Source organism: Allobosea sp. 05T422_2, from assembly GCF_056396265.1.
Window position 1 is genome coordinate 1 of record NZ_JBFTLD010000010.1, and the last position, 57,671, is coordinate 57,671.

45 protein-coding genes (1 of these 45 running past the window's edge) are annotated in these 57,671 nt (G+C 66.7%); 19 read left to right on the plus strand and 26 right to left on the minus strand.

Annotated elements, in window-relative coordinates; genetic code table 11:
• Window positions 1-984, minus strand: a 984-nt coding sequence (locus AC1DJT_RS03400) for a protoglobin domain-containing protein (protein ID WP_476833525.1), incomplete at its 3' end; no start/stop codon positions are given.
• Between the two features lie 152 nt (window positions 985-1,136).
• Window positions 1,137-1,763, minus strand: a complete 627-nt coding sequence (locus AC1DJT_RS03405; RefSeq protein WP_476833526.1) for an LbetaH domain-containing protein — start codon at window positions 1,761-1,763, stop codon at window positions 1,137-1,139.
• Window positions 1,764-1,803: 40 nt separating this feature from the next.
• Between AC1DJT_RS03405 and phnN the strand changes: the two genes are divergently transcribed.
• Entirely contained in the window at window positions 1,804-2,373 is a 570-nt protein-coding gene (gene phnN / locus AC1DJT_RS03410; RefSeq protein WP_441487986.1) for a phosphonate metabolism protein/1,5-bisphosphokinase (PRPP-forming) PhnN, read from the plus strand.
• On the opposite strand, the gene AC1DJT_RS03415 is transcribed toward phnN, so the two are convergent.
• Genes AC1DJT_RS03415 through phnG form a run of 8 tightly spaced genes read right to left on the minus strand, consistent with a single transcriptional unit; the run spans window position 2,374 to window position 8,878 of the window.
• Entirely contained in the window at window positions 2,374-3,069 is a 696-nt protein-coding gene (locus AC1DJT_RS03415; RefSeq protein WP_476767694.1) for a DUF1045 domain-containing protein, read from the minus strand.
• Window positions 3,066-4,205, minus strand: a complete 1,140-nt coding sequence (locus tag AC1DJT_RS03420) for an alpha-D-ribose 1-methylphosphonate 5-triphosphate diphosphatase (RefSeq protein ID WP_476767695.1) — start codon at window positions 4,203-4,205, stop codon at window positions 3,066-3,068. The genes AC1DJT_RS03415 and AC1DJT_RS03420 overlap by 4 nt, the downstream gene beginning before the upstream one ends.
• The gene (gene phnL / locus AC1DJT_RS03425) at window positions 4,205-4,903 is read right to left on the minus strand and encodes a phosphonate C-P lyase system protein PhnL (protein WP_476767696.1); all 699 of its coding nucleotides are present in this window, start codon (window positions 4,901-4,903) and stop codon (window positions 4,205-4,207) included. Before phnL ends, AC1DJT_RS03420 begins: the two co-directional genes overlap by 1 nt.
• 43 nt (window positions 4,904-4,946) lie before the next feature.
• Window positions 4,947-5,720, minus strand: coding sequence for a phosphonate C-P lyase system protein PhnK (gene phnK / locus AC1DJT_RS03430; RefSeq protein WP_201788699.1), 774 nt, complete (start codon window positions 5,718-5,720; stop codon window positions 4,947-4,949).
• Between the two features lie 29 nt (window positions 5,721-5,749).
• A complete protein-coding gene (locus AC1DJT_RS03435; protein WP_476833527.1) occupies window positions 5,750-6,697 on the minus strand; it encodes an alpha-D-ribose 1-methylphosphonate 5-phosphate C-P-lyase PhnJ in 948 nt (315 codons plus the stop codon).
• Window positions 6,694-7,836: a carbon-phosphorus lyase complex subunit gene (locus AC1DJT_RS03440; RefSeq protein ID WP_476833528.1), complete on the minus strand. Its 1,143-nt coding sequence runs from the start codon at window positions 7,834-7,836 to the stop codon at window positions 6,694-6,696. Before AC1DJT_RS03440 ends, AC1DJT_RS03435 begins: the two co-directional genes overlap by 4 nt.
• Window positions 7,836-8,438 (minus strand): phosphonate C-P lyase system protein PhnH, encoded by a 603-nt coding sequence (gene phnH, locus AC1DJT_RS03445; RefSeq protein WP_476767699.1) that lies wholly within the window; start codon window positions 8,436-8,438, stop codon window positions 7,836-7,838. The genes AC1DJT_RS03440 and phnH overlap by 1 nt, the downstream gene beginning before the upstream one ends.
• Entirely contained in the window at window positions 8,438-8,878 is a 441-nt protein-coding gene (phnG, locus tag AC1DJT_RS03450) for a phosphonate C-P lyase system protein PhnG (RefSeq protein ID WP_476833529.1), read from the minus strand. Before phnG ends, phnH begins: the two co-directional genes overlap by 1 nt.
• A gap of 88 nt (window positions 8,879-8,966) precedes the next feature.
• On the opposite strand from phnG, the gene phnF reads away from it, so the two are divergent.
• Window positions 8,967-9,716: a phosphonate metabolism transcriptional regulator PhnF gene (gene phnF, locus AC1DJT_RS03455; protein ID WP_441504400.1), complete on the plus strand. Its 750-nt coding sequence runs from the start codon at window positions 8,967-8,969 to the stop codon at window positions 9,714-9,716.
• 72 nt (window positions 9,717-9,788) lie between these two features.
• On the opposite strand, the gene phnE (AC1DJT_RS03460) is transcribed toward phnF, so the two are convergent.
• From phnE (AC1DJT_RS03460) to phnC, 4 genes are all read right to left on the minus strand, one after another.
• Window positions 9,789-10,643, minus strand: a complete 855-nt coding sequence (gene phnE / locus AC1DJT_RS03460; protein WP_441504401.1) for a phosphonate ABC transporter, permease protein PhnE — start codon at window positions 10,641-10,643, stop codon at window positions 9,789-9,791.
• On the minus strand, window positions 10,640-11,521 hold the full coding sequence (gene phnE / locus AC1DJT_RS03465; RefSeq protein WP_476833530.1) for a phosphonate ABC transporter, permease protein PhnE: 882 nt from the start codon (window positions 11,519-11,521) through the stop codon (window positions 10,640-10,642). The genes phnE (AC1DJT_RS03460) and phnE (AC1DJT_RS03465) overlap by 4 nt, the downstream gene beginning before the upstream one ends.
• A 92-nt stretch (window positions 11,522-11,613) precedes the next feature.
• The gene (gene phnD / locus AC1DJT_RS03470) at window positions 11,614-12,531 is read right to left on the minus strand and encodes a phosphonate ABC transporter substrate-binding protein (protein WP_441487997.1); all 918 of its coding nucleotides are present in this window, start codon (window positions 12,529-12,531) and stop codon (window positions 11,614-11,616) included.
• A 71-nt stretch (window positions 12,532-12,602) separates the two neighbouring features.
• Window positions 12,603-13,421, minus strand: coding sequence for a phosphonate ABC transporter ATP-binding protein (gene phnC, locus AC1DJT_RS03475; protein WP_476767703.1), 819 nt, complete (start codon window positions 13,419-13,421; stop codon window positions 12,603-12,605).
• Between the two features lie 225 nt (window positions 13,422-13,646).
• Between phnC and AC1DJT_RS03480 the strand changes: the two genes are divergently transcribed.
• From AC1DJT_RS03480 to AC1DJT_RS03500, 5 genes are all read left to right on the plus strand, one after another.
• A complete protein-coding gene (locus tag AC1DJT_RS03480) occupies window positions 13,647-14,474 on the plus strand; it encodes an ImuA family protein (protein ID WP_441504403.1) in 828 nt (275 codons plus the stop codon).
• Between the two features lie 19 nt (window positions 14,475-14,493).
• Window positions 14,494-15,963 carry a Y-family DNA polymerase gene (locus tag AC1DJT_RS03485; protein WP_476833531.1) on the plus strand — a complete coding sequence of 490 codons (1,470 nt, stop codon included), beginning with the start codon at window positions 14,494-14,496 and terminating at the stop codon, window positions 15,961-15,963.
• Entirely contained in the window at window positions 15,960-19,277 is a 3,318-nt protein-coding gene (locus tag AC1DJT_RS03490) for an error-prone DNA polymerase (RefSeq protein WP_476833532.1), read from the plus strand. The genes AC1DJT_RS03485 and AC1DJT_RS03490 overlap by 4 nt, the downstream gene beginning before the upstream one ends.
• A 209-nt stretch (window positions 19,278-19,486) precedes the next feature.
• A complete protein-coding gene (locus AC1DJT_RS03495) occupies window positions 19,487-20,581 on the plus strand; it encodes an efflux RND transporter periplasmic adaptor subunit (protein ID WP_441488001.1) in 1,095 nt (364 codons plus the stop codon).
• Window positions 20,578-23,661 (plus strand): efflux RND transporter permease subunit, encoded by a 3,084-nt coding sequence (locus AC1DJT_RS03500; RefSeq protein WP_476833533.1) that lies wholly within the window; start codon window positions 20,578-20,580, stop codon window positions 23,659-23,661. Before AC1DJT_RS03495 ends, AC1DJT_RS03500 begins: the two co-directional genes overlap by 4 nt.
• A 70-nt stretch (window positions 23,662-23,731) precedes the next feature.
• On the opposite strand, the gene pbpC is transcribed toward AC1DJT_RS03500, so the two are convergent.
• Window positions 23,732-25,762 carry a penicillin-binding protein 1C gene (pbpC, locus tag AC1DJT_RS03505; RefSeq protein ID WP_441504407.1) on the minus strand — a complete coding sequence of 677 codons (2,031 nt, stop codon included), beginning with the start codon at window positions 25,760-25,762 and terminating at the stop codon, window positions 23,732-23,734.
• Between the two features lie 131 nt (window positions 25,763-25,893).
• Window positions 25,894-31,140, minus strand: a complete 5,247-nt coding sequence (locus tag AC1DJT_RS03510) for an alpha-2-macroglobulin family protein (protein ID WP_476833542.1) — start codon at window positions 31,138-31,140, stop codon at window positions 25,894-25,896.
• Window positions 31,141-31,441: 301 nt separating this feature from the next.
• On the opposite strand from AC1DJT_RS03510, the gene AC1DJT_RS03515 reads away from it, so the two are divergent.
• The 5 genes from AC1DJT_RS03515 (at window position 31,442) to AC1DJT_RS03535 (ending at window position 37,230) form a co-directional block, all read left to right on the plus strand.
• On the plus strand, window positions 31,442-32,473 hold the full coding sequence (locus AC1DJT_RS03515; RefSeq protein ID WP_441504408.1) for an LLM class flavin-dependent oxidoreductase: 1,032 nt from the start codon (window positions 31,442-31,444) through the stop codon (window positions 32,471-32,473).
• 37 nt (window positions 32,474-32,510) lie between these two features.
• Window positions 32,511-33,962: a trypsin-like peptidase domain-containing protein gene (locus AC1DJT_RS03520; RefSeq protein WP_476833534.1), complete on the plus strand. Its 1,452-nt coding sequence runs from the start codon at window positions 32,511-32,513 to the stop codon at window positions 33,960-33,962.
• A 128-nt stretch (window positions 33,963-34,090) separates the two neighbouring features.
• Window positions 34,091-35,086 carry a tripartite tricarboxylate transporter substrate binding protein gene (locus AC1DJT_RS03525; RefSeq protein WP_476833535.1) on the plus strand — a complete coding sequence of 332 codons (996 nt, stop codon included), beginning with the start codon at window positions 34,091-34,093 and terminating at the stop codon, window positions 35,084-35,086.
• Between the two features lie 145 nt (window positions 35,087-35,231).
• Complete coding sequence (locus AC1DJT_RS03530; RefSeq protein WP_476833536.1) at window positions 35,232-35,723, plus strand: tripartite tricarboxylate transporter TctB family protein; 492 nt, start codon at window positions 35,232-35,234, stop codon at window positions 35,721-35,723.
• 4 nt (window positions 35,724-35,727) lie between these two features.
• Window positions 35,728-37,230: a tripartite tricarboxylate transporter permease gene (locus AC1DJT_RS03535; protein WP_441488008.1), complete on the plus strand. Its 1,503-nt coding sequence runs from the start codon at window positions 35,728-35,730 to the stop codon at window positions 37,228-37,230.
• A 19-nt stretch (window positions 37,231-37,249) separates the two neighbouring features.
• On the opposite strand, the gene AC1DJT_RS03540 is transcribed toward AC1DJT_RS03535, so the two are convergent.
• Genes AC1DJT_RS03540 through AC1DJT_RS03550 form a run of 3 tightly spaced genes read right to left on the minus strand, consistent with a single transcriptional unit; the run spans window position 37,250 to window position 40,012 of the window.
• On the minus strand, window positions 37,250-38,452 hold the full coding sequence (locus tag AC1DJT_RS03540; protein WP_476833537.1) for a CaiB/BaiF CoA transferase family protein: 1,203 nt from the start codon (window positions 38,450-38,452) through the stop codon (window positions 37,250-37,252).
• A complete protein-coding gene (locus tag AC1DJT_RS03545) occupies window positions 38,449-39,261 on the minus strand; it encodes an IclR family transcriptional regulator (RefSeq protein WP_441504414.1) in 813 nt (270 codons plus the stop codon). The genes AC1DJT_RS03540 and AC1DJT_RS03545 overlap by 4 nt, the downstream gene beginning before the upstream one ends.
• Before the next feature lie 4 nt (window positions 39,262-39,265).
• A complete protein-coding gene (locus AC1DJT_RS03550) occupies window positions 39,266-40,012 on the minus strand; it encodes an enoyl-CoA hydratase-related protein (protein WP_441488011.1) in 747 nt (248 codons plus the stop codon).
• Between the two features lie 303 nt (window positions 40,013-40,315).
• On the opposite strand from AC1DJT_RS03550, the gene AC1DJT_RS03555 reads away from it, so the two are divergent.
• The 6 genes from AC1DJT_RS03555 (at window position 40,316) to AC1DJT_RS03580 (ending at window position 48,936) form a co-directional block, all read left to right on the plus strand.
• Complete coding sequence (locus AC1DJT_RS03555) at window positions 40,316-42,397, plus strand: 3-hydroxyacyl-CoA dehydrogenase NAD-binding domain-containing protein (protein WP_476833538.1); 2,082 nt, start codon at window positions 40,316-40,318, stop codon at window positions 42,395-42,397.
• On the plus strand, window positions 42,394-44,079 hold the full coding sequence (locus AC1DJT_RS03560) for an AMP-binding protein (RefSeq protein WP_441504417.1): 1,686 nt from the start codon (window positions 42,394-42,396) through the stop codon (window positions 44,077-44,079). Before AC1DJT_RS03555 ends, AC1DJT_RS03560 begins: the two co-directional genes overlap by 4 nt.
• Before the next feature lie 15 nt (window positions 44,080-44,094).
• Complete coding sequence (locus tag AC1DJT_RS03565; RefSeq protein ID WP_441504418.1) at window positions 44,095-45,282, plus strand: acetyl-CoA C-acyltransferase; 1,188 nt, start codon at window positions 44,095-44,097, stop codon at window positions 45,280-45,282.
• 5 nt (window positions 45,283-45,287) lie between these two features.
• Complete coding sequence (locus tag AC1DJT_RS03570; RefSeq protein WP_476833539.1) at window positions 45,288-46,487, plus strand: acyl-CoA dehydrogenase family protein; 1,200 nt, start codon at window positions 45,288-45,290, stop codon at window positions 46,485-46,487.
• A gap of 148 nt (window positions 46,488-46,635) precedes the next feature.
• Window positions 46,636-47,790, plus strand: a complete 1,155-nt coding sequence (locus AC1DJT_RS03575; protein WP_476767711.1) for an acyl-CoA dehydrogenase family protein — start codon at window positions 46,636-46,638, stop codon at window positions 47,788-47,790.
• 90 nt (window positions 47,791-47,880) lie between these two features.
• Window positions 47,881-48,936, plus strand: a complete 1,056-nt coding sequence (locus AC1DJT_RS03580; RefSeq protein WP_441504421.1) for a DUF808 domain-containing protein — start codon at window positions 47,881-47,883, stop codon at window positions 48,934-48,936.
• Between the two features lie 9 nt (window positions 48,937-48,945).
• Here the strand turns inward: AC1DJT_RS03580 and AC1DJT_RS03585 are convergent, their stop codons facing one another.
• Complete coding sequence (locus tag AC1DJT_RS03585; RefSeq protein ID WP_441504422.1) at window positions 48,946-49,641, minus strand: nitroreductase; 696 nt, start codon at window positions 49,639-49,641, stop codon at window positions 48,946-48,948.
• The gene (locus tag AC1DJT_RS03590) at window positions 49,638-51,344 is read right to left on the minus strand and encodes a lysine--tRNA ligase (protein ID WP_441504423.1); all 1,707 of its coding nucleotides are present in this window, start codon (window positions 51,342-51,344) and stop codon (window positions 49,638-49,640) included. The genes AC1DJT_RS03585 and AC1DJT_RS03590 overlap by 4 nt, the downstream gene beginning before the upstream one ends.
• Before the next feature lie 208 nt (window positions 51,345-51,552).
• Between AC1DJT_RS03590 and AC1DJT_RS03595 the strand changes: the two genes are divergently transcribed.
• On the plus strand, window positions 51,553-52,725 hold the full coding sequence (locus AC1DJT_RS03595; RefSeq protein ID WP_476775585.1) for an amidohydrolase: 1,173 nt from the start codon (window positions 51,553-51,555) through the stop codon (window positions 52,723-52,725).
• Window positions 52,726-52,894: 169 nt separating this feature from the next.
• Here the strand turns inward: AC1DJT_RS03595 and AC1DJT_RS03600 are convergent, their stop codons facing one another.
• From AC1DJT_RS03600 to AC1DJT_RS03620, 5 genes are all read right to left on the minus strand, one after another.
• Window positions 52,895-53,731 carry a transporter substrate-binding domain-containing protein gene (locus AC1DJT_RS03600; protein WP_441504425.1) on the minus strand — a complete coding sequence of 279 codons (837 nt, stop codon included), beginning with the start codon at window positions 53,729-53,731 and terminating at the stop codon, window positions 52,895-52,897.
• 115 nt (window positions 53,732-53,846) lie between these two features.
• Entirely contained in the window at window positions 53,847-55,319 is a 1,473-nt protein-coding gene (locus tag AC1DJT_RS03605) for a mannitol dehydrogenase family protein (protein WP_441504426.1), read from the minus strand.
• A complete protein-coding gene (locus AC1DJT_RS03610) occupies window positions 55,316-56,596 on the minus strand; it encodes a TRAP transporter large permease (RefSeq protein WP_441488023.1) in 1,281 nt (426 codons plus the stop codon). Before AC1DJT_RS03610 ends, AC1DJT_RS03605 begins: the two co-directional genes overlap by 4 nt.
• A gap of 3 nt (window positions 56,597-56,599) precedes the next feature.
• Window positions 56,600-57,133, minus strand: a complete 534-nt coding sequence (locus AC1DJT_RS03615) for a TRAP transporter small permease (RefSeq protein WP_441488024.1) — start codon at window positions 57,131-57,133, stop codon at window positions 56,600-56,602.
• 173 nt (window positions 57,134-57,306) lie between these two features.
• Window positions 57,307-57,671 carry the 3' end of a TRAP transporter substrate-binding protein gene (locus AC1DJT_RS03620; RefSeq protein WP_476833540.1) on the minus strand. It continues 619 nt past the right edge of the window, so only the last 365 of its 984 coding nucleotides appear in the window; its start codon lies beyond the right edge, outside the window; the stop codon is at window positions 57,307-57,309.

Genomic DNA, 57,671 nt, shown 5'->3' on the forward strand with positions numbered 1-57,671 from the left:
GGCCTGCTCGATACGGGTCATGGCATCGATCGCGTCGCTGACGATGGTGCCGCCGGTGCGGGCGACGGCGGCGGCGTCATCGGCCAGCGCAACCGACTCGCGCGAAGACTGGGCTGAGGTCTTGACGGACGCGGCGAGCTCTTCGGTCGTGGCCGCCGTCTGTTCGAGCGCGGCGGCCTGTTCCTCGGTGCGTCGCGACAGGTCGTCGGCACCGGACGCGATCTCCTGCGAGGAGGTGGCGATCGAACCCGACGTCGCCTGGATGGTCGTGACCATCTCGCCGAGCTGTTCCATGGCGTGATTGAAATGGCTGCGCAGCAGCGCGTATTCGGGCGGCATCTCCGCGTCCATGCGGAAGGTCAGGTCACCCTTGGCGAGCGCGGCCATGCCTTCGCTGACCAGGCTGACGACCCTGTCGCGCTCGTCCGCCTTGGCCTGCTCGACGGCGCGGGCCTCGGCCTCGACCTTGAGACGGGCGGCCTCGGACGCCTCGAGATAGACCGAGATGGCATAGTCCATGTCGAGCAGGGTCGCCTTGACGATGGCGGTGATCTCGGCGGCGCGGTCTTCGGCGCCCTCGATCTTGCCGCCGAAGCGGCCCTTCGGCCAGCGCGCCTCGAGCACCTTGCCGATCAGCTGCTCCAGCAGCAGGGCATAGCCGCCGATATACCAGCGCGGCTCCAGCCCGATCCTGGCGTGGACCTTGCCGACCGTGGTGACGGCGGCGACGTAATCCTCGTCGAGCTGGCCCCGGGCGATACGATCCCAGTAGCCGAGCTGCTTGCTCTTCGCGTGCTCGATATGGGCGTCGCTGCCGAAGAAAACGCGGGTTTCGGGGAAGGCGCGGACCTGTGCATAGAAGGCGCCGAGCGCATCCGGCAGGGCCTCCAGCAGCGTGTCCTCGACATCGTGGATGTGCCGCAACGCGTCCGGACCGAGCTTCATGAAGTCGCGCCGCCGGGCGAGATCGTCGGATGGTGCCATAGCCGTTTACTCAAGCCTGATGCGCCGAGCCCCCTCGGCACGCCGGCCGAAACTCGGCGATGGCTGGTTAATATCCGAAGAAGATTGCGGCTCTTGCCTGCAGGACGGAGCGTCTGTGGTCCTATGCCGCAGGATTGTCAGTCGCCAGCGGTTCACCGCAGGCCTTCATAGCGCTCGAGAAAGGCTTCGACGGGCAGCGTCCGGAAATCGTCGAGTGCGGAGCGTAAGGCGGCATGATCCYAGTCCCACCAGGACAGCGCGATCAGCCGCTCGGCGATGTCTTCGGGAAAGCGCCGGCGGATCGGCCTGGCCGGGTTGCCGGCGACGATGGTGTAGGCCGGCACGTCCTTGGTGACGACGGCGCCGCCGGCGACGACCGCGCCCGTGCCGATCGAGCGGCCGGCCAGCACGATCGCGCCATGGCCGATCCAGACATCGTGACCTATCGTCACCGGCGTCGAGCGGCGCCAGGCGAAGAAGGGCGCATCGTCCTCGGCATCGTCGAAATAGGCGCTGGCGCGGTAGCTGAAATGCGACTGGCTCGCCCGCTGCATCGGGTGGTTGCCGGGGTTGATGCGGGTCATGGCCGCAATCGAACAGAACTTGCCGATTGTCGTGTAAATGACATTCGAGTCGTTCACGACATAGGAGTAGTCCCCCATCGTCGACTCGACGAAGGAGGTGCGCGCGCCGATTTCGGTGTAGCGCCCGAGCGTCGCCTGCCGCACATGAGCGGTCGGGTCGATCACAGGTTCAAGTCCGAGTTTCTTGCCCGTCATGTCATCATCCTCTCAAGATCTGCTGGAACCCTCTGCAGCCATGACGGCCGCAGGATCGGGAGTCCTGGTGCTGGTGGTTGGCCCGTCCGGAGCGGGCAAGGACACGTTGATGGAGGCCGCCCGTGCCGCGCTGGCAGGTGATGGCCGCTTCGCCTTCGTCCGCCGTCTGATCACCCGCCAGGCCATGGCCGGCGCGGAGGACCATGACAGCTGCAGCGAGGCTGAATTCGACGCGACGGAGGCGCGCGGCGCACTCGCGCTCAGCTGGCGCGCCCATGGCCTTTGCTACGGCATTCCGGCCGCGGCGCTGGCCGGCATCGCGAGCGGGCAGGTGGTCATCGCCAATGGCTCGCGCCGGGCCGTTCCCGCGGCCGAGCGTCTTGCCGGCCAGGTGACGGTGGTCAACATCACCGCCCCGAACGAGGTTCTTGCCAGGCGGCTGGCAGCGCGTGGACGCGAAAGCGAGGCCGATATCCGTGCCCGGCTTGCCCGTGAGGTGCCGCTGACGACCGAGCGCGCGCAACTGGTTTCGATCCAGAACGACCGGACCGTGGCCGAGGCGGCTGGCGAGTTCGTCGCCGTGTTGACCGCGCTCAGCCCGCATCGCTGATCAGGCCAGCGGGAAACTGTCGAGCAGGCGGAAGCGGCCTGCCCGCGTGTCCTGCTTGAACAGCGCGATGCGGTCGATCACGGCGGGCTTCGCCGGAACGGCCCGTGCATAGGCATCGCTGAGAGCGATCTGCACCGCAGCCCCCTGATCCATCGGCAGCGAGCCGGTCAGCGTCATGTGGAAACGGAAGGCGTCGCCGACATAGGGATAGCCATAGGCTTCGAGATAGGCGCGCTGGGCCGGGGTCAGCGGGTGCTTCAGCCGCCGCGCCATGTCGGCCTCGGCCAGCGGAGCGCGGAACGGCTCGAAGGCCTGGACGAGGGCAAAGGCGAAGTGCTGCAGCGCCGGGCTTTCGGCCGAAGGAGTCAGCGCGATGAAGGAACCGAGCGCAGTGAGACTCAGGCCGTCGAGACGGACGCTCTCGAGGCCTGCCGCATAATTATGGGCGAAGGCGCGCAACTGGCCTTCGCTGCGACCGGCAGCCAGTTCGAAGGGCGCCTTCAGCGTGGCGTGGAAACCGTAGCGGCGCGGCTCCTCAGTCAGCGTCGGCCACTGGCTGTGATCGCAGCCGGGCGGCACGAGGGCGGGGACATCCGCGCCGGTGACGGCGTCATAGCCCAGCACGGCGCTGCCGAAGCGCCAGAGGGCGCTGTCGGCGGCGGGGGCGTAATAGAGAGCGTAGCGCGGCGTGCTCAAAATGCGCGCTCGCCCTTCGACCAGACGGCGGCGATCACCGGCGTCGCACCGAGTGCCTTGAAGCGCACCAGGTCGGCGCGCAGGCCGGTCTTGAGATGGCCGCGATCCTTCAGGCCGAGGATGTCGGCGACCTTCCAGGTCACCATGCCCATGGCGTCGGGCAGCGCGATGCCATGGCTGGCGTGCAGCTTCAGCACCGCCTGCAGCAGGCTTGCCGGCACATAATCCGAGGAGAGGCCGTCGAGCAGGCCCTTCTCGGCCAGTTCGGAGACCGAGACGCCGCCGGAATGCGAGCCGCCGCGCACGACGTTCGGTGCACCGGCGATGGTGGCAAGCCCACGCTGCTTCGCGGCAGCCGCCGCCTCGATCGTGGTCGGAAATTCCGAGATCACGGCGCCCGATGCGACACCGGCCTCGACATGGTCGACCGTCGTGTCGTCATGGGTTGCAATCGGGATGCCGCGCGTCCGGAACATCTCGACCACGGCGCTCCAGTTGCTCGGTACATTGGCCGTGCCTTCGGACTGGCGGACGGCGACGTCCTCCTCGAACTCGGCCTCGGTCTTGCCGTTGCCGAGCGCATAGGTGCGCAGGTGCTGGATGTCGCGCCACTGGCGCTGGCCGGGCGTGTGGTCCATCAGCGAGACGAGCTGGACGAGATCGTCCTCGCGATAGGGCTCGATGTCGCGCATCAGGTCCGGGCTGGTCAGTTCGCAGCGCATGTGGATGCGGTGGTCGATGCGGAAGACGCCTTCGGCCTTGCCTTCGCGCAAGGCCTTCATCACGTCGGCGAAGATGTCCTTGCGGTAGTCCTTGGCCGAGAAGGGCGTGCCGGCGCAGACCGCGTCATAGACGGTGGTGACCCCGGAGGCCGCCATCTGGGCGTCATGGACCAGCGCGGCTGCAAGCCCGTTCGGCCAGAACACCTTGGGCCGGGGCATGAAGTGCTTTTCCATGTTGTCGGTATGCATCTCGACGAGGCCGGGCGCGACATAGTCGCCGCCGATGTCGATCGCGCCCGGCAATTGCGAGCGGCCCTGGTCGACAGCGGTGATCCCGGTTGCGTCGAAGGCGATCGTGCCGGTGACGACCTCGTTCTCCAGGATCAGCTTGGCATTGGTGAGAACGGTCTGCATCAGGCGGCCTTCCGGAATGCGGTGATGTCGAGATAGCGGGTGGCGACGCGCTCGCGCACCGCCTCGTCATGGAAGATCCCGACGATGGCGGACCCGTTTGCGCGCGCCTCGCCGATCAGGTCAACCACGACGTCGCGATTGGCGGCATCGAGCGAGGCGGTCGGTTCGTCGATCAGCAGGATCGGCGCCGGATCGACGAAGGAACGGGCGATGTTGACGCGCTGCTGCTCGCCGCCGGAGAAGGTGGCGGGCGCGAGGTGCCAGAGGCGTTCCGGCAGGTTCAGCCGGGCGAGAATCGCCTTGGCGCGCGCGCTGGCCTCATCAGGGGAGACGCCGCGTGCCAGCAGCGGATCGCGGACGATGTCGAGCGCCGAAACGCGCGGGATCACGCGCAGGAATTGCGAGACGAAGCCGAGCGTGCGGCGGCGGATATCGAGCACGGTACGCGGCACGGCCGCGACGATGTCGATGGCCCGGCCGGCATGGGTGATGTGGATATGGCCGGAACTCGGCCGGTAGTTGCCGTAGAGAATGCGCAGCAGGCTCGACTTGCCGGCGCCGGAGGCTCCGGCCAGGACGAGCGCCTCGCCGGCCTCGACGCTGAAATTGATATTGTCGAAGACAGGCAGCCGGACCCCGCCCTGATTGTGCAGGGTAAAGGTCTTGGCAACGTTCTCGACGTGAATCATCGTGGTCATGGTCGGGATGCCTTGCGCGGTTCCGGTGACGCGATTGTGACGCTCATACGCTCAGCACGGCCGAGGTGAGCAATTGCGTGTAGGCGTGATGGGGGTCGTCCAGGACCTGATCGGTCAGTCCCTGCTCGACGACACGGCCGTCCTTCATCACCATCAGCCGGTCGGTGAGCAGGCGCGCGACGGCAAGGTCATGCGTCACGATGATGGCGGCCAGACCGAGATCACGGACCAGCACGCGCAGCAGATCGAGCAGCCGCGCCTGCACGGAGACGTCGAGGCCGCCGGTCGGCTCGTCCATGAAGACGAGTTTCGGCTCCGAGACCAGCACGCGGGCGATCTGCAGGCGCTGCTGCATGCCACCCGAGAACTGGCGCGGACGATCGTCGATGCGGTTCTCGGCGATCTCGACACGGGTGAGCCAGTCKAGCGCGCGCTCGCGGATCTTGCCGTAATGCCGGTCGCCGCGGTCCATCAGGCGCTCTCCGACATTGCCGCCGGCCGAGACGTCCATGCGCAGGCCGTCGCGCGGGTTCTGGTGCACGATGCCCCAGGCCGTGCGCATCAGGCGGCGGCGATCCTGCTCGGCGACCGAATAGATGTCGAGCGGCTGACCGGAGCCTCGGAACAGCACTTCGCCCTCGTCCGGTGCGTCGATGCCGGCAAGGCAGCGCAGCAAGGTCGATTTACCCGAGCCGGATTCGCCTACGATGCCGAGCACCTCGCCCGGCCAGAGATCGAAGGAGACATCGGCGCAGCCGATGCGCTCGCCGTAGAAGCGGCTGACGCCGGAGACCGAGAGCAGCGGATCGGGATCGATGCCGAGATCCTGCGGGGAGACATGCTGGGTCATGACTTCGACACCTCGTCCTTGGCCTGCTTGTCGTCGACGAGATGGAGCGCCGATGCGTCGGCCAGCATCGCGCCGCGATGACCGTCGGCGCGCCGCGTCTCGCAATGGTGGCTGTCGGAGCAGACGAACATGCGGCCGCCGCGGTCGTCCGTGATGACTTCGTCGAGATAGGAATCGGTCGCGCCGCAGAGCCCGCAGGGCTCGTTCCAGCTCTGGATGCGGAAGGGATGGTCCTCGAAGTCGAGGCTGCGCACGCTGGTATAGGGCGGCACCGCATAGATGCGCTTCTCGCGGCCGGCTCCGAAGAGCTGGAGCGAGGGCGACATATGCATCTTCGGATTGTCGAATTTCGGGATCGGCGAGGGCGCCATCACATAGCGGCCATTGACGTCGACCGGATAGTCATAGGTCGTCGTCACCTCGCCGAAGCGGGCGATATTTTCGTAGAGCTTGACCTGCATCAGCCCGTATTCGGCCCAGGCGTGCATCTTCCGGGTCTCGGCCTCGCGCGGCTCGAGCTTCCGCAGGGGTTCGGGCTGCGGCACCTGGTAGACCATGATCTGCCCGGCCTTCAGCGGCGCTTCCGGGATGCGGTGGCGGGTCTGGATGATGGTGGCCCTGTCCGTCGCCTCGGTCGTGTTCGCATCGGCCSTGCGCTCGAAGAAGCGGCGGATCGAGACGGCGTTGGTGGTGTCGTCCGCGCCCTGGTCGATGACCTTCAGCACATCGTCCGGGCCAATGATCGCGGCGGTGATCTGGATGCCGCCCGTGCCCCAGCCGCGCGCCAACGGCATTTCGCGTGAGCCGAACGGCACCTGATAGCCCGGCACCGCGACCGCCTTGAGCAGGGCGCGGCGGATCATCCGCTTGGTCTGCTCGTCGAGATAGGCATAATTATAAGCCGGCTTCGTATCTTCGCCGGAGACGATCTGATGCAGGGTCATTCCGCGGCCTCCGGCAGGGTGTCTTGCGTCTCTCGGACCTGGGTCTCTTGGGTCTCGCCCGCCAGGCGCTGCTCGCGCTCGCGGCGGATGCGGCGGATCAGTTCGAGCTCACCCTGGAAGTCGACATAATGCGGCAGCTTGAGATGCTCGACGAAGCCGGCCGCCTCGACATTGTCGGAGTGGTAGAGCACGAATTCGTCCTGCTGCGCGGGATACTCCGCCGCCTCGCCGAACTCGCGTGCCTTGAGCGCACGGTCGACCAGCGACATCGACATCGCCTTGCGCTCGGCATGGCCGAAGGCGAGGCCATAGCCGCGCGTGAACTGCGGCGGGACGTCCTTGGTGCCGTTGAACTGGTTGACCATCTGGCATTCGGTCAGCGTGATCTCGCCGAGATCGACGGCGAAGCCGAGTTCCTCGGGCACGAATTCGACGCTGACCTCGCCGACCCGGACCTCGCCGACGAACGGGTGCGAATTGCCGTATCCGCGTTGCACGGAATAGCCGAGGCCGAGCATGAAACCCTCATCGCCGCGCGCCATGGCCTGGAGCCGGACATCACGGTCGGCGGGGAAGGAGACCGGCTCGCGGGTGAGGTCGAAGGGACGCGGATCGCCCTCGGGCGGCTCTTCGGCTTCCATCAGGCCTTCGGCACCGAGAATGTCGGGCACGCGCGGCATGGTGGCGTCGAGCGGGTCGGCCRCCGCCGCTGGTACTGCGACAGGCGAGGCGCCATCCATCAGCGCGAAATCGAACAGGCGGTGGGTGTAGTCATAGGTCGGGCCAAGCACCTGGCCACCCGGCAGATCCTTGTAGGTGGCGGATACGCGGCGGCGGATCGCCATCTGCGCCGTGTCGACCGGCTCCGACGAGCCGAAGCGCGGCAAGGTCGTGCGATAGGCCCGCATCAGGAAGGCGGCTTCGATCGCGTCGCCCTGCGCCTGCTTCAGCGCCAGCGCCGCGAGATCGGGATCGTAGAGCGAGCCTTCGTTCATGACGCGGGCGCAGGCGAGCCCCATCTGCTCGCGGATCTGCGCGACGGCCAATTCGGGCACGGCCTCGTTGCCGCGGCGGGCTTCCGCGATGAGATCATGTGTGGCGAGGATGGCGGTCTCGCCCCCCTTGACGGCGACATACATCAGCGGGCCTCCAGGATCTGCGTCGAGCGCGGCAGGCCGATGATCGCCTCGCCATGGCTGAGGATAAGGTCGATGCCGAGGGGGTAGCGCGCGGCATTGGCCGTGACCTCGGTCCAGAAGCCGGGGCGCAGTCCCTTCGGTGCAATCTCGCGGCTGTCAGCAATGCCCGGGCCGGCCAGCGTCACGGCGTCGCCACCTGCGAGGCTGGCGCATTGTACGATCACGCTGGCCGAGCGATCCGGAAACTGGTCGGTGCCCGGGCTGAAGGCGGACAGCGCCGGAGCGATATCGGTGCCGTTCAGCACGGCGAAGGCGGCTTCAGCCGGGCTTTCGACCAGTGTCGCGCCGCAATGGAAGCGCAGCCAGGCGCCGGCGGGGCCGGCCCGCAGATCGGCCGGCAGCCAGATCGGCGTCTCGTAATCGGCAAGGGTCAGCAGGGCGATGGCGGTTGCCGGTTCCAGTCCTGCCGGCGCAGCAAAGCCGGTTTCGACGTCCTGGACGAGACCTGGCTCCGACAAGGCGGCGAGCAGGGCGCGGAAGGCGGCCTGGGACTGGAAGACCGGGTCGGAAAAGCCGGCGCCAATGAGTGTGTCGTTCTGCATCACGCGCCCCGGACCAGAGTGAAGAAATCGACCTTGGTGGCTGCAGCCTTGCGGGAGGCGAGGATGCGCGCCGCCTGCTGGCGATCTGCGAGTTCGGCGACGCCGCTGCGGAGCGGCCCAGCCTCGCCTTCGCCCTGCAGCAGCCCGTCGATCACGGCTGCGAGCCGCGCCTTGCGGCCATCGCGACCGAGAGCGTAGGAAAAGCCCATGGTGCCGTCGCCGAGGCGCACGACGCAGCGCGTCACGGTGGCTTCGCCCAGGTTGAAGCGGCGTCCCGCGCCGCCGGCGCGGCCCTCGACCATGACGGTCCCGGTTTCGGGCGCCTTCAGCACGTCATGGTCGGGCAGGGCGCCGAGCCCGCCGGCGAGGCTCTCGATCTCGGCGCGTGAGGCTCGGGCGAGGATTGCCAGCCATTGCTGTCGTGGAGTGGTCCCGCTCATCTCAGGTCGCTCTCTGGTCAGGGCCTAATGTCTAGACTACGATAAGGTCGTCACGGGGAAAGGTCTATACATTTTGGATGAAGCTTTGATGACGGATGCCCATGCAGCCAGCCAGGCCGGCGAAGCCGCCACGGCATGGCGGCGTATCGCGGACGAGATCGAAGCGGCGATCGGGCGCGGCGAATACGAGACGGGCGCGACGCTGCCCTCTTCGCTCGCGCTGGCCGAGCGCTATGGCGTGCACCGGCATACGGTTCGCCAGGCCTTTCGGCATCTCGCCGATCGTGGGCTGGTCAGCGTCTCTCGCGGCCGCGGGACGCAGGTCACGGCGCCGCGCTTCCCCTATCGCATCGGCCGGCGCGTCAGCATGCGGACCAATTTTGGTGCGGCCGGCATCACCGTGGCAGGCTCGATCCTGGGCGCCGAGATCGTCAAGGGCGAGGCGGAGGCCTGCGCGGCGCTGCGATTGGAGGACGGGGCGCCGCTCTGGCGGATCGAGACGCTGAGCCTTGCCGGTGGCGTGCCGGTGAGCACCGGCGTGCATCTCCTTTCGGCCGAGCGCTTCCCGGATTTCGACAAGATGCTGAGCCGGGCCGGCTCGTCGATCTCGGCAGCCTTCGCCGCCTGCGGCATCCCGGATTATGTGCGACTCTCGACACGGCTTTCGGCGCGGCTCGCCAGCGAGCGCGAGGCGTTGCTGCTCAGGATCGAGCCCGGCGCCGCGGTCATGCTCTCCGCGGCTGTCGACGCGCTGCCTGACCTGACCCCGATCCATCTGGTCGACGGCATCTTTGCCGGCGAGCGGATGGAAATGGTGGTCGAGCCGTTCACGGAGTGAGGGCAGCCGCTCGTGCTCCCGGCGAGGTGCGAATGGTCGGGGCAGGCCCGGGCCATATGACGAGCCAGTCCGTCAGATGGCCCTTTTGCCGATGATAGCGAAGCGCAGCTTGCTGGACAGGAAGTCGATCGCGGTCACGGCGGCAAGCACGAGCAGGATCAGGAACGAGACCTGTTGCCATTCCAGGGTGCGGATGGTCTCGGCGAGATAGAGGCCGATGCCGCCGGCGCCGACAATGCCGATGATGGTCGAGGAGCGGGTGTTCGACTCGATATAGTAGAGCACCTGGCTGGCGATGACCGGCAACACCTGCGGGATCAGGCCGAAGCGGATCTCGTGGAGCTTGCCGCCGCCGGAGGAGGTCACGCCCTCGACGGGCTTGCGGTCGGCGGATTCGATCGCTTCCGAATAGAGCTTGCCGAAGGCGCCGAGATCGCTGGTCATGATTGCGAGCATGCCGGCGAAGGGGCCGAGGCCTACGACATTGACCCAGATCAGGGCCCAGATCAGGGCATCGACGCCGCGCACGGTGTCGAGCGAGCGGCGCGCCAGGAAATGGATGACGCGGTTGGCGACGACGTTCTTGGCTGCGAGGAAGCCGAGCGGGAAGGCGAGGATCGCGGCGAGGATGGTGCCGAGAAAGGCGATGGCGATGGTCTCGAACAGCGCTTTCACGAAGATCACGGCGCGGGCCGCAGAGCCGGGATCCGGCGGCAGCATCAGCACGACGAATGTGCCGAGATTGCCGATGCCGGTGATGATCTTCCAGAACGAGACTTCCAGTGTGGTCAGGCCATAGAGGAAGAGGCCGAGCAGGGCGGCAACGACCGCGATGGTGGTCAGGCGTGTCTTCAGCGAGCCGTCGATGGCGCCTTGATGGCGACGGACGAGATCGGCGCGCTCGGTGGCGTTGAGGGCGAGGCTCATGAGCGGTGCTCCAGGCTGAGCAGGGCGTGGCGCAGACGCTCGGTGCCGTAGTCGATCAGCATGACGGTGACGATGATCAGCAGCAGGATGGCGCTGACATCGGTGAAGTAGAATTTGCGGATGGCCTCGATCAGATCCTGGCCAATGCCACCGGCCCCGACGAAGCCCATGATCGAGGCGCCGCGGACATTGATCTCGAAACGCAGCAGCGCGTAGCTGGCGAAATTGGAGAGCACCTGCGGGACGACGGCGAAGCGGATCGTCTGCCACCAGCCCGCGCCCGTCGCGGTGAGGCCGTCGACCGGCTTCATGTCGATGTTCTCGACCACCTCGGAGAAGAGCTTGCCCATTGCGCCCATGGTGTGGATCGCGATGGCGAGCACGCCCGGCAGCGGGCCGAGGCCGAAGGCGATGWCGAAGATCAGCGCGAAGACGATCTCCGGCACGGTGCGGCAGAATTCGAGGAATCGGCGGGTGGCCCAGCGCAGCCAGCCGGCACGGCCGAGATTGGCGGCGGCGGAAAAGCAGAGCAGGAAGCCGCCGACGGCGCCCAGCACGGTKCCGACATAGGCAATCAACAGGGTTTGCCAGAGCAGTTTCAGCCAGCCGTTCAGGCCCCAGTACCATTCCTTGAGATCGGCACCGAGCGTGGCGAGGTGCAGGGTCGGCAGGGTCTCGAGGATGTATTTCGGGAAACGCCAGGCGTTTGCGGCGAATTTCGCGAGATCGACCTCCGAGCCGATCGCGGAGAGGGTGACGCAGGCGATGAAGATGGCGGCGCCGAGCAGGGCCTGGCGGCGCTTTGCGCCCATCTCGCGCCGATAGAGATCGGCATGGCCGCGAATGGTGGGGTCGTTGCGATCGATCGTCAGGGTCATGTTGGTTCCGTCGCGGGGTTCGCCAGTCGCGGCGGGACGCCACTCCGTCATGGCCGGGATAAACCTGGCCATGACGGTCGGCGGGTAAGCGCTTACGAAGACTTCTTCTTGCGGAGCGCGTCGACGAACTTGTTCAGTTCGATGATCGGGTCGTAGGCCTTGTTGTCGACCGCGACGAGCGGGCCCTGCTTGCCTTCATAGATCTTGTCGAAGGCGACCTTGTCCTTGGTGGCGAGGTTGAGGACGGCGTCGCGGATCGAGGCCTTGAGCGGCTCCGGCAGGTCGGAAAGATAGGCCATCGGCGAGTTCACGATCTGCTCGGACTTGTAGATGATCCGGAAATCGTCGGCCTTGACCATGTTCTTGCGGGCCATGCGCTGCAGGTTGGATTCCTGCTCGTCGTTCCACCAGTTGGCGGCGATGTCGACGGTGCCCTGGCCGAGCGCGATGACCGCGTTCTCGTGGCTGCCGGTATAGACGACCTTGCCGAAGAAGGTCTCGGGCTCGATCTTCATGCCGTCGAGCACGAAGCGCGGCACATTGTTGCCAGAGGTGGAATTGGGATCGACGAGGCCGAGATTCTTGCCCTTCAGGTCCTCGACCTTCTGATAGGGCGAGTCCTTCTTCACGTAGAAGACGGAGTGGTAGCCCTTGGTGCCGTCGAGATTGGTCTCGATCGCGAAGGCATCGACCTTGGCGCCGGTCATGCGGGCGCGGGCGAAGGAGGCGGGGCCGTACATGCCGATATGGATGTTGCCGGCGCGCTGGCCTTCGATGATCGCGGCATAGTCGTTGGCGATGCGCAGCGTCACCTTGGTGCCGAGTTCCTTCGCGAGGTAGTTGACGAAGGGGGTGTAGCGCTCGACGACGCCAGACGCGTTCTCGGACGGGATGATGGCGAAGATCAGCTCCGGATACTTGGCTTTCCAGTCCTGCGCGAAGGCGGGAGCGGCGAGCGTCGCGGCCAGGCCGGCGGCGGCGAGCGTGAGGGTATGACGACGGGTCAGCATGGTTTGCTCCTGTTGAAGGCTGTTGGCGGTCTTTTCAGGTGTGAGCGGTCCTGGCCGGGCTTGAACTCGGCTCAGGCCGCGGTCTGCTTGGCGCGCTTGGCTTCGGCGATGGCGATGGCATCGAGCGCGTCGAGCGCCTCGGCGCCGGCATCCTTGGCCTCGATGCCGTAAAGTTCGGCCGCGATCTCGCGGGTCAGCGCCTGCGGCACGTCGTCGAACACGACCTTGCCTGCGGCCATGCCGATCAGTCGGTCGCAATATTTCGCCGCGATATCGAGATCATGCAGATTGCAGATCACGGTGATGCCGTCCTCGCGATTAATGCGGAAGAGCGCATCCATCACGACCTGGGTGTTGCGCGGATCGAGCGAAGCGATCGGCTCGTCGGCGAGAATGACCTTCGGCTCCTGGACCAGGGCGCGGGCGATCGCGACGCGCTGCTGCTGGCCGCCCGAGAGGGTCTCGGCGCGCTGGGCCAGAAGATGGCCCATGTCGAGACGCTCGAGTGCGGCGATGGCGCGGATCTTGTCGTCCGGCGAGAAGCTCTTCACCAGCGTCAGGAAGGCCGAGCGGTGATTGAGCCGGCCAAGCAGGACATTGGTCAGCACGTCGAGGCGGCCGACGAGATTGAACTGCTGGAAGATCATCGCGGTGTCGCGACGCCAGGCGCGCAGTTCGGGGCCCTTCAATGCGGTGACATCGCGCTCGTCGCTGATCAGGCGGCCGGAACTCGGCTCCGCCAAGCGGTTGATCATGCGCAGCAGGGTCGACTTGCCGGCGCCGGAGCGGCCGATGACGCCGACCATTTCGCCCTTCGGGATCGACAGCGAGACATTGTCCACGGCGGCTTTGCCGCTGAAGCGCTTGGTCAGGCCTTCGATACGCAGCATGAACGGTCTTCCCATCGAGGAGCGAGCATGGCGACATCCGGACATGGGCGAGGCGCAGTCCGGAGCTCATGCTCTCTTGCAGTGCGCAAACCGGTATCGGCGACAGATGACAGGGCCGTGACAGCAGGATCGGGGGCTATGGGGCGGGGCGTCACGGAGGCTGTTGACTCGTCTGAGGCGGCGGAGTCATAAAGAACAAAATAGGAACATTTGGAGTGCCAAGACGTGAGCGATCATGCCGTCGCCGCGCTGCGGCGAAGCATTGCCGGTTTGGAAAGCGTCTCCGTCTCGCTGGGCGGGGAGGCGAGCTTCAGCCTTGGCCACGCGGCGGCCGATGCGGCGCTGGGGCCGCTGCGCCGCCATGCCCTGCACGAGATCGTGGCTGCGGCGCATCAGGCTCCGGCGGCGACGGGCTTCGTCGCCGGGCTGATCGCGCGGCTGGAGCGGCGGCCGGTCGTCTGGCTGCGGCAGGATTCCGCCGGCGCGGAAGGGGGCGAACTCTATGCGCCGGGGCTTGCAGCGTTCGGGCTCGATCCCGACCGGGTGCTTGCGGTGCGGGGGCGCGATCCGCTTGCCGTGCTGAAGGCGGCGGGCGACGCCTTTCCGCGCGGCAATGACCCGCGCTCGGGTATCGGCGCGGTGGTGATCGAGCTCGAAGGTGCGCCGGCCTGCCTCGATCTCACGGCCAGCCGGCGTCTCGTCCTGGCGGCGCGGGATGCCGGCGCGACGGCTTTTCTCCTGCGGCTGGGAAGCAGTCCTGCTCCAAGCGCGGCGACGATCCGCTGGTCGGTTTCGGCGGCGCCTTCGGAGGGGCGGATGAGAGCGCATGGGCCGGGCCGGCCGAGTTTTGCGGTCACGGTGCTGCGCAACCGGCATGGGGCGACAGGGCAGTGGGTGATGGAGTGGGACAGTCATGCGTATAGCTTCCGCGAGCCGCTTCCTGTCGCTCTGGTTCCCGCGCCTGCCCATCGACCGGATCAGACGCAGCCAGGGCGCATCCGTTCGGGCAATATCGCAGAGGCCTGGCCCGCAGCCCGGCGGGCCAGCGGATGATCCTGGTCCTCTTGTTGTGGTGGGCAAGGCGAAGGGCGCCTTCCGGCTGACGAGCCTCGATGTCGAAGCCGAACGTCTCGGCCTTCATGCGACCATGGCGCTGGCCGATGCGCGGGCGATGATCCCGCGGCTGGTCGTGGTCGAGGAGGACAGGGCGGCCGATGCGGCCCTGCTCTACGCCGTTGCCGACTGGTGCGACCGCTATACACCGCTGGTCGCGCTCGATGGCGAGGATGGATTGCTGCTCGATATCTCGGGCTGCACCCATCTCTTTGGCGGCGAGGCCGCGCTTGGCCGCGACTGCCTGCTTCGGCTGAAACGACAGGGCTTTACGCTGCGCGCCGCCATTGCCGGGACGGCGCGCKCCGCCTGGGGTGTCGCGCGCTATGGGCGCGGCGGCATCGTGCCGCCGGACGGGGAGAGCGAGGCCCTGTGGCCCTTGCCGACCGCGGCGCTTGGACTGGAGGCGGCACGGCAGCACGGGCTCGCGCGCATGGGCCTCACCCATATCGCCGATCTGGAGACGCGGCCGCGCGCGCCGCTGGCCGCCCGTTTCGGCCGCGACCTGCTCGACAGGCTCGACCAGGCGCTTGGCCGCCTGCCGCAGGCGCTGTCCCCGCGACGACCGCTGCCGGACTGTATGGCGGAGCGGCGTTTTGCCGAGCCGCTGGCGCATGAGGCCGGTATCCGGGCCGCCCTGGCCGGCCTGGAGGAAAGTCTCGCCGGCATGCTGGAAGCGCGGGGCGAAGGCGCAAGACTGTTCGAGGCGAGCTTTTTCCGCAGTGACGGGGCCGTGCGCCGTCTCGGCATCGAGACCGGGATGCCGTTGCGCGATCCGGCTGCGCTCGACCGGCTCTTCGCCCTGAAGCTGGATGCCTTGGCGGACCCGCTCGATCCCGGCTTCGGCTTCGACCTGATCCGGCTCTCGGCCGGTGCGACCGAGCCTTTCGCCGTCGATCAGGGAACGCTCGCCGCCGGGGKGAAGGAGGAGCCCGACGAAGCCGCCGCCKAGCGGGCATTGACGGAGGTCGCCGATGCGATCGCGGCCCGGATCGGCCCGGATCGCGTGCGGCGTTTCCTGGCGCAGGACAGCCATGATCCCGAGCGTGCGGCGCTGGCGGTGCCCGCCCTGCGGCATGGCGAGCTTGTACGGCTCGGCCTTTCCCCAGACTGGCCGGCACCGAGCGCTGCCCCGGAACGGCCCCTGCGGCTGCTGTCGCGGCCTGAGCCGATCGAGGTCCTGGCCGAAATTCCGGACGGACCGCCGACGCGTTTCCGCTGGCGGCGCGTGCTGCATGAGGTCGCCAAGGCGGAGGGGCCGGAGCGGATCGCCGCCGAATGGTGGGCGACGACGGGCAGGATCGCGCCGACCCGCGACTATTTTCGCGTCGAAGAGCCGGGCGGGAGGCGCTTCTGGCTTTATCGCGACGGACTCTATGGCCGCGAGGCCGCGCATCCACCCTGGTTCATGCACGGGCTTTTCGCGTGAGCGGGCTCAATGACAATCGCCTGGTCGAGGCTGCCCCGGGAGGACCAGCCGCGCGCTATGCCGAACTCGCGGTTACCTCCAACTTCTCCTTCCTGCGCGGAGCCTCGAGTCCGGAGGAACTGGTTGGCCGGGCGGCCGAACTCGACCTTGCCGGAATCGGGCTCGCCGACCGCAATTCTCTGGCCGGCGTGGTGCGGGCCCATGCGGCGATGCGCGAGGGGGGTATCGCCACAACGAAGCTGACATTCGCGGTCGGGGTCCGCCTCGTCCTGTCCGATGGCACGCCCGACCTGCTCGCCTATCCCCAGGATCGCGACGCCTATGGCAGGCTCTGCCGCCTGCTGACCCACGGCAAGATGAAGGTCGAGAAGAAGGGCGAATGCATCCTCACGCTCTCCGACCTGCGCGAATTCGCGGAAGGCATGCTGCTGATCCTGATGCCGGACCGGCGGCCGGACAGCGAGATCGCGGCGGCACTCGCGAGCGTTTTCGAATTTGCGCGCGGTCGACTCTGGCTGGGTATCGACATGCCGCATCGCGGCGACGACCGGCGCCGCGCCGATGCATTGGTGCAGCTCGCGACCAGGGCGGGCGTGCCCTGCCTTGCCGTCAACGACGTGCTCTATCATGCGCCCGAGCGGCGGCCCTTGCAGGATGTCGTCAGCTGCATCCGCGAGCATGTCCCGATCGAGCGAGCCGGGCGCATGCTGGAGGCCCATGCCGAGCGCCATCTCAAATCGCCGCGCGAGATGGCCCACCTGTTCCGGCACGCGCCGGAGATGGTGGCGGAGACGGTGCGCTTCCTCGAACGCTGCCGGTTCTCGCTCGACCAGTTGCAATATGAGTATCCGGACGAGCCGGTGCCGCCGGGCAGCACCCCGCAGGAACATCTGGAGCATCTCGCCTGGGAAGGAGCGAACAGGCGCTATCCCGAGGGCATCCCGAGCAAGGTACGCGACCTGCTGCACAAGGAATTCGCACTGATCGCGAAGCTCGATTACGCGCGCTACTTCCTGACGGTCCACGACATCGTGCGCTTCGCCCGTGCACAGGAGCCGCCGATCCTGTGCCAAGGCCGGGGCTCGGCGGCGAATTCGGCGGTCTGCTACTGCCTCTGGGTCACCGCGGTCRACCCGATGGAGGGCAATTCGCTCCTGGCCCGCTTTCTCTCCGAACAGCGCAAGGAGCCGCCCGATATCGATGTCGACTTCGAGCATGAGCGGCGCGAGGAGGTGATGCAGTATATCTATGAGCGCTATGGCCGGCTGCGCGCCGGCATCTGCGCGACGGTGATCTGCTATCGGCCGCGTAGCGCCATTCGCGAGGTCGGCAAGGTGCTCGGCCTGAGCGAGGATGTCACGGCCGCGCTCGCCAACACGGTCTGGGGCAGCTGGGGCGACGGCCTGCCGGAAAACCATGTCCGGCAGGCGGGGCTCGACCCCGCCAATCAGATGATCGCGCGCGCGGCCGCGCTGGCGACCGAGTTGATCGGCTTTCCCCGCCATCTCTCGCAGCATGTCGGCGGCTTCGTGCTGACGCGCGGGCGGCTCGACGAATGCGTGCCGATCGGCTGGGGCGGCATGAAGGACCGCAGCTTCATCGAGTGGGACAAGGACGATATCGACGCGCTCCGGATGATGAAGGTCGATGTGCTCGCGCTCGGCATGCTGACCTGCATCCGCAAGGCGCTCGACCTGATCGCCCTGCACGGGGGAGAACGCCGGGAGCTGGCGACGATCCCATCCAAAGATGGCGAGGTCTACGACATGCTCTGCCGGGCCGATGCGATCGGCGTCTTCCAGGTCGAGAGCCGGGCGCAGATGAACATGCTGCCGCGGCTGAGGCCGAAGGAATTCTACGATCTCGTCATCGAGGTCGCGATCGTCCGGCCGGGCCCGATCCAGGGCAATATGGTCCACCCCTATCTGCGGCGACGGAACGGAGCCGAGGAGGTGCATTACCCTTCGCCTGCGCCGGAACATGGGTTTCCCGACGAGCTGGAGTTGGTTCTGAAAAAGACGCTCGGCGTGCCGCTGTTCCAGGAGCAGGCGATGCGCATCGCCATCGAGGCGGCGAAGTTCAGCGAGGATGAGGCCAATGGTTTGCGGCGTGCCATGGCGACCTTCCGCCATGTCGGCACGATCCAGAATTTCGAGACGATGATGGTCGAGCGCATGGTCGCGCGCGGCTATGACCGCGCCTTCGCGTCCGCTTGTTTCAACCAGATCAAGGGCTTTGGCGAATATGGCTTTCCGGAGAGCCACGCGGCCTCCTTCGCCCTGCTGGTCTACGCTTCGKCCTGGCTCAAGTGTCATCATGCCGCTGCCTTCACCGCGGCGCTTCTGAACTCGCAGCCCATGGGTTTCTATGCTCCGGCGCAGATCATCCGCGCTGCGCAGGACAACAAGGTCGAGATCCGGCCAGCCGACATCAATCTGAGCGATCATGACAACACGCTGGAGCGCCGCGAGGACGGCGCCCTCGCGATGCGGCTCGGCTTGCGCCAGATCGACGGGATCTCGAAGGCTTTTGGCGAGGCGCTCGTGACGGCGCGCGGGCAGGGTTATGACAGCGTCGAGGCCTTGGCGCGGCGCGCGAGGTTGCCCACGCGTGCCCTCGTCGCGCTGGCCGATGCCGATGCTTTCGGCTCACTCGGGCTCAGCCGGCGCGAGGCGCTCTGGGAGGTGCGAAGGCTCCCGGATGACAGGCCGCTGCCGCTTTTTGCGGCGAGCGAGAGCGCCGAACTCGCCCAGGAGCCCGAGACCCTGCTGCCGCGCATGCGGGACTCCGAACAGGTCATCGCGGATTACCAGCATCTTCGCCTGTCGCTGAAGGGGCATCCGATGCAGTTCCTGCGCCCGCTTTTCGCACGTGAGCGGGCCCTGAGCTGCGATCAGGTCCTGACAGCATCCGACGGCACGCGCTGCCGGCTGGCGGGCATCATCACGGTGCGCCAGCGGCCGGGCAGCGCCAAGGGTGTGATGTTCATGACGCTGGAGGACGAGACCGGCATCGCCAATGCGGTGCTCTGGCCAAAGACCTTCGAGCGTTATCGCCGGCAGGCGATGGGCGCGCGGCTCGTCCTGCTCGCCGGCCGGCTGCAACGCAGTCCGGAAGGCATCGTCCATCTCGTGGTCGACAGGATCGAGGATCGCTCGGAGGAACTGGCGCGGCTCGCCGACGGGCTGCTGCACCGCACCCTGGCGCGGGCCGACGAGGTGCAGCACCCGCAATCCGACAGCCGCCTGCCGCCGCGCCAACATACGCACCCGCGCAATGTCAKGGTGCTGCCGCGCTCTCGCGACTTCCACTAAAGGCTTAATTCGGCCACAGGCCCCCGAAATCTGCCGCCAGCAGCCCGTTCCGGACTTGTTTCGTGTCTTGGTTCCGGTCTTGCATGCGAAAAAGCCGGTTGGTTCATTAAACCGTCGCGGCCGTCATGAAACCACACTTACGGATTTGTAATTTGAACTGCATCGTCCAGTCCCATAGGGCTTGCGACGATACCGGAGCACCCTGACCTATGAAGCGGCTTGTCCTTGTCCTCCTGATCGCCGGCGTCGCTGGCGGCGGCTATTACGGCTACCGCAGCTTCAAGGCTGGCGCGCAGCCTGCGCAAGCGCGCGCGGTGGCGAACCCGCAGGCTGCCGGCGTGCCCGTCGAGGTCAGCCGGGTGGAGGCCGTAACGGTCAATGAAGAGGTCCAGGCGCTGGGCACGCTGACCGCGAATGAAACAGTGGTCATCGCTCCCGAGATCGCCGGCCGGGTCGTGGCACTGGGATTCAAGGAAGGTGAGCGCGTCACCAAGGGCCAGGAACTGGTCAAGCTCGACCGGGCGATCCTCGACGCCGAAGTGAAACTGGCCGAGGCGGATCTGCGGCTGGCGCGCGATACCTATGAGCGCAACCGGGCGCTGGTCGACCGTGGCTCGGGCACGCAGGTCGCGCTCGAACAGGCGACGGCGCAACTGGCCTCCAGCGAGGCCCGCCTGCAGCTCGCGACCTCGCGCCGCGCTCTGACCGCCATAAGTGCGCCCTTCACCGGGGTTGTCGGCCTGCGTTCGGTCAGCGTCGGAGACTATGTCTCGGTCGGCAAGGAGCTGATCACGCTCACCGCAACCGACCCGATGAAGGTCGATTTCCGGGTTCCCGAGATTTACCTGACACGGGTCAAGGTCGGGCAGACCATCCAGCTCAAGGTCGATGCGCTGCCCGACACCGGCTTCACCGGCACGATCTTCGCGATCGATCCGATCGTCGATGTGAACGGCCGTGCGATCCGGCTGCGCGCCACCATCCCGAACGGCGACGGCGTCCTGAAGCCCGGCCTGTTCGCGCGGATCAACATCATCGTCGACCAGCGCGAGAACGCGCTCGTCGTGCCGGAGACGGCCGTAGTCCCCGATGGCACCGGCAAGATGATCTTCGTGGTCGAGAACGGCAAGGCGAAGCGCATGCCGGTCGAACTCGGCAAGCGCCTTCCGGGCAAGGTCGAGATCGTGAAGGGGCTGACCCCGACCATGCAGATCGTCACGGCCGGCCAGATGCGCCTGCGTGACGGCTCGGCCGTTGCCGTCAAGAATGCTCCGGCTCCGGTGCAGACGAGCGACGCACGATGAGCCTGTTTGCGCTCTTCGTCCGCCGGCCGGTTCTCTCGACCGTCCTCAGCCTGCTCGTCATCCTCATCGGCATCGTCTCCTATGGCCGGCTGACGGTGCGCGAATACCCGAACATCGACGAGCCGATCGTCTCGRTGAACACGACCTATCGCGGCGCCAGCGCCGAGATCATCGAATCCCAGGTCACGCAGATCCTGGAGAACTCGATCGCGGGCATCGAGGGCATCGAGATCATCACCTCGAACAGCCGTCAGGAGCGCAGCAGCATCTCTGTGCGCTTCCGTCCGGACGTGGATCCGGATGTCGCGGCCTCCGACGTGCGCGACCGCGTCAGCCGCGTGCGTGGGCGCATGCCGGACGAGATCGACGAGCCGATCATCGCCAAGGTCGAGGCCGACGCCCAGCCGGTGATGTATCTGTCGCTGACCAGCACGCGGCACAGCCCGCTGGAGCTGACCGACTTCGCCGACCGCTTCATTGCCGACCGGGTGCAGAACATCACCGGCGTCGCCGAAGTGCGCATTCTCGGCCAACGGCAATATGCGATGCGCATCTGGCTCGATCGGGCCCGCATGGCCGCCTACAATATCACCGTACAGGAGATCGAGGCGGCGCTGCGGGCGCAGAATGTCGAGATCCCGTCCGGCCGCATCGAGAGCAACGACCGTGAGTTCACGGTGCTGTCGCAGACCGGCCTGACCACGCCCGAGCAATTCCAGCAGATCGTGATCAAGGATGTCAGCGCATTTCCGGTGAAGCTGAGCGATGTCGCGAAGGTCGAGCTCGGCGCGCGCGAGGAGCGTAACGCCGCCTGGTTCGCCGGCCGCCCTTCGGTGACGATCGGCATCGTCAAGCAGGCGACGGCCAATCCGCTCGATGTCTCCTCCGGTGTTCGTGCGGCGCTGCCGGAGATCACCGATGATCTGCCCGACGGCATGGCGATCGCGACCTCCTACGACACCTCGATCTTCATCGATCGCTCGATCCAGGCGGTGTACACCACGATCGGCGAGGCGGTCGTCCTCGTCGTGCTGATCATCTTCGTCTTCCTGCGCTCGCTGCGCGCGACGCTGATCCCGCTGGTCACGATTCCGGTCTCGCTGATCGGCTCCTTCGCGCTGATGTATGCGCTCGGCTTCACCGTCAACACGCTGACGCTGCTCTCGATGGTGCTCGCCATCGGCCTCGTCGTCGACGATGCCATCGTCGTGCTGGAGAACGTGCACCGCCATGTCGAGAACGGCATGGAACCAAGCAAGGCGGCGATCCGCGGCATCAACGAGATCGCCTTTGCGGTCGTCGCGATGACGCTGACGCTGGTAGCGGTCTATGCACCGATGGCGTTCTCGACCGGGCGTACCGGAAAGCTCTTCATCGAGTTCGCCCTGACACTGGCAGGTGCGGTGCTCGTCTCCGGCTTCGTCGCGCTGACGCTGACGCCGATGATGTGCGCCAAACTCCTGAAGCCGCACGAGTCGCATGGCTGGCTCTACAACGTGCTGGAGCGCGGTTTCGATGCGCTTTCCCGCGGTTATCGCCGTTCGCTGCGTGGGGCGCTTTCGATGCGCCCGGTCATCGTGCTGCTGGCGCTCAGTGTTGCTGGCGGCAGCTATTACTTCTTCACAAACCTGCGCTCGGAGCTGGCTCCGGTGGAAGACCGTGGCACGATCAACGCCATCGGCGTCTCGCCTGAGGGCGCAACGCTGAGCTTCACGGCGAGCTATGCGCGGCAGGTCGAGGAGTATTTCAAGAATCTTCCCGAAGTCGAGAGCTATCTCGTCATCACCGGCTTCCCCGACGTGACGCGCGCCATCGCATTCGCGCGGCTGAAGCCGTGGGAAGAGCGCCACCGCAAACAGCAGGATCTCGTTGCCGAGATCAATCGCGGGCTGTCGCAGATTCCGGGCATCCGCCTCTTCGCGGTCAATCCGCCCTCGCTTGGCGGCGGCGGAGCCAACAGCAAGCCGATCGAGTTCGTGCTGCGCTCCTCGGATTCCTATGCCGAGATCAAGAACTATGTCGATKCGGTCATCGCGGAGGCGTCCTCCTCGCCGGTGCTGACCAACCTCGAATCCAACCTCATCCTGGACAAGCCGCAGATCAAGGTTTCGATCGATCGGCAGCGCGCCAGCGATCTTGGCGTCGGCGTCGACATCATCGGCCGGACGATGGAGACCTTGCTCGGTGGGCGGCAGGTGACGCGCTTCAACATGAACGGCGAGCAGTATGACGTGATGCTGCAGGTCGCCGGGGAGGATCGCAACACGCCTCAGGCGCTGCAGTCGATCTATCTGCGTGGTCGCAACGGCACGGTGGTACAGCTCTCCAGCCTTGTCAGCATCGAGGAGAACGTCGCGCCCAAGGAGCTGATCCGCTTCAACCAGCTGCGCTCCGCGACGATCACGGCGGTGCCGGCGCCGGGCTATTCGCTCGGCGATGGACTGGCCGTCCTGGAGCAGGCGGCCGCCAAGGTGCTGCCGAAATCGGTGCAGATCGACTATTCCGGCCAGAGCCGCGAGTTCAAGCAGGCTGGCTCCTCGATCGCGATCGTGTTCCTCCTGGCGCTCGGCTTCATCTATCTGGTGCTKGCGGCGCAGTTCGAGAGCTTCATCGACCCGGTGGTGATCATGGTCTCGGTGCCGCTCTCGATCACGGGCGCGCTGGCGGCTTTGTATTTCAGCGGTGGCACGCTCAACGTCTACAGCCAGATCGGCCTGATCACGCTCGTCGGCCTCATCACCAAGCACGGCATCCTGATCCTCGAGTTCACCAACCAGTTGCGCGAGGAGGGCAAGGACCTCGTCGATGCGCTGGTCGAGGCCGCGGAACTGCGCCTGCGGCCGATCCTGATGACGACGGGCGCGATGGTGCTTGGTGCGGTGCCGCTGGCGCTCGCCCATGGCGCCGGTGCCGAAAGCCGCTCTCAGATCGGCTGGGTCATCGTCGGCGGCATGACCTTCGGCACCCTGCTGACGCTCTATGTGGTGCCGGTCGCCTATAGCTATCTGGCGCGGGCGCATCGGCCCGTGCATGGCGAGGACGCGGCGCATGGCCAGACACAGGTCCAGCCCGCGGAATGAACTGTGCGGAAAGGCGATCCAGGCCGCATCGCCGGCGCCTGGATCGCTGAGTCCGCGCTGATGCCTTGCGCTACTGCAGCCTGACCGAGACGCTCTCGCTCGCGCCTGCGCCGTCGATCACCGAAATCCGGACAAAGCCCTTGCCGCCGGGCTGCCAGGCGGTTTCACGGCGGCGGGTCGGTGCGGTCACCGGCGCCCCGTCGACCAGCCAGGTATAGGGCGGGGCGCCCCCGGCGACCTTGAGGTTGAGCAGCGCGTGCCCGTCGACGGCCGACGCCGCGAGATCGATGCGCGCGCCTTCCGGCGGGAAGGCCAGCGTGAGGCCAGGGCGGGCCAGTGCGGTCAGCGTCTTGGGCACGTCCTGCCGGAGATGGCGCAGCGGTGGCGGCAGGTTCGATGTCGAGGATATGATGGCGTTCGGCGGCTGCAGGAATGGCCGCGGATCATGGCCGAGACGTGCGAAGGCATCGAACAGGATCGGTGCCGCGACGACGCGCCCGACGAGCCCCGGCACGGCTCCGTTATCGGCGCGGCCGACCCAGACGCCGATCGTGTGCTTGCGGTCGAAGCCGACGGCCCAGGCATCGCGATAGCCATAGGATGTGCCGGTCTTGTAGGCGATACGCCCTGGTGCGGCATTGAGCGGCGGCGGAGCGCCTAGGAGCGTGTCGGCGACATACCAGGCTGCGACGGGATCGACGAGGCGAGGCGCCTCTCCGGCCGGCTGATCGCCGGCCTTGACCTTGAGCGGCAGCATCTCGCCGCCGCGGGCGAGGCCGACATAGAGCCGCGTCAGGTCGGACAGGGTGATGCCGAGACCACCAAGGCCCACCGCGAGCCCTGGCGCACCGCCCTCTTTCGGCATGGCGATCGCGACGCCGGAATCGCGCAGCCGCGACAGGAAACGTTGCGGGCCGAGTGACGAAAGCAATTCCACGGTCGGGACGTTCAGCGAAAGCTGCAAGGCCTTGCGCGCGCTGACCATGCCCTGGAAGCCGAGATCGAAATTCTCCGGCACATAGAGCCCGTAACGCGCCGGCCGATCCTCCAGCATGGTCTCGGGATGGGCGAGGCCGTTATCGAAGGCGAGCGCATAGATGAAGGGCTTGAGGGCCGAACCCGGCGAGCGCAGGGCACGGGTGAGATCGAGCGAGCCGGCGCGCTCGGCTGCAAAATAATCGACGCCGCCGACCGAGGCACGGATCTCACCGGTCTCGTTGTCGACGGCGAGAACGGCAATCGAGACCTGCGGGGCGAGGCCGAGGCTGCGTTCGCGGGCAAGCTGTTCGAGATTGGCCTGCAGCCTTGCATCGATGGTCAGGTGGTGGCGGCGAACGGTCGGTGCCTCGGCCACGACCTGCTCGGCGACATGCGGCGCCAGATTGGGAAAGGCCCTTCGTGCGGTCGGAACCGGCTCATCACGCGCGGCCGCGACTTCGGACTGCGTCACGAGGCCTGCTGCCTCGATGCGGGCGAGCACCCTGTCGCGCGCCTTGCGGGCGGTCTCGGCGAAGCGGTCGGGACGACGTTGCTCCGGTGCTTGTGGCAGCGCGACGAGCAGGGCGGCTTCGGCCGTGGAAAGACGTTTCGGCTCGCGGCCGAAATAGGCGAAGCTTGCTGCTCGCAGGCCTTCGAGATTGCCGCCGAAGGGCGCGAGCGCCAGGTAGAGATCGAGAATCTGATCCTTGCTGAAGCGGCGTTCCAGCTCAATCGCACGCACGGCCTGGCGCAGCTTGGCGGCAAGCGAGCGCTCCTCGCGCGGTTCGAGCAGCCGCGCGACCTGCATGGTCAGCGTCGAGCCGCCGGAGACGATGCGGCCATTGATCAGCATCTGCCCGGCGGCACGTAGCATCGCGACCGGGTCGATCCCGGAATGGCTGTCGAAGCGCCTGTCCTCGAAGGCCTTCAGCATCGCGAGATAGCGCGGGTCGACATCCTCGACGCCGACCGGGAGCTTCCAGCGACCGTCAGCGGTGAGGAAGGGGCGCAGCAGCTTGCCCTCGCGATCGAGCGCCACGGTCGAGCGGTCATGCGCAGCCGAGACATCGAGTGGGGGGAGGGTCGAGGCGTAGAAGGCAACGGAGCCGGCAGCCAAACCCATGAGCGCAAGCCCGAGCGCTGATGCCAGCGCAACGGGTTTCAGCCAGCGACGTCGACCCCTTGCACCCTGCGAAGGGGAGGGAGGAGGGGTGCCGCTTTGCTCGCCCTGCGTGATCACGAGCCTTCGTGCCCTTACCTGGCCGAGGCGATGTCGACCGTGCCGAAGGCGGTGCGGCCGAAGCGGTCGGGACGGTACATGTCCTCAATGGCGGCTGCGGGCGCGACATAGCGGCCGGGCGAGACGGCGCGCGCGATATAGGCGACCGTGAAGGAGAGCGGCTGGTTGGACGAGCCAGGCCGTTCGAAGGCTGCGACATAGCGATCGTCGCGCGCTTCCGTGTGGACCGGCGTGACGTCCTGCTTCAGCCAGCTCAACCCCTGCGTCGATGCCCCCTCCGTGAGATTGGCATTCTCGATCTCGAGCCCGGCCGGCAGTGGATCGACCAGCAGCAGTCGCCCGTAGCGAACCGAGGGCTCGGTCACCCCCAGCACGACGACGTAGCGCTCGTTCTGGCGCAGACGCGCCGGATCAGCCTTCTCGCCCTTCATGGTGTAATAGGTCCGCTCCAGGGCAAAGCCCTGGTTCAGGGCGGGTTCGGCGGCGGTCGGAATGCCGGCAACGGTGATCACGGCCTGCGCGGAGGCGGCGCCGGGATTGGCGATGACGAGCGGCTTTGCTTCCAGCGCCTCATCCGAAAGCGTGCGGTAGAAGGCGCCCTTGCGCTCGGTGCCGTCGACGGTCAGCGCCATGCCCTCGGCCTCCTTGGCCATGGCCTGAGCCGCCAGCACCATCCACATGTTCTCCTGGGTCGAGGTGTAGCGGGCGGAGCCGCGGGCGCTCTCGACGATTGCGGAAGCGCGGGCGATGTCGGCACGCTCGCCATTGGTTTCGGCGATCAGGGTCAKGACCGCCGTGCCGTCGCGCAGGCGCGAGCCGTAGTCGGGCCGTGACAGGCCGTCGTCACGCGCCTCCTGGAGGCCAGCAAGCGCGCTGGTGAAGGCGGCGCGACCGCGACCGCGATCGCCGAGCAGCGAGAGTGCCGCTCCAATCTGCGCGCGTGCCAGCGGCGAGGCGAACTCGGCCAGCTTGTTGTCGGCGAGATAGCGCAGGTCGCCCATCACGGGCCGGCCGTTGCGCGCGAGCACATAGAGCGCATAGGCGATGCCGGCGGCTTCTTCCTTGTTGATCTCGCTGGTGTTGACGACCTGATTGCGCAGCCGGTCGAGCGCGAGATTGAAGGCGATCTGCGGAACGTTGAACTGGCGCTCGCGGGCGCGGGTCAGGAAGTCCGTAACGAAGGCATCGAGCCAGAGGTCTTCGCCGCCGACACCCCAGAGCCCGAAGGAGCCGTTGCCGCCCTGGCGGGCGAGCACGCGCTCGATTGCGCCGTTGACGCGCTCGTCGGCGTTGGCATCGAGCGCGAGCTGCTCGAGACTGGCCAGCCGGTTGACATGCAGCAGCGGCAAGGCGCGGCTGACGGTCTGCTCGGTGCAGCCATAAGGGTAGCGGTCAAGCGCCTTCAGGATMGCCGGCACGTCGAGCGCGGCCAGCGGCGAGACGGAGACAGAGACCTGGCCGGAGCGCGGTACGAGATCGGCCAGGAGGTCCGACGACACGGTGATAGAGCCGCCATTGCCCGGGATCGGCCGGACGATGCGGCGGGCGATCGTGTTGGCCGAGGGCTGCACGCGCACCGCGAGGTTCTGCACGGTACCGACGCCGTTCGGGCCGCTGATCCGGACATCGAACTCGGCGCGGCCGAGACCCGCCGCCGTGACCGGGATCGTCATCTGGCTCTTGGCGCCGGCCGCGAGCGTCAGCGTGCGCCGTGTTGCATCGGCGGCAACGAGGACGGGCCCCTTCACGTCGAGATCGACGAGATAGGGGCCCGCGGGTCCCTCGACATTGTCGATCTGGAGATGGAAGCGCGACTGGTCGCCGATCGCGAGGAAGCGCGGCAGCGTCGCCTGGGCGACGATCTGGTCGCGCACGATGACGTCGGTGCTGGTTTGGCCGGTGCGGCCTTGCGACCAGGCGACAGCCATGACGCGGACCGAACCGTTGAAGGCGGGCAGTTCGAAATCGATCTTCGCAGTGCCGTCCTGGCCGAGCTTGACCACCCCGGAATAGCGCGCGAGCGGCTCCTGCGTAGGCGCCTCGCCCTGCAATGCAGGGGCTGCGTCACCGCCGGAGCGGATGGTGCCGCGCACGCCCTGCATGCCGTCGATCAGATAGCCGTAAAGATCACGGAGTTCATGGCCGATCTGGCGCTGGCCGAAGAAGTACTTGCTGGCGTCCGGGCTTTCGAAGCGGGTGAGATTGAGGATGCCGACATCGACCGCCGCAACCGTGACGAAAGCCTCCTCGCCGGCGCGTGCCCCGCTGACCTTGACCGGCAGGGACAGCGTCGAGAGCGGGCGCACCAGATTGGGCGCTCCGAGGTCGACCTGGAGCGTGCGCTGTTCCTTGCCGATCGAGAACCAGGACAGGCCGATGGCGCGCCCGGGCAGGCGCTGGGCGGCGGTGTCCATCGGGCGGTGGGCCAACGCGACGAGATAGGCGCTCGCACCCCATTCCGCCTTGACCGGGATCGAGGCCGTGCTGCCGCCGGGAGCGATGTCGATCGTCTGGATCTCGTTCAGCTTGTCGCCGACGACGGCGAGCGTTGCCTTGCCCGCGAAGCGCGGCGAGAGCCTGACCTGCATGGTCTCGCCAATCGCATAGGACGGCTTGTCGAGCGCGACCTCCAGCACATCGGGCGTGTCGGCGGTCTTGTCGCTCTCATAGCCGACGGTGAAGGAGACGCTGGTCTCGGTCGCGTCGGAGCCATCGGAGGCGACGTCGAGCCGGTAATTGCCCCATTGAACCGGGGCAGCGATGCGGGCCGCGGCCGTCTCGCTGACGGCGACCTCGCCATCGGCGACGCGGCGCGTCGTCTTCACTCCCTCATAGTTCCAGCGACCATCCTGGAAGAACCACTGATAGTTGCGATTGACCTTGGACAGCGTCCATTTCACGCCCGGCTTGGCAAGGCGGCGGCCGTCGCCATTGGCCATGATGACGTCGAAACTCGCCGTTTGGCCATTGCCGAGCTCGCCATCTTTGAACAGGGGCTTCACGCCGATGGCGGCGCCCTTCGGCACGATCGGCAAGGTGACGGAGCGGGCGATGGCGCGGCCGCCCGGCTCACCGACGCGCAAGGTGATCTCGACCTCGAGCGGGCGGTTGGTCTCGGGCTGCTGCACGCCGGCCGAGATCGTGGCCTTGCCTGCGGCGTCGGTGGTGGCGCTCTCCTCGAGGTCGCTCTGGATCGACTCGAAGGCCTCGTCGGTGAGGCCGACCTGAAACTCGGCGAAGCCCGGGATGGCGGATTTCGCGGCGGCGCGGATCGTGGTCGAGCCGTTGACGTCGAGCTCGGAGCCCGGCGCGCCGTAGAGATAGTGTGCATTGACATCGATCTCGGCCGGTTCGCCGGCCTGGAGCACGGGTGATTTCGGCGCGAGCGTCAGCTCGAGGCGCTCGGGCACGTAATCCTCGACGAGGAAGGAAACCTCGCCGATGGCTGCGCCCTTCGGGTCGGCATAGGCCTGGACGCGCCAGGTGCCTGTCTGCGCGCCGGAGATCAGCGGGATGGAATGAGCCCGCCCGCCGGCACCCTGATCCTCGACCTGACGGCGGCGGTACTCGACACCGTCCGGTCGCTTCACCACCAGAGTCAGCGGCAGGCCGGTGACGGCAGCGCCGGCGGAATCCCGCAGCAGGCTGGTGAGATAGACGGTCTCGCCGGAGCGATAAACGCCGCGCTCGGTATAGAGATAGGCGTCGAGGCCGGCCGGGGCGACGCGGCCCTTCACGCCACGATCGGAGAGATCGAAGGCAGTCTGCTTCAGGTCAAGGAAGCCATAATCCTCGTCGAGCAGGGCGGTGACGAGGCCCGGCGCATTGCCGCCCTGGCCCTTGGCAAGGCCGGCATCGAAGCGGGCATAGCCCTTCGCATCCGTGCGGGCGGTGGCGAGCACCTCGTTGTTGCGGGCGATGAGGCGCAGCACCGCATTCGGGATCGGCGCTGCGTTGGCGAGCGAGCGCGCCAGCACATGCACGCCATCGGGACCGGAGAAGGAGGTCAGGCCGAGATCGGAGACGACAAACCATTGTGTCGCGCGGGTCGAGCCGTCGTCATAGTCGCCGTCGCCCGAGGGCTGCGCGGCCTGTCCGCCCGTCGGCTTGGCAAACATCACGTAGACCCCGGGCTTGAGCTGCCCGACCGCTTCCAGCACCGGGAAGGCGGTGATCACATCCTTGTTGAGCTCGGACTTGACGTCCATCGCGCCGGCCCAGACGCGCTGGCCCTTGTCGGACGCGATCTGGCCCGCGTTGTAGCTGCCGAGCTGGCTGAGGAAATCGTCGGAATGGACGGAGTTGATCAGGTTGCGGTCGCCGATGCGCATGACTTCGAGGTCGAGCTTGTCGGCATTCACGGAGACGACCGGGATGCCCTGCTGACCGGTGCGCGGCAGCACATAGTTCTTGCCGGTGAAGCGCACTGACGGTGTGCGATCGCGGACATAGACCTCATAATCGGCGGATTTCAGCAGCTTCTCGTCGGGGAGTGCGGAAGGCACACCCTGGCGAATGACGAACGCGTAGCGTTCGCCGTGGCGCAGGCCGTCGACGCAGATCTGGCGCTCCTCGGCGCTGACGGCGAAATCGCCCTTGCCGCCGGAAATCGCGACATAGGGCGCGAAATCGATGCGCCCGCGGGCGAGCGGCTCGGAGAATTCGAAGCAGGCGCGCGGGCTCGCCGCATCGGCATCGACCTTGTTGGAGAGCAAGCGGAAGCCGCGCTTCTCGCGCAGGCCTTCATAGGCGGTGCGCAGTTGCGCATTGTCCTGGAGATCGAGGCYGAGACGATAGGCGGTCAGGGCCGGGCGCCAGAGTTCGTTGCGCTCGAAGGTGCGGGCGAGCACCGCGAGCGAGKCTGCTTCGTCCGGGCGGGAGGTTGCGCGCTGATAGGCGAGGTAGGCTGCACTGATCGCGCGTTCGCGCAGTTCCCAGCGCTCACGATAGTCACGCGGCTCGATAGCATTGGCGGCGCGTGCCATCAGGCGCCAGCCGGCGGAATTCTGGGGATCGGCGACGACGGCGGCATTGGCCTGGGGCAGGGCGGCACGGGCATCGCCTCGGGAGAGCGCAGCTTCGCCGTCACGCAGCGCGACCGCCGCGGGGCGTGTGCTGGCCGAGACGTCGCGCTTCAGGCGTTCCTCGAGCCTTTGCCCATCAGCCTGGAGATCGTTGCGGATATAGGCCTTCTGGGCGAGTGCCGGGGTGGCGGCGAGGGCAAGACCGAGAATCAGCGCGAGCCGGGAGAGCAAGGTCATGATCAGTCCCTTCGGCCGGTCCGGCCTGTCGTCATCGATAGTGCTGCGCAGTCGCAAGGGCGGCACGGTATCACCAAAGGCTAGCATCCGTGCTCGCCGGTGCAACGTGAAAGCTGATGACGGAGTGTCTGCAGCATAGGCGGAGCCAGCCGCGCATCCGCTGCCTGAGGCTCTGAACCGGCACGCATGGCGGGCCTCCTTGAAAGCACGCGTCCTGCGCCTCAATTGGTGCGGATGCGTTCCGCCGGGCTCATCTCGGCACAATCTCCCTCGACCGTAGCCAGCCTGAACGGACATGTGCATGACACAGCCTCTCGAACTGGGCCTGGACACGTTTGGCGATGTCACCTCCGGGGCGGACGGCCAGCCGTTGCCGCACGCAGAGGTCATCCGCAACCTGATCGACGAGGCCGTGCTGGCCGATCAGGTCGGGGTCGATTTCTTCGGTGTCGGCGAGCATCATCGCGCGGATTTCGCCATTTCCTCGCCGGAGGTCGTGCTTGCGGCGATAGCCGGGCGCACAGAGCGGATCCGCCTCGGCTCAGCCGTTACGGTGCTGAGCTCCGACGATCCGATCCGGGTGTTCCAGCGTTTCTCGACGCTCAACGCGGCGTCGGGCGGACGGGCAGAGGTCATTCTCGGCCGTGGCTCCTTCACCGAGTCCTTCCCGCTCTTCGGTTATGAGCTGCGCGATTACGAAACCCTGTTCGAGGAGAAGCTCGAAATCTTCGCGGCACTGATCAGCCAGGATGCGGTGACGTGGTCGGGCACGACGCGGCCGCCGCTCAAGAACCAGCGCGTCTTTCCCTCGTTGGAAACCGGGGTGCTGAAGACCTGGATCGGGGTTGGCGGGAGTCCCGAATCCGTCGTTCGTGCCGCCCGCTACGGCCTGCCGCTGATGCTCGCGATCATTGGCGGCGATCCGGCGCGCTTCCGGCCCTATGTCGATCTCTATCACCGCGCCTTTGCGCAACTGGGGAAACCGGTGCCGCCGGTCGGGGTGCATTCGCCGGGCTATGTGGCGGAAACGGACGAGCGGGCGCGCGAGGAGTTCTTCACGGACTACAAGCGGATGCGCGACCGGATCGGCGGTGAGCGCGGCTGGCCGCCTATGAATCGCGCCGAGTTCGATCAGGAGATCGATTTCGGCTCGCTTTATGTCGGGTCGCCGGAGACGGTCGCGCGCAAGATCGCCGCGACGGTCAAGGCGCTCGATGCGGCGCGCTTCCAGATGAAATACAGCGCCGGGCCTCTTAGCCATGACAGGCTCATGGGCTGCATCGAGCTCTATGGACGCAGGGTCGTGCCTCTGGTCCACGAAATGCTTGCCTGACGAGACCAGTTGCGGATGCGCCGGCAATGACGCTTCAATGCTGCCGATTGCAGGGGAGCGCGTGATGGCGACGGGGTTGAGGTCTTCGCTTGGGACAAGGGGGCTGCTCGTCGCTGCCGGGCTGCTGTTCTTGYCGGCGCTCGCGCAAGCCCAGCCGCAACCTGCGGCGAATCCGCAACTTGCCGCGGCGCAGGCTGCCTTCGACGCCTTGCCCGAGCTCGAACGCAAGGCGATCCAGAACGACCTGATCTGGGCGGGACATTTCAACGGCGCGGTCAGCGGCTCCTACGGGCCGCTGACCTTTCGTGGCATCAACGCGCTGAAGGCCGGCTCGCGCGGCATGCCGGACGGCATCCTGACGCCCGTCGAGCGCCGGGCATTGGCGCAGGCGGCGGGGGCGGCGCGCGAGGCGGCGGGCTTCCGCGTCATCACCGACGAACGCACCGGTATCCGCATCGGCATTCCGACCAAGCTGCTGCCGCGCCGCGAGGCGACCGCGACCGGCGGCGGCCGCTGGCAGAGCGAGGATGGCAGGGTGACGCTCGACACGAGCACGGCACCGGCAGGGGATACTGTCGAGGCGCTGTTCGAGAAGGCCACGAGCGCGGCCGTTCCAGGGCGGAAAATCACATACAAGCTGCTCCGGCCGGATTTCTTCGTAGTCACTGGCGAGACGCCGTCGGGGCGGTTCTACCGGCGCCTGTCGTCGGGGCCGGGCGGCCTGCGCGGCTTCTCGATCGGCTACGACAAGGCTCTCGCGCCGAGCATCGACAAGCTCGTCATCGCTATTGCCAGCAGCTTCGAACCCTTTCCGACCGGGCCTGCGCCTGCGACGGCGGGTCCTGCGGTCGCGAGCGTGCCGACACCAGGCGCGGCGCCTCCGGTCGTGGTCGCGGCGAGGCCGACGGAGCGCTTCGGTGTCGGCCTCGCTGTCTCGGACAAGCTCGTCCTGACGGCGACGGCGGCGATCGACCCCTGCAAATCGCTCAAGGTTTCCGGTCGGCCGGCGCGGCTGCGCATCAAGGACGATGCGAGCGGCCTTGCCTTGCTGGATGTCGACGGCACTGCGGCCGGAGCTCCCCCAGGCCTTCGGAGTGGGGCGCTGGTGGCGCAGGAGAGCGTCGTGCTGATGGCTTTCGGCGATTCCGGCGGGCAGCGCACGGCGATGGCCCTGCCGGGACAATCCGTGCGCCTCGGCGCCGGCGAGGCGGTGTTCGCGCCGCTGCAACCCGGCCAGGCGGGCAGCCCGGTCTTCGATCGCCAGGGTCGTCTTGCCGGGTTGGTGACGTCCAACCCCTCGGACAGGGTGCTGATTGCAGGGGTCGCGCCGCAGCGCGCCTACGCGATTGCCGCCGGGGCTGCCATGCAGGCGCTGCTGGGCAAGGCAGGCGTAACGCTTCAAGCCGCGACGTCGGGGCCGGAGATCAGCACCGGGGCGGTGGTCGAGAAGGTCGGAAAGGCTGCATTGCCCGTCGCATGCGGACTGTGAACCCGTCTTCAAAGAGCAGTTGTTTCCGTTACGACAATCGGCTCAGATAGCGTCGGACTGACAAGGGAGCCCCGCATCCGCGGAGAAGCATCCCGGACCTAAATCGATTAAGCGGAGGGAACACGGGAATGACGGACGGCATCAACAGACGTAAGCTTTTGAAGGGTGCGGCAGCGGCAGGCGCGGCAAGTCTGATCGTCAAGCCGGCAATCGCGCAGGCACAATGGCCGAGCCGCCCCCTGACGATGATCTGCCCCTGGGGCGCAGGTGGCGGCACGGACGCGACGGCGCGCATCGTCGCTTCGCTCCTGGAGAAGGATCTCGGCCAGCCCTGCAACGTCGTCAACCGCACCGGCGGCTCGGGCGTCGTCGGCCATTCGGCGATCGCGACGGCGGCTCCCGACGGCTACAATATCGGCATGCTGACGGTCGAGATCTCGATGATGCATCATCAGGGTCTCACCGATCTCACGCCGGCAAGCTATACCGCGCTGGCGCTGATGAACGAGGATCCGCCAGGCGTGCAGGTCAGCGCCTCGAGCCCGCACAAGGACATCAAGGCTCTTGCCGAAGCCATCAAGGCTGCGCCTCCCGGCAAGCTCAAGGCCTCGGGAACAGGCCAGGGCGGTATCTGGCACCTCGCGCTGGTCGGCTGGCTGGTGGCGATGGGGCTGAAGCCCGATCATGTCGCCTGGGTGCCGTCGAATGGCGCAGCACCCGGCATGCAGGACCTCGCAGCCGGCGGCATCGACATCGTCACCTGCTCGGTGCCCGAAGCCCGGGCCATGATCGATGCCGGCAAGGCGAAGTCGCTCGCCATCATGGCGACCGAGCGCAATCCGCAGTTMAAAGACGTTCCGACGCTGAACGAGACACTCGGCGTCAACTACTMGGTCGGCGCCTGGCGTGGCATCGGCGCGCCCAAGGGGCTGCCGGCCGATATCCAGGGCAAGCTCGCCGCCGCGCTGAAAAAGGCCTTCGACTCCAAGGAATACAAGGACTTCATGAACGCCCGGGGCTTCGGCATGAAGTTCGCCGACCCGGCAGGCTTTGCTTCATTCATGGCCGAAGGTGACAAGGCCATGGCGTCCGCGATGAAGGCGGCGGGCCTGGCCAAGGCCTGAGGCGGCAAACGGTTGGCGGAAGGGTGAGGCAGCTTCATCCTTCCGCCGCTTCTCGATCTTTCAGACTGTGCCYGAAATGAGTGCGGGAGATGCGGTCGCTCGCGCTCATGGCGCCGCCCCGGCACGGATCAGCGGACGTTTCGCGATGCTTCTATCCGACAAGATAACCGGGGGCGTGATGGTGGCGCTCGGCGCCACTGCCTTCCTCTATGGATCCACACTTCCGCCGGTCCCTGGCCAGCAGGTCGGCCCCTCCGCCTTTCCAATGGCCGTCGGGGCTGCCCTCGTCCTCTGCGGCACGCTGATCGCCTTCGGTATCGGGCGGCATTTCGAAGAAGTGGCCGAGGCGGATGTCGCGAGCCATAGTGCGCCGGAACTGCTCGAGCCCTTGCCGGCCTGGCGGAACTGGCTTGCATTGCTGCCGCCGGCTCTGCTCGCCTTCTATGCGCTTGCGTCCGAGGCAATGGGCTTTCTGCCGACGGCAGGGATCATGGTTGTGATCGCGAGCTTCGCCTTCGGGGCGCGGCCGAAGCTCGCGGTGCCGTTGGCGCTGATCGCGCCTTTCGTCATCAACCTGATTTTMCTGAAGCTGCTGCGCGTGCCCTTGCCCGGCGGCCTTCTGCCTTTCCCGTGGTGAGCCGATGAATACCGTCATCCAGGCCTTCGGACTGGTCTTCCAGACCGATGTGATGATCGCGATCGTCGCCTCGGCCTTCTATGGCCTGACGGTCGGCGCGTTGCCGGGGCTCTCGGCCACGATGGCGACGGCACTCCTGGTGCCGATCACCTTCTATCTGTCACCGATCGCGGCCATCGCCACCATCATCACCGCATCGGCGATGGCGATCTTCTCGGGCGATATTCCGGGCTGCCTGCTGCGCATTCCCGGGACGCCGGCTTCCGCGGCCTACACGGACGAAGCCTATGCAATGACCCGCAAGGGCCAAGCCGAGACGGCACTCGGCATCTGCCTGTGGTTCTCGGCGCTCGGCGGCATCGCCGGCACGCTGTCGCTGATGCTGATCGCACCGTTGCTGGCCGAGTTTGCGCTGTCCTTCTCGACCTACGAGAATTTCTGGCTCGCCATGCTGGGGCTGATGTGCTCGACGCTGGTCGCCCGCTCCTCGCCGATCAAGGCTATCGCCGCGATGCTGCTTGGCCTGCTCATCACCTGCATCGGTATCGACAATCCCGGCGGCGTCCCGCGCTTCACCTTCGGCTCGACCGATCTTCTTGGCGGCATCGAGCCGATACCGGCGCTGGTCGGCGTCTTTGCGCTTGCCGAGGTGATGCGCGCCCTGACCGAGCGCGAGCCGCCGAAGCTGGAGCACCGCCGGCTCGGCAGCATCCTCAAGGGGCAGATCGAGCTGACCAAGAAATATCCGAAGCAGCAGACGCGCGGGAACATCGTCGGCATCATCATCGGCGTCCTGCCCGGTGCCGGTGCCGACATGGCTGCCTGGGTCAGCTATGCGATGTCCAAGCGCTTCTCAAAGACCCCGGAGAAATTCGGGACCGGCCATCCCGAAGGTTTGATCGAGGCTGGCGCAAGCAATAACGCCTCGCTCGCGTCGGGTTGGGTTCCGGCGCTGCTCTTCGGCATTCCCGGCGACACGATCACGGCGATCGCCATCGGCGTGCTTTACATGAAGGGGCTCAATCCGGGCCCGACGCTGTTCACCGAGCAGGCGTCGAGCATGTATGCGCTCTACATCATCTTCCTGCTCGGCAACATCATCATGATCCCGTTCGGCATCATCATGATCAGGCTGGCGAGCCGTGTCGTCGGGGCTCCGCGCTCGGCGGTCATGCCGGTGATCATGATCTTTTGTGCGGTCGGGGCCTTCTCAACGGCGGGCAACAACCTGTTTGCGGTCTGGTGCGTCGCGATCTTCGGCCTGCTCGGCTTTGTGATGGAGAAGAACGGCTATCCCGTTGCTGCCATGGTGCTCGGCATCGTCATGGGCACGATGGTGGAGCAGAGCTTCGTCACCTCGTTGATCAAGTCGGACGGTTCCATCCTGCCCTTCTTCAGCCGCCCGGTCTCGATGGTGCTGTCTTCGATGACGATCGCGGCACTGCTCTGGCCGGTCTTCATGTGGTCCCTGGAGAAACTGCGGTCGAGACGGGCGGTCGCCGCGTAGTTGCGGCGGGCGCGCGGCGTCAGGCTATTACGTCGCGCGCCTTCAATGCGTCCAGACGCTCGGCAGGCAGACCGAGTTCGTCCGCGAGGACTGCCCAGGTGTCATGGCCCAGCGCCGGCGGCATATGGCGCACCGGCAGCCGTTCGCCATCGAGGCGGTAGGGCGGAGCGAGTACGGCGGGTGCGCCGGCATTGTCCCCGTCCTCCACCAGCATGCCGGCCCGCCCAGCCCGCTCCGAGCGCAAGGCGCGGTTGAGGCCGAGCACCTCGCCGCTGGGAATGCCGTTCGCCGCCAGTTTCGTGAGCAGTTCGGCGCGCGGGCGGGCGCGCAGCTCCGCCTCGATGAGCGGCAACAGTTCGGAGCGGTGGGTGGTGCGCTGGAGATTTGTGGCGTAGCGCGGGTTCTCAGCAAGGTCGACCCGGTCGATCACCGAACGGCAGAAACGATCATATTGAGCGTTGTTCCCGACCGTGAGGACGAGCGCGCCGTCCGCCGCATCGAACACGCCATAGGGTACGATCGAGGGATGGGCGTTGCCGTAGCGCGGCGGGTCCCCGCCGAGCGCCAGGGCCTCCAGCCCGTAATAGGAGGTGACCGAGAGGCCGCAATCGAACAGCGCCATCTCGACATGCCTGCCCTTGCCGGTGCGTCCGCGCTGGACGAGAGCCGCGAGCACGGCCTGCGCCGCATATTGGCCGGTGAAGAGATCGGCAATCGCGACACCGAATTTCAGCGGGGGCTGGTCGTCATTGCCGTTCATGGCCATGAGGCCGGATTCGCCCTGGATGACGAGATCGTAGCCGGGTCGTGCGGCCTCCGGTCCATCGGAGCCGTAGCCGGCAATGGAGCAGTAGATCAGGCCGGGGTTCCCGGCGCTGAGCGCGGCATAGCCAAGGCCGAGCTTGTCGGCGCCGCCGGTTTTGAAATTCTGGATCAGCACGTCGCTCTTGCGCGCGAGCTCAAGGATGATGGCGAGGCCCTCGGGCTGGCCGAGATCGATGCCGATCGAGCGCTTGTTGCGGTTGACGCTGTTGAAATAGCAGGTGTTGCGCTCTCCGAGCCGCATGCCCCAGTCGCGCGTATCGTCGCCGMGCTGGGGATGCTCGACCTTGATGACATCGGCGCCGAGATCGGCCAGGACCTGGCCGCACCAGGGGCCGGCGAGGATGCGCGAGAGATCGAGAACGCGAATGCCGGCGAGGGGAAGGTCGGATGCGATCACGAACCCATCACTCCTTCAAGACTGGCTGCCAGCGCGATCAGGCGCGGCCGGACGTCCTCGAGCAGGAAACCGGGATCGAGGATGACGGTCGGCGCGCCGCAATTGATCGTCATCGGCGGCAGGCCTCCACCGGGGTGGAAGGCCACTGCGATCGCGCTCACCGTCGGCTGCCAGTCGCCGAAGGAGCGGACGCAACCTGTCATGCGATACTCCTCGAGCGCCTGTTCAATGCCCTCGCGCAGACTCGGCCAGGCAGCGTCGTCGACGGAGCGGAAATCGTCCATGATGGCCTGGCGCTCGGCCGGGTCGCAGGCGGCGAGATAGGCCCGGCCCATGGCGCTGCGTGCCATCGAGATGCGCGAGCCGGTATCGATGTTGAGGGCGATCGCGACCTCGCCCCGGCAGCACTCGATATAGCGCATGCTCAGCCGGTCGCGGACGCCGAGGCCGACCGAGGCCTTGGCGAAGTCGGCGAGTTCCTGCATGCCGGGCCGTGCGATCTGGCGCACATCGAGCCCGGCAAGCGCGGTGGCGCCGAGTGCGATCAGCGCGGTGCCAAGCCGGTATGCTCCGCTATGCGGGACATGATGGAGATAGCCCAGCTTGGTCAGCGTATAGGTCAGCCGCGAAACGGTGGAACGGGCAAGTCCGCAGCGTGCTGCGATTTCCGAGTTGGCGAGCGCATCCTCGTTGCGCTTGAAACAGGCGAGCACATCGAGCCCACGCGCCAGGGCGGTGACGAAATGCCGGTCTTCCTTCGGCCCGGCTCGTTCGCCGCGTTCGGGGGCGTCCGACAGCTGCGCCGCCATTGCCTCAGCGTTTCATCAGGAACGCGGCGAAGGCGGCCTGCGCCTCGGCCGAGACCAGGCGCTCGCCGAAATGCCTGGCTTCGAGCGCGATCGTTTCGGCCACGGCGGCGGCATTGCCGCGCTTCAGCAGCATCTTCGTCAGGGCGACCGATTGCGGCGGCAGGGCAGCGAGCGCCCGCGCCTTGTCGAGCGCGATCGAGAGCGCTTCGCCTTCCGCCACCACGGCATTGACGAGGCCCGCTTCGGCTGCCGTCTCGGGAGGGAACGCCTCGCCCAGCAGCAGCAGTTCCGCGGCGCGCTTGCTGCCGGCAATCATCGGCAGCAGATGGCTCGATCCGCCTTCGGGGCAGAGCCCGAGCGTAACGAAGGGCAGGCGGAAGCTGGCGCTACGCCCGGCGAAGGCAAGGTCGCAATGCAACAGCATGGTGGTGCCGATGCCGACGGCAAAGCCTTCGACCGCGGCGACGATCGGCTTCTTCGCCGTCGAGATCGTCGTCAGGAAATCGATGGCGATGCGCGCACCGTCGCCCGAGGCCGCGGCGAAATCCTTGATGTCGTTACCGCTGGTGAAGCACCCGGCCGCGCCGGTGAGCACCAGCGCGCGGACAGCCTCATCAGCTTCGCCTGCGGTGATGGCCGCGATCAATCCGCCATAGGTTGCGCGGTCGAGCGCGTTGCGCCGGTCGGGGCGATTGATGGTGATCTGGAGGACGCCGGGAAAGGGGCTTTGAGTCAGAACGGTCGCGGTCATCCCTTGCCTATCCCCTGTCGATCTTCACGCAATCCCAGCAGCGCTGTTCTGCCTGTCGGAAGGATGCGCCGTGATACTGGATTCGCAGGAACGATCCGTCCTAGCGTCGATCCGTGCAAGGCATGACATGCAGCTTCCGGAGCGGTCAAGTTGTGGGCGTTCATTCTGCAATGCAGTTCCCGCTTGTGGCGCCGCCGGAGCCGTCCTGCCCATTCTTGACAAGCCGTGGCCAGTCGCCTCTCTAGTCCGAGAAATGCAGCATTCAATTCTGCAGTGCAGACTGAAAGCGTGAGGAACATGCCCATGGAGACCGTCCGGCTCTCGCAGCGCGGCCCGGTGGCGATCGCGACCATCGATAATCCTCCTGTGAATGCCCTGAGTGCGAGCCTGCGGGCCGCTCTCGTCGATGCGCTTTCGCGCGCGGCTGCCGATCCGGCGGTCGAGTCTATCGTGATCGCGGCCGCCGGGCGGGCCTTCATCGCCGGTGCCGATATCAGCGAGTTCGGCAGGCCGCCGGTCGAACCGACCTTGCCTGGCGTGCTCGCGATCATCGAAGGCTCCGCGAAGCCGGTGGTGGCTGCCATTCAGGGCGTCGCGCTGGGCGGGGGGCTGGAACTGGCGCTCGCCTGCCATGGCCGTGTGGCGGCACCAGCGGCAAAGCTCGGCCTGCCCGAGATCAAGCTCGGCATCATTCCGGGTGCCGGCGGAACCCAACGCCTGCCGCGCGTGATCGGTGCGGCGAAGGCCTTTCCCCTGATGCTGAGCGGAGAGGCGATCTCTGCGGAGAAGGCGGCCGCACTCGGCCTCGTCGACCGGGTCGTCGAGGGCGACCTCGTCGCTGCGGCCATTGCGCTGGCGCAGGAGCTTGCGGCCAAGGGGGCGCCCGTGAAGACCGGCGAGCGCGCGGACATGCTGACATCATCCGACCGCGAGGCGTTCGAGGCTTTGGCCAAGGATGCGGCAGCCAGGTCGGGCGACATGCCGAATGCGCTGGCGCTGATCGAGGCGGTGCGCGGCGTCTTCACCCTGCCATTTGGCGAGGGGCTTGCTGCCGAGCGCGCGCTGTTCCTCAAGCTGGTCGTCGATGACCGTTCCAAGGCCCTGCGCTACGCCTTCTTTGCCGAGCGCGAGGCGGCCAAGGTCCCGGGCATCGACGAGGGCAAGGGGACGCGTCAGATCCGGCAGGCGGCCGTCATTGGCGCCGGCACGATGGGTGGCGGGATCGCGATGTGTTTCGCCAATGCCGGCATCCCAGTGACCGTGATCGAGACGACGCGGGAGCAGCTCGACAAGGGCTATGCCCGCATCCGCGACACCTACGGCTTCTCGGTCAAGCGCGGTTCGCTGACGGAGGCCGCGCGTGACCAGCGCATGGCGCTGATCACGCCGAAGCTCGGGCTCGAGGCGGCAGCGGAGGCGGATATCGTGATCGAAGCCGCCTTCGAGGAGATGGGCGTCAAGCAGGAGATCTTCGGCGCGCTCGATGGGATTGCGAAGCAAGGCGCAATCCTGGCCTCGAACACCTCCTATCTCGACCTCGCGACGATCGCCATGGCAACGAAGCGGCCGCAGGATGTGATCGGGATGCATTTCTTCAGCCCGGCCAATGTCATGAAGCTGCTTGAAATCGTGCGGCCAGCCGGCGTTGCGGATGATGCGGTGGGCACTGCGATTTCGCTCGGACGCAGGCTCGGCAAGGTGCCGGTCGTGGTCGGGAACTGCTTCGGCTTCGTTGGCAACCGCATGCTGGAACAGCGCACGCGGGCCGCCGAGCGGCTGCTGATCGCCGGTGCGCTGCCGCATGAGGTCGACGCGGCGCTGACCGGTTTCGGCTTCAAGATGGGGCCATTCGCGATGTCGGATCTCGCGGGCAACGATATCGGCTGGCGCACGCGCAAGTCGCGCGGCAAAACCGCAGCGGTCGCGGACGCGATCTGCGAGCGCGGCTGGTTTGGTCAGAAGACCGGGCGTGGCTACTATCTCTATCCGGAGGGCGCGCGCGCCGGGCAACGCGACCCGGAGGTCGAGGCGCTGATTGCGCAGGTTTCCAAGGAGCAGGGCGTTGAGCGCCGGGCGATGAAGCCGGACGAAATCCTGGCGCGCCTGCTCGATCCGATGGTCAATGAGGGTGCGAAGATCCTCGCGGAGGGGATTGCTGCGCGGCCGGGCGATATCGATACGATCTGGATCAACGGCTATAACTGGCCGGCCTGGCGCGGTGGGCCGATGCACTGGGCTGACTCTGTCGGGCTCGACGTGATCGTCAAGCGTCTGGAAAGGCTCGCAGCGGAAAGCGGTGATGCCGCGCTCGAACCGGCGCCGCTGCTGCGCGAGCTCGCGGCCGAGGGCAAGGGCTTCGCGGACCTGAAGGCCAGGGCGGCGTGATCCAGGCAGCGCGCCCGATCTGGCAGGAGCGCTTTCCGCAGGCCTGCGACTGGGACGCGGCAGTGGAAACCGGTACGGTGCCGGATCTGCTCGTGCCGGCCGTCGCGGCGCGGCCGGACGCGGTGGCCATCGCGTTCCGCGAGAGCGAGCTGAGCTATGGCGAACTCGACAGGCTGGCCACCCGGCTCGCGGCGGGGTTGATCGCCGATGGCGTCAGGCAGGGCGACCGGGTGGCGCTGTTCCTTCCCAATACGCTCTGGCATCCCGTCGCGTTCTTCGCGGTCGCGCGCTGCGGCGCGACCGTCGTGCATCTCAGCGCGCTCGATGCCTTGCGGGAGCTTGAGCACAAGCTCGTGGCGACGCAGCCGGTCCGCCTGATCACCACGAACCTTCCAGGCTTCCTGCCGCAGGTGCAGGCGTTGCGTGCGGCGGGCTTCGTCGATCGCGTATTGGTCGGCGAGGATGCGCGCTGGGGACCGGGGGAGGCCGAGCCGCAGGATCTGCCGCCTGGTGGCGGCTTCGCCTGGCTCGACGACCTGATGACGGCGCCTGACCCGGCGAACTGGCCGGTGCTTTCACCCGACGATGTGATGCTGCTGCAGTTCACCGGCGGCACGACAGGGGCGCCGAAGGCAGCGATGCTGACGCATGGCAATCTTGTCTCGGCGGTGAACATCTACCGTCTCTGGACTGATGGCGAACCGTTGGAAGCCGGAGCGCAGACCGCGATCGCGGTGCTGCCGCTGTTCCATATCTACGCGCTGACCACGATCCTGCTGCGCCATTTGCGGGACGGCAACCGCATCCTGCTGCGCCAGCGCTTCGATGTCGAAACCCTGATCGAGGATATCGCGATCCGTCGCGCGACGATGTTCTCCGGTGTGCCGACGATGTGGTTTGCCCTGCTCAACCGCAAGGGCGTCGAGACGGTCGATTTTTCGTCGTTGCGCTCCTGCGTCTCGGGCGGCGCGCCCCTGCCCTTCGAGGTCCAGACCCGACTCGAAGGCATATTGGGCGTCAGGCTGAACAATGGCTGGGGCATGACCGAGACCGCGCCCGCCGGCTCGCGCCTGCCGAAGCAGGCGAAACCTCGGCCGGGCGTGATCGGCGTACCGCTGCCAGGMCTCGAGATGAAGATCGTCTCGCTCGACGTCGGGCGTGCCGATTGCCCGCCCGACGAAATCGGTGAGATCGCCATTCGCGGCCCCAATGTCTTCAAGGGTTATTGGAACGAGGCGGAGGCGACGCGCGATGCCTTCCACGAGGGCTGGTTCCTGACCGGGGATCTCGGCCGGATGGACGCCGACGGGCTGTTCCAGATCGTCGACCGGCGCAAGAACATGATCATCTCGAGCGGCTTCAACGTCTATCCGGTGGCGATCGAGAATGCGATCTACGAGCATCCGGCGGTGCAGGAAGTGCTGGTGATCGGCATCGACGACGATTATCGCGGCCAGGCGGCGAAGGCCTTCGTCGTGCTCAAGGCCGGCATGCCTGCCTTTACGCTCGACGAATTGCTGCACTTCCTCAAGGATCGCCTCGGCCGGCACGAGACGCCGCGCGCGCTGGAATTTCGCGAGAGCCTGCCGCGCAGCGCTGCCGGGAAGCTGCTGGCGAAGGTGTTGATCGCCGAAGAACAAGAGAAGCGGGCCAAGCCCGCTTCGCCCGAATCCGCTGCATAGGACCTGAGAAAATCCATGACCGAAGCCGTCATCGTCTCCACCGCCCGCACGCCGATCGGCAAGGCCTATCGCGGTGCCTTCAACCAGACCCGCGGTGCCGATCTTGCGGCGCACGCGATCAAGGCAGCCTATGAGAAGGCCGGGATCGAGCCGGCGGCGATCGAGGAGATCGTGCTCGGCTGCGGCTATCCGGAGGCTGCGACCGGCGGCAATGTCGCCCGTCATGCCGCGCTKGTCGCCGGCATCCCGGTCGCGTCTGCCGGTGTCACCGTCAGCCGCTTCTGCGCTTCGGGCCTCGAGGCGATCGCGCATGCGGCGCGGCGCATTGTCATGGACGGCGTGCCGGTCGCGATCGGCGGAGGCGTCGAGTCGATCAGCCTGGTGCAGCCGGTGGTGCGGCGCGAACTCACCCAGAACGACTGGCTGATGAAGCACAAGCCCGAGATCTACACGACGATGATCGAGACCGCCGACAACGTCGCCGAGCGCTACGGCATCTCGCGCGAGGTGCAGGATCTGTTCTCGCTGGAAAGCCAGCGCCGCACCGCCGCGGCCCAGCAGCGCCTGCTGTTCGACGACGAGATCGTGCCGATGAGCGCAGTGATGTCCGTCACCGACAAGGCGAGCGGCGAAACGCGGAACGAGCAGGTCACGCTCGCCAAGGACGAGGGCAACCGGCCGGACACTACGCTGGAGGGACTTGCGAAGCTGAAGCCGGTGCGCGGCGAGGACAAGTTCATCACCGCCGGCAATGCCAGCCAGCTCTCGGACGGTGCGGCTGCGAGCGTCGTGATGTCGGCGAAGGAGGCTGCGCGGCGGGGCCTGTCGCCGCTCGGCATCTTCCGTGGCTTCGCCTCGGCCGGCTGCGAGCCGGACGAGATGGGCATCGGCCCGGTCTTCGCCGTGCCGCGCCTGCTCGAGCGCAATGGCCTGAAGGTTTCGGATATCGATCTCTGGGAACTCAACGAGGCCTTCGCCTCCCAGTCGATCTATTGCCGCGACACGCTCGGCATCGATCCCGAGAAGGTCAACGTCAATGGCGGCGCGATCTCGGTCGGCCATCCCTTCGGGATGAGCGGGGCGCGGCTGGTTGGCCATGCATTGCTGGAGGGGCGCCGCCGCAAGGCGCGCTATGCCGTCGTCACCATGTGCGTCGCCGGCGGCATGGGCTGCGCGGGGCTGTTCGAGATCAATCAGGGCTAGCCATCATGGACCTGCGCTTCACGCCCGAGGAAATCGCCTTCCGCGATGAGGTGAGGCAGTTCTTCCGCACCGAGATCCCGGCTTCTATCCGCAGGAAGGTCTCCGAAGGCCTCGGGCTGGCGCGGGAGGATTATGTCACCTCGCAGCGGGTCATGAACGCGCGCGGCTGGGCCGTACCGCATTGGCCGAGCGAATGGGGCGGGCAGGATTGGAGCCCGATCCAGCGCTATATCTTCACTGAGGAGATGCTGCTCGCCGCCGTGCCGCTGCCGCAGCAGTTCAATTGCTACATGGTCGGGCCGGTGATCGCGGCCTTCGGCTCCCAGAGCCAGAAGGAGAAGCACCTCGCGCGTATCGCCAATCTCGACGAMTGGTGGTGCCAGGGCTTTTCCGAGCCCGGCGCGGGTTCGGACCTCGCCTCGCTGAAGACGCGGGCCGTCCGCGATGGCAATCATTACGTCGTCAACGGCCAGAAGACCTGGACCACGCTCGGGCAGCACGCAGACTGGATCTTCTGCCTCGTGCGCACCGACCCCGCGGCGAAGAAGCAGGCCGGGATCTCTTTCATCCTGATCGACATGAAGACGCCCGGCATCACCCTGCGCCCGATCATCACGCTCGAGGGCCGGCACGAGGTCAACGAGGTTTTCTTCGACGATGTCCGCGTGCCCGTCGAAAACCTCGTCGGCGAGGAGAACAGAGGCTGGGACTATGCCAAGTTCCTCCTTGCCAACGAGCGTGTCGGCATCGCCCGGATCGGCCTCTCCAAGGAACGTCTTGCCCGGATCAAACGGCTGGCGAAGGAGATGCCGGCCGGCGACGGTGTGCTGTGGGATGACGCCGATTTCCGCGAACGGTTTGCGCTGGTCGAGATCGAACTGAAGGCGCTGGAAATCACCCAGATGCGGGTGGTCGCAGCACAGGGCAGGCGCGATCCCAACAAACCCGATCCTGCCTCCTCGATCCTCAAGATCAAGGGCTCCCAATTGCAGCAGGCGACGACGGAACTGCTGCTGGAGGTGGCCGGGCCATTCGCGCTTGCCGCGCCGCTGCGGACGGGCGACCTCACCAATGACTGGCCCTTCGAGCATGACTGGGCCGATGCGGCTGCAGCGAGCTATTTCAACAACCGCAAGGTCTCGATCTATGGCGGCTCGAACGAAATCCAGAAGAACATCATCGCCAAGGCGGTGCTGGGGCTTTGACGATGAGGCTTGGCGCCCTGCCGCGTCCTGGCCGGGCTTGTCCCGGCCACCCCCGTCTTCCCTTCACGCGCGTCGCAGGACGCAAGAGCTCGCCACAAGGGCGAGCATGACGCGGTGGCTAGCGCCCCGCCAGGCTGGATGAAACCCGATGGATTTCGACCTCTCCTCCGAACAGGCCCAGCTCAAGGACAGTGTCGAGCGGCTGATCGGCGCGGCCTATGGCACGCTCGACGCGCGGCAGGCCTTGGCGAAGGAGCCGCTCGGCTTCTCCGAGAAGGGTTGGGCGCAGCTTGCGGAGCTGGGCCTCACCGGCATCCCGTTTTCTGAGGAGGAGGGCGGTTTCGGCGGCGGTCCTGTCGAGACCATGGTGGTGATGGAGGCGCTGGGCAAGGGACTGGCGCTTGAGCCCTATCTTGCGAGCATTGTGCTGGGTGGCGGCGCCGTCCGGTTCGGCGGTTCGGCTGAACAGAAGGCGCGGATCATTCCGGGCATCGTTGACGGCACCCTGCGCCTGGCGCTGGGCTTCACCGAGAAGCAGTCACGCTACGATCTCTTCGACGTGGCGACGAGCGCGCAGCGCAGGGAGACAGGGTTCGTGCTCGATGGCGCCAAGAGCGTCGTGATCAATGGCGACAGCGCGCACCGGATCGTGGTGAGCGCCAGGACAGATGGCGGCCGGCGCGACCGGACCGGTATCAGCCTCTTCCTCGTCGATGCGGCGGCGCCCGGCGTGAGAACCCGAGGCTACCCGACACAGGATGGCGGACGCGCTGCGGAGATCGCCTTCTCCGGCGTCGTGCTCGGCCAGGAGGCTCTGCTGGGATCGCTCGGCGCAGGGCTGCCGATCCTCGAGCGTGTCGCTGACCACGCCATTGCTGCGCTCGCCGCCGAAGCTGTCGGCATCATGGATGCGCTGCACGGCCTGACCGTCGACTATCTCAAGACGCGCCAGCAGTTCGGCGTCGCGATCGGCCAGTTCCAGGTGCTGCAGCATCGCGCCGTCGACATGCTGATGGCGCTCGAACAAGCCCGCTCGATGGCGCTCTATGCCGCGATGATGGTCGGCCATCCCGATGCGGGCGAGCGGACCGCCGCGTTGTCGGCTGTGAAGGTCCAGATCAATCGCTCCTGCCGGCTGGTGGGGCAGGAGGCGGTGCAGCTCCATGGCGGCATCGGCATGACGATGGAATATCTCGGCGCGCATTATTTCAAGCGCCTGACCATGATCGAGAGCCTGTTCGGCGATACCCCCCATCATCTGCGGCGGGTCGGGCAGGCTGGCGGGCTGGTCGCTGCCTCCTGAGGCGACTTGCCGGACGGAGGCGCCCCTTGTCATCTTCGGGGCCGCGTCGTTGACTGGTTTGGCCCAGTGCGTGTCCCCGGAGGTGCGATCGTGAGTTCCGGCCTTGTCGCCCTGCTCGACGATATCGCGGCGCTTGCGAAGGTCGCTGCGGCGTCCCTCGACGATGCCGCGAGCCAGGCGGCGAAGGCGAGTGCCAAGGCTGCCGGCATCGTCATCGACGATACGGCCGTGACGCCGCGCTATGCCGTCGGGTTCAGCGCGGATCGGGAACTTCCGATCATCGGGCGGATCGCGCTGGGCTCATTGCGGAACAAGCTGGTATTCCTGCTGCCGGCGGCGCTCCTGCTGGCGCTGTTCGCACCCTGGGCAATCACGCCGCTGCTGATGCTGGGCAGCCTCTATCTCTGCTTCGAGGGAGCCGAGAAGGTCCTGGAACTGGTCCGGCCTCATGGCGCTGATGTCGAAGGCGAGGGCGCCTCGGCGGGGATCGACGCCACCCAGTTCGAGAACCAGAGAATCAGCGGTGCAGTGAGGACCGACTTCATCCTCTCGGCGGAGATCATGGCGATCACGCTCGCAAGCGTGTCTCAGTCCTCGTTCTGGACGCAGGCGCTGGTCCTGGCCATCGTCGGCATCGGGATGACCGCCTTCGTCTACGGTCTCGTCGCGCTGATCGTGAAGGCCGATGATGCCGGCGTTGCTCTGGCGCAGAACGATCACCCCATCTCAAACCTGCTTCACCTTGGGCGTGGCAAACGCCCCGCCGAAGCCGAGCCCAGCACCGTCGACCGCCTGCTGCGGCCCCTGTCCAAGGGATTCGGGCGGGGGCTCGTGGTGAGCATGCCCGTGCTGCTCTCGATCCTCAGCGCTGTCGGGACCGTCGCCATGCTCTGGGTCGGCGGCGGCATCCTGATCCACGGTTTCGAGGGCTATGGCTTCAGTGCGGTGGGGCACCTCATTCACGATGCCGCCGTGGCATCGGGCCGCCCCGTCCCCGGCCTGGGCGCGGTTGTCGAATGGCTGGTGACGGCGGCGCTGTCGGCGGTCGTCGGGCTGGCCGCGGGCGTGGCAACGATGATCGGCGTTCACTTCGCCGTTGCGCCAGTGCTGAAGCTGTTCGGCAAGAGCAAGCCGAAGCTGGTGTAGCTCCTGCCTTCAGTCGAGCCAGGCGGTGAAGGTCTCGACCGGCTCGCGCTCCGGCACGAGCCGGTTCGCAGCTGCGTCAGGGTCGGCATGGCCGATCGCGATGCCGCAGACGACGACCTCGCTCTCGGGGATCGCCAACGCATCGCGCACGACCGGATGAAAGCGGGCAAAAATCGCCTGCGGGCAGGTATCGAGGCCATGCGCCTGGGCAGCGATCAGCAGATTCTGGATGAACATGCCGAGATCGAGCCAGGAGCCGATTTCGAGGTCGCGGTCGATCGTCACCATCAGCGCGACCGGCGCGCCGAAAAAGCGCAGGTTATAAGCCGTCTGCCGCTTCATACCCTCATGGTCACCCCTGGTGACGCCGAGCAGGCCATAGAGGTCCCAGCCGACCTTGCGGCGGCGCGACTGATAGGGCTCGGTGAAGGTCTGCGGGTAGTAGCGGTACTCCTCCGCCGGTTTGAAGTCGGGATCGTCGAGCGCAGCGAGCAACCCGGCTTCCAGCCGTGCCCGGCTCTTGGGGCCGAGCACACGCGCCTTCCAGGGCTGCATATTGGTCCCGCTCGGCGCTTGGGCGGCGAGTTCGAGCAGGAGCCGCACCAGCGCAGGATCGACCGGATCCGGCAGAAAGGCACGCACCGCGCGGCGACTGCGGATGGCCTGTTCGACCATATCCGGTGCAAGCGCGGTGCGTTTGTTCATCCCCGTGCCGCCTCACGCGCCTTCAGGAAGGCGTGGTGCTCGGCGAGCAGGTCGCCGGCGAGCGCCTTGGCGATCAGCGCGCGGGTGTTCTCGATGCCGTAGATCGCGGCGAAGGAGCCGAAGCGCGGGCCTTTGGGCTCACCGAGCAGGATCTCGTAGAGCGTGTTGAACCAGGCGAGCGAGACGCCGGCCGAGCCGTCCTTCTGCACGGTCTTGTAAGGATCGCGTCGGCCGATATCGTAGACCGCGTCCTGGATCGTGCCGGCATCGGTGACGCCTGCAGCCGAGAGTTCGCCGAGCCTGGCTGAGAGATCCTGCAGGGCCTGCCGCTCCTCCAGCGTCGCCGGACGGTATTGTTTGGCTGGCTTCACGAAATCCTGGAAATAGCGGATCGCGTAGCCGACCAGCGCGTCGAGACGCGGATGGGTCGCAGGCGAGGCACCCGGCGCATAGCGGCGCAGGAAGCCCCAGAGCACATCCTTGTCCTCAGCATTGGCGACGGCGACGAGGTTCATCAGCAGCCCGAAGGTGACCTGCGTCTTGGCGGCGTTATCGCCTTCGCCCGAGGCGATCACCTCCGGCGCCGGCGGGTTGCCGTTATGGATATGCCAGACGGGATTGCCGAGCCGGTTCTTCCAATCCTGCCGCTCGTAGCCGCCGAGGAACTGCAGATATTCGTCAGCCGCACGCGGAATGACGTCGAAATGCAGCTTCTTGGCCTCGCGCGGACGCGAGTACATGAAGAGCGCCAGGCTCTCCTGCGAGCCATAGGAGAGCCATTGCTCGATGGTCAGGCCGTTGCCCTTCGACTTCGAGATCTTCTGGCCCTGCTCATCGAGGAAGAGCTCGTAGTTGAAGCCGTCCGGCGGCGTCGCATCGAGGGCGCGCGCGATGGCCGACGAGACCTTGACGGAATCGATCAGGTCCTTGCCGGCCATCTCGTAGTCGATGCCGAGCGCGACCCAGCGCATCGCCCAATCCGGCTTCCATTGCAGCTTGGCATGGCCGCCGGTGATAGGGGTCTCGAAACGCTCGCCGCTCTCCGGGTCGGTCCAGGTGATGGTCCCCTTCTCGACATCGCGCGCCTCGATCGGCACCTGCATGACAATGCGGGTCCTGGGATGGATCGGCAGGAAGGGCGAATAGGTCGCGGCGCGCTCCTCGCGGAGCGTTGGCAGCATGATCTTCATCACCGCGTCGTAGCGCGCCAGCAGCTTCAGCAGGGTCGCGTCGAACTCGCCCGCCCGATAGCTGTCGGTCGAGGACTTGAACTCGTAATCGAAGCCGAACTGGTCTAGGAAGGCACGCAGGCGGGCGTTGTTATGCCGGCCGAACGAGTCATGCGTGCCGAAAGGATCGGGGACCTCGGTCAGCGGCCGTCCGAGATGCTTCGCCAGCAATTCCTTGTTCGGGACGTTGTCCGGCACCTTGCGCAGGCCGTCGAGATCGTCGGAGAAGGCGATCAGCCGCGTCGGCACCGTGTCGTCGGTGAGCACGCGGAAGGCGTGGCGCACCATCGAGGTGCGCGCGACCTCGCCAAAGGTGCCGATATGCGGCAGGCCCGAGGGGCCGTATCCGGTCTCGAAGAGCACCTCTTTCTTGCCCGATTTCTCGATCCGGGCCACGAGCTTGCGTGCTTCCTCGAACGGCCAGGCGGCCGAACGCTGGGCGGCATCCACGAGCGTGGGATCGAAAGCGGACATTTGCGGCGGGTCCTCGTCTGTCTCAAGGTTTTCGGAAGCTCCKGCTTTGACAGATGAGAACGGGCGGYGTCAATCGGTGCCGGCTGTCCTGGGGCGTTGCCTGCCCTGCACCGCATTCATTGCCTGCCCGGGTCGCGTTCGGTCGAATTGCTCTTGCGGCGCATGCGTATAGGCTCCGCTCCGCGATTGGCTCTGTATCGGATACCTCATGGATCACGCTCTCCTCGAAACGCTCAAGACGTGGCGACGACATCTCCACGCGCATCCCGAACTCTCGCTGAAGGAGAGCGCGACGGCTGCCTTCGTTCAGGAGAAGCTGACCGAACTCGGCATTCCCTTTACCGCCGGCATTGGTGGTCACGGCGTCGTCGCGACGCTGAAGCGCGGCAACTCGGACCGCAGCGTCGGATTGCGGGCCGATATGGACGCCTTGCCGATTCTCGAGGCGAATGACCTGCCCTATGTCTCCACGAACAAGGGCGTGATGCACGCTTGCGGCCATGATGGCCACACGACCTCCCTGCTCGGAGCCGCCGCCCTGCTGGCGCGCGACGAAAGCTGGAGCGGGACGGTCCATCTGCTGTTCCAGCCTTCGGAGGAGAATGGTGCCGGCGCCCGGGCGATGATCGCCGACGGTCTGTTCGAACGCTTCCCGATGGAGCGCGTCTTCGGATTCCATAACTGGCCCGGCCTGGAAGCCGGCACGGTGGCGGTTCATCACGGACCGGTTATGGCCGAACCCGGCCGATTCCGGATCACCCTGCACGGCACGGCCGGCCATGCCGCCAAGCCCGACCTGACGCGCGATCCGATCGTTGCGATGAGCCATCTGATCGTGGCTCTGCAGACGATCGTCGCCCGCAATGTCGATCCGCTCGACAGCGCGGTCGTCTCGGTCGGCATGGTGCATGGCGGCCAGGCGCCGAACCAGATCCCGTCCAGCGTCACCATCGACGGCACTTTCCGGACCTATCGGCCGGCGGTGCGCGATCGCGTGATCGGGAGCCTCAAGCGCATTGCCAACAGCACGGCCGAGGCCTTCGAGATGCGGGCCGAGATCGAGATCATCACTGGCGGTCGCGCCACGGCGAATACCGAACTGGAGGAAGAGATCTCGGTCGCGGCAGCGAAGCAGGCTGGTCTGACTGTTCGGCGCGACGTGCCGCCGAGCACCGCGAGCGAGGATTTCTGCCATTTCATGGCGGACAGGCCGGGCGCCTATGTCTGGATCGGCAATGGCCCGGTGACCGACGGTGGCGAGCTCCACAACGAGCGCTACAACTTCAATGACGATATCCTGCCCGCCACGGCTGGCTGGATGGCAAGCGCGGCCCGCCTGGCGCTCGAGGGCGAGCTCTCCAATACGCGCCCCGCGCGATGAAACGGGAGGGAGGCGGGTCCACGGGCTCACCTCCCTCCTGATTCTGCGTGGGGCAACCGAACCTGACGAGATTGGGGCGGCAGCGAGCCTTCGGGGAACCGGGTAGGCCGGGCGCCGATTGCGAGCGCTCCGGACACGAGATCGGCGAGGAGCCTGGGTTGGCTTCCCTTCAGAACGGGCTCACCGGAAAGAACCGCAGATAGAGCCTGGCATAGGTGCCGTCGTCCCAGAGCGATTGGAGCGCATAGTCGATTGCGCGTATGAGGGTCGGGTCATCCTTGCGCGTGAGGAAGCTGACCCCCTCGCCGAAATAGCGGCTTTCCAGGAAGGGGCCGCCGCTGAAGGCGAGCTCGCCGCCGTTGCGGCCGGCGAGCGTGAGTGCAAGCGCGACGCCGTCCCCGAAGACATATTCAACCTCGCCGCTGCGCAATGCGGCAATCGCTGCCGTCAGGCTGGGGGCTTCACGGCGCTGGGCGAAGGGCATCAGACGTTCGAGGAAGGCCTGATGCGCGGAGCCGCTGATGACGGCGATCCGCTTGCCCTGCAACTCGCGGCTGTCGAGTTCCGGCTGAGCACTGCCGCGGGTCGTGACGAAACGGGCAGGGGAACGGAAATAGAGATGGCTGGCGCTGAAACGGGCGCGGATCTGCGGCGTCACCGCCATCGCCGCCGCCAGGACGTCGCCGCGCCCTTCGGCCAGGGAATCGAGCAGCGTGTCGAAGCGGCGGGCCTGAACCGTGCAGGTCCACAGCATCCTCTCGCAGACCGCACGGGCGAGCTCGACCGAGAAACCGGTCAGCGCGCCGTCCGGCGCAGCAAAATGTAGCGGCGGATAGTCGTCGTCGGTCAGGAAACGAACCACGCGTGGGGGCCCGGGCTCCGGCCGATCGAGCCTGATCTTGCCGTCCCAGAAATTGGGGACGGTCGCGGGAGATTGCGCCGCAGCTGTGCCGGCTATCAGGAGGCCAAGGCAGAATGTGGGGGCAAGGAGGGCGAGCCGCTTCATGGCCGCATCTGGCGACAGGGGGCGAGCCTGATCAAGAGGTTTCGCTATTCGCATGTGGAACCCTGTCCCTGCAGGAGAGGGTTCCACATGCGCTGTTGCTTTCCGGGCTTCGGCCTCAGGCCGCCAGCGCCGCCGCCGTTGCCTTCGCGCCCTGCGAGAACAGGCTATCGAGCTGCCGGGCGACAGCCTTGGTGAAGGCCGTCTCGCGCGGCAGATCGCTACCGAAGATCGCTTCGATGCCGAGAAGGCCGCTGCTCAGCGCCTGCGCATTCCGGCCCGCCTGCGTCGCGATGCGGGCGAATTCGCCCGCCAGCGGGTCGCGGACATCGATGACGGTGCCCGTCTCGTCCGTGCCGGTGACGTAACGCATCCAGGCCGCGACGCCGAGCGCAAGGTGATCGATCGGCGCACCGGCCTTGAGGCGTTCGCGGATCGTGCCGAGCAGACGCTGCGGCAGCTTCTGCGAGCCGTCCATGGCGATCTGCCAGGTACGGTGGCGAATGGCGGGGTTGTGGAAGCGGGTGAGCAGCGCGCCGGCATAGTCGGTGAGATCGACGCCTTGCGGAGCGGGCACGGTCGGGATGATCTCGGCCCAGAGCCCCTGCAGGAAGCGGGCGAGCACCGGATCGCCGCTCGCCTCGGCCACGGTCTCGTGGCCGGAGAGATAGCCGAGATAGGCGAGGCTGGAATGGGCACCATTGAGCATGCGCAGCTTCATGAACTCGAAGGGCGCGACCTCGGAGACCATCTGGGCGCCGACTTCGTCCCATGCGGGCCTGCCACTGGCAAAACGATCCTCGACCGCCCATTGCCGGAAGGGTTCTCCGATCACCGGTGCGGCGTCTTCGACACCGAGCAGGCCGGCGGCCTCCGCGATGTCGGCGTCGGTGGTGGCGGGCACGATGCGGTCGACCATCGTCGCCGGGAAGGCTCCATTCGCTTCGATCCAGGCTGCAAGCGTATCGTCCTGCAGAGCTGCGAAGTCGCGCACCAGGCCGCGCAGGACCTTGCCGTTATGCGGAAGGTTGTCGCAGCTCAGCGCGGTAAAGGGAGCGAGGCCTTCGGCCTTTCGCAGCTTCAGGGCGGCGACGATCAGGCCAATGGCCGAGCGCGGGGCATCGGGATGTTCCAGATCGTGAACAATGTCGGGATGATCCTGCCGCAGTCGGCCGGTGGCCGGGTCGTGGCAATAGCCCTTCTCGGTCACGGTCAGCGAGACGATGCGCGTTTCGGCGGCGGCGAGACGTGTGACGAGAGCGGCGGGATTCTCGGGCGCGACGAGCACATCGAGCACGGAACCGATGATGCGCATCTGCGGGCCGTCTGGAGCCCGCTTCAGGAAGCTGTAGAGACCGCCTTGTGGCTTCAGCCTGTCGCGCTGGTCGGGGCGCTGCAGGCTGGCGCCGATGATACCCCAGGCGCCGAAAGCGTGCTCGAGCGCATCATCCGTATATTCGCAGAGATGGGCGCGGGCGAAGGCGCCGAGCCCGAGATGCACGATGCCGGGCTTCAGCCCTGCGCGCTCATAGGATGGACGGCGGACAGTCTTGGGCAGGCTGCCAAGGGTTTGCGGCGACAGTCTGGTCAATGGAACACTCTTGGCAGCCAGAGGGAGATTGCAGGGACATAGGTCACCAGCAGGAGTACGGCAACGCTGGCGCCGTAGAAGGGCCAGATCGTCCGCATCGATTCCCCGATCGAGACGCGCCCGATGGCACAGGCGACGAACTGTACCGATCCGACCGGCGGCGTGTTCAGGCCGATGCCGGCGTTCAGGATCAGGATCACGCCGAAATGCACGGGGTCGACGCCAAAGGCCTTCACAACCGGCAGAAAGATCGGCGTGCAGATGATGATCATCGGCGCCATGTCCATGAACGTGCCGAGCACGAGCAGGATGAGATTGATCATCAGCAGGATGACGAGCGGGTTGTCCGAGACCGCCTTCATCGCGCCGATCGTCGCCTGCGGCACCTGCAGGAAGGCCATCAGCCAGCCGAAGGCGCCGGCCGTCCCGATCACCAGCAGTACCATAGCCGTGGTGCGAACCGCGCCAAGGGTCGCTTCGACAAAGGCCGTCCAGGTGAGCTGGCGATAGACGAAGATGGTGACGAGGACGGCGTAGACGACAGCCACGCAGGAGGATTCCGTTGCGGTGAAAACGCCGGACCGGACCCCGCCGAAGATGATGAAGATCAGCAGGATGCCGGGCAGCGCCAGCACCATGTAGCGGCCCACCGCAGCAAATCCCGGAAACGCCTCGCGCGGATAGCCGCGCCGGACCGCGACGGCCCAGGCCGCAACCATCAGCGCAGCACAAAGCATCAGCCCGGGGATGATGCCGGCGGTAAACAGATCGGCGATCGAGATGTTTCCGCCCGCCGAGAGCGAATAGATGATCATGTTGTGCGAGGGCGGGATCAGCAGCGCGATGATCGCCGCATTGGCCGTGACATTGACCGCATAGTCCGCGTCGTAGCCGCGTTTGACCATTTGCGGGATCATCAGGCCGCCGACGGCGGATGCATCCGCGACGGCCGAGCCGGAAATGCCGCCGAACAGCGTGCAGGTGACGACATTGACCTGCCCCAGGCCGCCGCGCAGATGGCCGACGAGACTCGAGGCCATCTGGATCAGGCGCTCGGCGATGCCGCCGCGGATCATCAGGTCGCCGGCATAGATGAAAAACGGAATCGCCATCATGGCGAAGGCGTTCATGCCGGAATTCATCTGCTGGAAGACGACGACCGGCGGCAGGCCCATATAGACGACGGTGGCGATCGACGACATGCCCAGGCAGAAAGCCACGGGCACGCCGATGAGGAGAAGCAGCGCGAAGGTACCAAAGAGGATCCAGAGTTCCATCGCTCAGACTTCCTGTGCGCTGCCGAAATGCGTGAAGCCGAGCGGGGCGGATTTCGCCTTGGTGAGAAAGAGCATGAGCTTTTCGAAGGAGAAGAGGGCGATCAAGGCGCCGCCGACCGCGATGGGGACATAGTCCCAGCCGCGCGAGATGCCGATGATCGGCAGGCGGTCGCTCCAGGTCCCGATGGCGAGCTGCGCGCCATAGACCAGCATGGCGAGGCCGAAGGCAATCACCAGAAGCTCGGTCAGGATGATCAGCCCGTTGCGCAGCGGCGGCGGCGACATGGCGAGGCCGACCTCGAAGCCGAGATGATCGCTCTCGCGCACGCCGACTGCGGCGCCGAGCAGGATGAACCAGGACATCAGGAAGAGGGCGCTGGCCTCGACCCAGATCGGCGTGTCGTTCAGCACATAACGCCCGAAGACGCCCCATGCGACGATCACGGTCATGGCGACAAGACCTGCCCCGGCGATGACCAGTGCAATGAGGCAGAGCTTGGCGCCCAGCCGGGTCAGGATTTGTGCAAGGAGAAGCATCAAGACGCTCCGGCGCCGCGTGAGGCGCTTTTTCCCGGGTGATGCTGGCTTGTTCCAGTTTCGCCGGCGGTGAAAACCGCCTGCGAAGCGGGATCGTCAGAACCGCTCCACCCGGGGAAGGCMGAAAAGGAGACGCAAGTGACTGGGCGCGGCCGGAAGGGCCGCGCCGGCCTTCACTTCACCGCCTGGATGGCAGCCACCATCTCCTTGAGCTTCGGATCGGTGACGAACTTGTCGTAGACGGGCTTCATCGCATCGATGAAGGGCTGCTTCTCGACCGTGTTGATCTGTGCGCCGCCAGCTTTGACCTTGGCTTCCGACTCCTTCTCGCGCGCATCCCAGAGCTCGCGCATCTTGGCGACGGATTCCTTGGCTGCGGTCTTGATCAGCGCCTGGTCCGCCGCGTTGAACTTGTCGAAGCTGCGCTTCGACATCACGAGCACCTCCGGCGAGAGCGAGTGCTCGGTGGTCGAATAGAACTTCGAGACCTCGAAATGGCGGGTCGACTCGTAGKACGGCCAGTTGTTCTCGGCGCCGT

Bases quoted from the DNA above. Each gene is read 5' to 3' on its own strand.
- phnG (WP_476833529.1), bottom strand. From the start codon at position 8,878: ATGAGCGGGACCACTCCACGACAGCAATGGCTGGCAATCCTCGCCCGA.
- AC1DJT_RS03575 (WP_476767711.1), top strand. From the start codon at position 46,636: ATGGATTTCGACCTCTCCTCCGAACAGGCCCAGCTCAAGGACAGTGTC.
- AC1DJT_RS03615 (WP_441488024.1), bottom strand. From the start codon at position 57,133: ATGCTTCTCCTTGCACAAATCCTGACCCGGCTGGGCGCCAAGCTCTGC.
- phnH (WP_476767699.1), bottom strand. From the start codon at position 8,438: ATGCAGAACGACACACTCATTGGCGCCGGCTTTTCCGACCCGGTCTTC.
- pbpC (WP_441504407.1), bottom strand. From the start codon at position 25,762: ATGGGTTTGGCTGCCGGCTCCGTTGCCTTCTACGCCTCGACCCTCCCC.
- AC1DJT_RS03545 (WP_441504414.1), bottom strand. From the start codon at position 39,261: ATGGCGGCGCAGCTGTCGGACGCCCCCGAACGCGGCGAACGAGCCGGG.
- phnC (WP_476767703.1), bottom strand. From the start codon at position 13,421: ATGCTGCGTATCGAAGGCCTGACCAAGCGCTTCAGCGGCAAAGCCGCC.
- AC1DJT_RS03595 (WP_476775585.1), top strand. From the start codon at position 51,553: ATGGATCACGCTCTCCTCGAAACGCTCAAGACGTGGCGACGACATCTC.
- AC1DJT_RS03535 (WP_441488008.1), top strand. From the start codon at position 35,728: ATGAATACCGTCATCCAGGCCTTCGGACTGGTCTTCCAGACCGATGTG.
- phnD (WP_441487997.1), bottom strand. From the start codon at position 12,531: ATGCTGACCCGTCGTCATACCCTCACGCTCGCCGCCGCCGGCCTGGCC.
- AC1DJT_RS03600 (WP_441504425.1), bottom strand. From the start codon at position 53,731: ATGAAGCGGCTCGCCCTCCTTGCCCCCACATTCTGCCTTGGCCTCCTG.
- phnF (WP_441504400.1), top strand. From the start codon at position 8,967: ATGACGGATGCCCATGCAGCCAGCCAGGCCGGCGAAGCCGCCACGGCA.
- phnE (WP_441504401.1), bottom strand. From the start codon at position 10,643: ATGAGCCTCGCCCTCAACGCCACCGAGCGCGCCGATCTCGTCCGTCGC.
- AC1DJT_RS03515 (WP_441504408.1), top strand. From the start codon at position 31,442: ATGACACAGCCTCTCGAACTGGGCCTGGACACGTTTGGCGATGTCACC.
- AC1DJT_RS03495 (WP_441488001.1), top strand. From the start codon at position 19,487: ATGAAGCGGCTTGTCCTTGTCCTCCTGATCGCCGGCGTCGCTGGCGGC.
- phnL (WP_476767696.1), bottom strand. From the start codon at position 4,903: ATGACCACGATGATTCACGTCGAGAACGTTGCCAAGACCTTTACCCTG.
- AC1DJT_RS03420 (WP_476767695.1), bottom strand. From the start codon at position 4,205: ATGCAGACCGTTCTCACCAATGCCAAGCTGATCCTGGAGAACGAGGTC.
- AC1DJT_RS03590 (WP_441504423.1), bottom strand. From the start codon at position 51,344: ATGTCCGCTTTCGATCCCACGCTCGTGGATGCCGCCCAGCGTTCGGCC.
- AC1DJT_RS03610 (WP_441488023.1), bottom strand. From the start codon at position 56,596: ATGGAACTCTGGATCCTCTTTGGTACCTTCGCGCTGCTTCTCCTCATC.
- AC1DJT_RS03585 (WP_441504422.1), bottom strand. From the start codon at position 49,641: ATGAACAAACGCACCGCGCTTGCACCGGATATGGTCGAACAGGCCATC.
- AC1DJT_RS03550 (WP_441488011.1), bottom strand. From the start codon at position 40,012: ATGACCGCGACCGTTCTGACTCAAAGCCCCTTTCCCGGCGTCCTCCAG.
- phnN (WP_441487986.1), top strand. From the start codon at position 1,804: ATGACGGCCGCAGGATCGGGAGTCCTGGTGCTGGTGGTTGGCCCGTCC.
- AC1DJT_RS03555 (WP_476833538.1), top strand. From the start codon at position 40,316: ATGGAGACCGTCCGGCTCTCGCAGCGCGGCCCGGTGGCGATCGCGACC.